The following is a 57,671-nucleotide window of genomic DNA, read 5'->3' on the forward strand; positions in this document are numbered from 1 at the left end:
TTACTCTTCACGTAAAAAGAAAATTTCACATCAATTTGAAGACAGTATTTTGACTGGGTCGAGTTTAAAGGCAAACTCGATGTTTGGCTCAACTGGTGGCCAGAGTGTCGATACCAACAATAGTGTTTTTAATTCGAATTTTGCCCCATCTGCAAGTCAGCTTGATGCGAATGAAGTTGATCCTGTTGCTGAGGCGGATGTATACATAGCCTACGGACGTGATTCACAGGCTGAAGAGATTCTTAAAGAAGCATTGAGAACCCAACCAGATCGCCATGCGGTACGCCTTAAATTGTTGGAAATTTATTTTGGACGTAAGGATTTGCGGTCTTTTGAATTATTCGCCGGTGAGCTTTATGGTATGACTAGAGGTGAGGGCGATGAGTGGGGACAAGCGGCCTCCATGGGGATTTCACTTGACCCAAATAATCCTCTTTATGCTGGTGCGAGTGCACAAGTCGAGGCTTATGCGTCTAATAGTTTGGGACAACCAACACAACCTTTGGAGGATTTGGATCCAGAGGCGTTATTGGAGAACTCACTTTCAGAGGATATGTTGGATTCGATCAGTATTATTGATACGGCTTCGGCATTATCTGATGATCCTTTTGGAAGTGCTGAGAAAAGCAAATTAGAGTCTCTGGACAAAAATCCTGATTTTTCGTTAGATCAAGGTTTGGACTTTGATTTGGATATCTCTGAAAAAACCGAAGAGCAGGATGAGTTTCCGTTGACTCTGCCGGAGATCGATGCAGTGAGTTCGTTGAAGCCAGTTTTGGACGACGAGCCTATGCCAGTAATTGATTTTGGATCAATTGACTTCGATCTTGGCGCAGATGACGATAATGAAAATAGTGCTCCTGTTTCACTTGTCGATGGGGATCTTTCTGATAATCCCCCTAGTGAAAGTGAAACGAAGGATTCGGCTATCGATGTTGTGAACGAGGGAATTGATTTCGGTTCTCTTGATTTTGTGATGAATGATGATGTTGCTGAACCTGCTGTGGACACACCATTATTGGCGACTGAAGATCTGGAATTGAATTTTGGTGAAGAGGCAACCAGCGAATTAGATTCGGCAGATGTGCACTTCGACTCCCCAAGTGAGGATGTTTCACCATATAACGCGGAAATGGCAACTAAATTAGATTTAGCTGTGGCTTATAGAGAAATTGGTGATAAAGAAGGTGCGCGTGAACTACTTGATGAAGTTATTAAAGGTGGTTCAGGAGAGCAAATCGATAAAGCTAGAAAAATGCTTGAACAGTTGAATTGATCGTAGTTTTTTTATATGAAAAGGGCGCTGGTTTTCAGCGCCCATTTTTATTTTAAGTGTATTGATTGATGACGTTAAATAGAATTATTTTAGGGGTTGAATATCAAGGTACTGGTTACCAAGGGTGGCAAACACAGCCAGGTGGAAACACGGTTCAGGATACTCTTGAGTTGGCGCTGGCTAAATTTGTTAGGGCGGAAGTTCATACTATGTGTGCTGGGCGTACCGATGCTGGGGTGCACGCTATTGAGCAGGTTGTGCATTTTGATACCGTATTACAAAGAGAATTGTATTCTTGGGTGAATGGCGTTAATGCATTTTTACCACCAAATATTGCGGTGCGATGGGCGCGACAAATTTCTGTTGATGCGCAAGATCAAAGCGCTTTTCATGCACGCTTCAGTGCTTTTTCTCGCACTTATCATTACTTGTTATACAACGCTAACATCAGATCACCTTTATGGGCTGACAAAGCTGGTTGGTTTTTCCGTCCATTGCATCTTGAGTTGATGCAGCAAGGAGCCGAGTACCTCGTTGGCGAGCATGATTTTACGGTTTTTCGTGCTGCTGGCTGTCAAGCAAAATCGCCATTCAAGCATATGTACGAAGTGAAGATACGTCGACAGGATGATTTGATTGTATTTACTTTGCGCGCAAATGCATTCTTACATCACATGGTTAGGAATATTGTTGGTTCATTGATTTTTGTTGGGATGCAAAAACGGGATCCTGTGTGGATTCAAGAATTGATGGAAACGAGAGATCGAAGCCTCGCAGCACCAACTTTTATGCCTGATGGTTTATATCTGGCAAAAATTGGCTATGATGAAAAGTGGGATTTGCCAAGTGTGAATGGCGAAAATCTGCCATATGGATTACATTTTTAAGGTGCGTTTTTCATTTGCTGTTTGGTGAAAATTCAAGGTGTTTTTGACTTGCTTAAAGGAAATTAGGGCAGTCAAGGGCGAAATCCGGTAAAATGACGTTTTTGCATAACCCAAATTTTAGGCGCTCGCCTGGGTAAGCTGCCCAGTTTTAGCGCCTTTTTTTGTAATCGGTTTTTTAGTCTATCTAATGAATAATATTCGTAATTTTTCTATTATCGCCCATATCGACCATGGTAAATCCACCTTGGCTGATCGTATTATCCAATTGTGCGGGGGCTTGTCTGATCGTGAAATGGAAGCACAAGTTCTTGATTCGATGGACATTGAGCGTGAGCGGGGAATTACGATCAAGGCACAAACAGCCGCTTTGCAATACAAATCGCTCGATGGCCAAATTTATAATTTGAATTTGATTGATACCCCGGGGCATGTGGACTTTAGCTATGAAGTGAGTCGTTCACTGTCTGCTTGTGAAGGTGCCTTGTTGGTAGTAGATGCTTCACAGGGGGTAGAGGCGCAAACGGTTGCAAATTGTTATACGGCTATTGAGTTAGGGGTCGAAGTCGTTCCTGTTTTGAATAAAATTGACTTGCCGTCAGCTGACCCGGATAACGCGATTAGTGAAATTGAAGAGGTGATTGGGATTGATGCGAGCGATGCAGTGCATTGCTCCGCCAAAACGGGTTTGGGTGTTCGCGATATTTTAGAGTCTTTGATTGTTAAAGTGCCGCCGCCGAAAGGGGATCCCACTGCACCATTGCAAGCCTTAATTATTGACTCTTGGTTTGATAATTATGTTGGTGTCGTGATGTTAGTGCGAATTGTGAATGGCACGCTTCGCCCAAAGGACAAAATTCTTTTTATGGCAACTGAAGCGCAACACTTAGTTGAAAGTGTTGGTGTTTTTACGCCGAAGTCTTTGAGCCGGACCGAATTATCGGCAGGACAGGTTGGTTTTATTATTGCAGGAATTAAAGAATTAAAAGCGGCAAAGGTCGGCGATACAATCACGACCGTTGGTCGTGTGGCGACCGAACCTTTGCCAGGTTTTAAAGAAGTCCAGCCACAGGTGTTTGCCGGCTTATTTCCAGTTGAGGCTAATCAATATGATGCGCTTCGAGATTCCTTGGAAAAATTGAAATTAAATGACGCTGCGTTAATGTATGAACCCGAAGTTTCTCAGGCTCTAGGTTTTGGTTTTCGTTGTGGCTTCCTCGGCTTACTGCACATGGAGATTGTGCAAGAACGCTTGGAACGAGAATTTGATATGGATCTCATCACAACGGCGCCGACCGTGGTGTATGAAGTTGTCATGGGCGATGGCACCATTTTGATGGTTGATAATCCTTCTAAGATGCCAGATCCCTCAAAGATTGAAGAAATTCGCGAGCCTATTGTGACGGTCAATCTGTATATGCCGCAAGAATATGTCGGTTCAGTGATTACTTTGTGCACATCTAAGCGTGGCGTGCAGATGGACATGAATTATCACGGTCGGCAGGTGAAGCTCACTTATGAAATGCCGATGGCAGAAATTGTTTTAGATTTCTTTGACCGTCTGAAGTCAACTTCACGTGGTTATGCGTCGATGGATTATGAGTTTAAAGAGTATCGTGCGGCTGATGTTGTCAAAGTCGACATGCTCATCAATAGCGAAAAAGTTGACGCTCTTGCCATTATTGTACATCGCGCGAATGCGCATTATCGCGGTCGAGCTGTCGCTGCAAAAATGCGTGAGCTGATTCCTCGCCAAATGTTTGATGTTGCGATTCAGGCGGCAATTGGTGCAAATATTATTTCTCGTGAAAACGTCAAAGCCTTACGGAAAAATGTCCTCGCAAAGTGCTATGGCGGTGATATTAGCCGTAAGCGTAAATTGTTGGAGAAACAAAAGGCTGGTAAAAAACGTATGAAACAAGTGGGTTCTGTGGAAATTCCGCAAGAAGCATTCTTGGCCATTTTACAGGTGGAAGAAAAATGAGTTTGCAATCGTTAATTGGGAATTTCTCTTTAATTCTATTTGTCCTTCTGATAGTTACTGGCTTGATCTGGGCTTTTGATCGTTTTGTATTGGCGCCAAAGAGAAAGTTAAATGCAATAACTGTCTTGCGTGAATTTGATCAAAAGACAAATGCTAATTCGTCTGCGCGGGCGTCTTTAGAAGCGAGTTTATTGAGGCAGCCAGCATGGGTTGAGTATTCAGGAAGTTTTTTTCCGGTGATCGCTTTGGTTTTTGTATTGCGTTCATTCTTATTCGAACCATTCAAAATTCCTTCAGGGTCGATGCTTCCTACGCTTTATGTTGGTGATTTTATTTTGGTAAATAAATTTACTTACGGGATTCGTTTGCCTATCATTGATAAAAAAATAGTTGCCATCAATGATCCACAGCGCGGCGATGTTATGGTTTTTAAATTTCCCAAAGATCCGACACAAAATTATATAAAAAGGATAGTGGGGATTCCAGGTGACACGGTGGTGTACAAGAATAAGCAACTAACGGTCAATGGGGTGGCAAGCGAATATGAAAGCCAGGCTGATTTCTTACATGAAGGTTCGCAGCTAAGTTATTCTAAACAATTTAATGAAAAATCAAACAACTTAGCCCATAAGGTGTTAAATGATGATGACCGCCAGCCTGGAATTTATATGTTTGGTGAGGCGGATTTTCCATACGCTAATCAATGTCAATACAATGCCGAAGGCGTGACATGTAAGGTGCCAGTAGGGCATTACTTTATGATGGGCGACAATCGTGATAATAGTCAGGACAGTCGATACTGGGGATTTGTTCCTGATCAAAATATTGTCGGAAAAGCTTTTTTCATCTGGATGAATTTTAGTGATTTGAAGCGTATTGGTGGTTTTCAATAAGAACGGAGAGAGATTATGCATGTTCGTCAGTGTTTACCAATTAAAAAGCATCGTGGGATGTCCCTGATCGGTTTGATTTTTGTACTGGGAATTCTTGCGGTGATCGTATTGTTAGCTTCTAAGATCGTACCGACTGTAATTGAATATGTGTCGATAAAACGCGCTGTTCAATATGCTAAATCGAATGGAAACTCAGCGAAAGAAATACAAACTGCATTTAGTAAGCAGGCCGACGTCGGCTATATCACCTCACTAGCAGCAAGTGATCTGATCATCGAAAAAAGTGAAACAGGCTTGGAGGTCAGTTTTTTCTACACAAAAAAGATTCCATTAGTTGGACCTGCAAGTTTATTGCTTGAATATGAGGGCACCACTGCAAAAAGTGGATCGACTAAAAAGAAACAAGAGTAAGTAGGGGTTATGAACGAACAGTTGTTGCAAAAGCGGTTGGGGCACCAATTTAATGATGTTGCACTTTTGCAGCAAGCATTGACGCATCGAAGTCATAGCGTTAGCCATAATGAACGCTTGGAATTTTTAGGTGACTCAATACTCAATTGTGTAGTCGCTTCGATTTTATTCGACACCTTTGAAAGCATTGATGAAGGTGATTTATCTCGGGTTCGTGCGAATTTGGTCAAACAGCAATCCTTGTTTGAGATTGCGCAAAAAATGGAACTCTCCCAATTTCTGCGATTGGGTGAAGGAGAATTAAAATCTGGTGGTTTTCGCCGTCCTTCAATTTTGGCGGATACGTTGGAAGCTTTGTTTGGTGCCATTTATCTTGACGCGGGATTTGAGGCTGCGCGTAGGGTAATACGTTCTTTGTATGAACCTATTCTGGTGTCAGTCGACCCAACAACTTTGGGCAAAGATGCCAAAACCTTGTTGCAAGAGTTTTTGCAAAGTAAAAAAATCGCACTGCCGCAATATAACGTTGTCGCGACTCATGGTGCAGCACATAATCAGGAATTTGAAATTGAATGTCTGGTACCTAAGTTGGAAATTCAAGTTTTCGGTACAGGCGGAAGTCGTCGAGCGGGGGAACAGGCAGCAGCCAAGCTGGCACTAGAAACTGCTGTTAAGTTGTTGTCGAAGACCCCTAATGGCAAAAAATCTAAACCACGTACTTCACAATTGAAATTAGCTGGCATCGCAACGATACAAACCAGTAATAAAGTCAACGATGCCGCTGTATCAGCACGAGTGGCTGATGTTACTAACGAAGAACAGCTTTCTTTGGACGTAACCGTGCCAGAGACTTCACAAAAATAAACAATAAAGATGAAATGTTATGTCAGATAATTCAGAGTATCGTTGTGGTTATATCGCCATTGTTGGGCGTCCTAATGTCGGTAAATCGACTCTGATGAATGCGTTGATTGGTGCTAAGGTCAGTATTACCTCGCGTAAAGCACAGACTACTCGTCATCGGATTACAGGGATTCAAACCAAAGACAATACACAATTTGTTTATGTCGATACTCCTGGTTTTCAAACACGCCACTCAAATCCTCTAAATAGGACTTTGAATCGTACAGTGACGAATACCTTGATGGCCTCTGACGTCATTTTGTATATTATTGAAGCGGGAACCTTTGGTGCTGCCGATCAACAAGTCATTGATTTATTACCTAAGAATGTTCCTTGCATCTTGGTGATCAATAAATCCGATCGAGTCAAAGATAAAGCGATTTTGATGCCTTTCGCACAGAAGGTTATGTCTCTATTTCCGTTCGCTGCAGTGGTTCCAGTCTCTGCGACGTTGAAGTTTCAGTTAGATAATTTAGAACGAGAAACTAGAAAATATTTACCACTGAATCCGCCAGTTTTTGGTGAGGATGATATTACAGATCGTAGTGAGAAATTTCTCGCAACCGAAATCGTTCGGGAGAAATTGTTTCGGTTTGTTGGTGATGAGCTGCCGTACACTAGTACAGTTTTAATCGAGAAATTTGAACAAGAGGGAAATTTGCGCCGCATATTTGTGGCCATTTTGGTGGATCGTGATGGGCACAAATCGATGGTGATCGGAAATAAGGGCGCTCGCCTAAAGGATATCTCCACACAATCTCGACAAGATATGGAGAAGTTGTTCGGTGGTCCCGTTTATCTCGAAATCTGGATCAAGGTCAAATCCGGTTGGGCTGATAACGAGGCTGGTTTGCGTGCCTATGGCTACGAGTAGTGATCGCGTATTAGTGAGAATTTGATTGGATAAAGAGCTAAATGCTGCGTTGACGATCCCTAAACGCAGAACGCGTAGTATTACTGAATTGAGTTCGGCTAGTGTCCTTACTTTATCTTCTCCCGCAAAAAAAAATGTAAAAGATGGTCGGGTCTTACATCAACCCGCATTTGTTCTTCATTCTTATCCATACAAAGAAACCAGTTTAATCGTCGATGTGTTTACTCGTGAATTCGGACGATTATCCTTGGTTGCTAAGGGCGCCAAACGTCCGACGTCCGCCTTGCGCAGTGTGCTGCAAACTTTTCAACCTTTGAATATTTCCTGGACTGGCAAGTCGGAGATTCGTACCCTGACGGTTGCTGAATGGGTTGGTGGTATGCTTCCTTTGGAAAAAACAGCCTTACTATGCGGCTTTTATTTGAATGAGCTATTAGTAAAATTTTTGGTGCGAGATGAAATCAACACCATCTTATTTGATTCCTATGTTTCGACATTAAATCAGCTAGCTCATAACGAAACAGCCGCAATTGTATTGCGTAAATTTGAGCTTATACTTTTACAACAGGCTGGCCTGCTCGGCGATTTGAGTTATTGTGTCAGCTCGCGAGCGAAAATTAGTGCCAATGAACTTTATGTGCTAGAGCCCGGTGTTGGAGTGCGCGAGGGAGGGCTTGGTGAAAATCTGCCTCGAGTATCCGGTAAAACATTATTGGATATGATTAATGGGGATTATGTGGATCCGCAGACACAGGCACAAAGCAAGCAATTAATGCGCTTTCTATTGAGTTTTCATTTGCATGGTGCGCCGTTAAATACCCGTCAAATTTTAATTGATTTACAAAAGCTATGAACATACACGGACAAACACAGAGCATTGATTTAGGAATTAATATCGATCACGTTGCGACGTTGAGAAATGCGCGCGGTACGATTTATCCAGAACCGCTTAAAGCAGCTTTGCTAGCAGAAGAGGCAGGAGCGGATTGCATTACATTGCATCTGCGTGAAGATCGCCGACACATCAAAGATAAGGACGTTGAAGAAATACGCCCGCGTTTGTTAACTCGTATGAATCTGGAAGCTGCTGTGACGCAGGAGATGATTGATTTCGCTTGCCATATTCGACCCCAAGATGTGTGCTTGGTGCCTGAGCGCCGCGAAGAGGTGACCACTGAGGGTGGTTTGGACGTAATTCGTTTTTATAAGCAAGTTGAGGCGGCGACTAAGCAATTGCAACAAGAAGGTATTCGCGTCAGTTTGTTTATTGATGCTGATCGCCAGCAAATTCAGGCCGCCCGTGATTTGGGTGCGCCAGTCATTGAGCTACATACAGGTCGCTATGCTGACGCACATGATGCGTCCACCCAATCAGGTGAATTAGCCAGAATTGCGGAGGGTGTCGATTTTGCTCAAAGTCTAGGGCTTAAAGTTAATGCAGGACATGGCCTGCACTTTACCAATACACAAGCGATAGCAGCGATTCGCGGCATTTCAGAGCTAAATATTGGTCATGCAATCGTTGCGCAGGCGATCTTTGTCGGCTGGCAAAAAGCCATCGCCGATATGAAAGCGCTGATGGTGAAGGCGAGACTGGATGCCAAATGATTTTTGGTATTGGTACTGACATTGTCAAAATCTCGCGCATTCAAGCGGCATTAGAGCGCCATCCTCAGCGCTTCGTGGAGAAGATTTTAGGTGTAGACGAGCAAGTCATTTATCAACAGCGCGCAGTGCAATCACAGCGCCGTGCGCTTCTATTCTTAGCTACCCGTTTTGCGGCAAAAGAGGCCTTCTCAAAGGCCATAGGTTTGGGCGTGCGACACCCAATGAACTGGCATTCATTGCAAATTTTGAGTGCGGAGTTGGGGCGTCCAGAATTGCATTGGCAAGGTGAATTGGCGGCATGGATGTCGTCAAGAAATCTATCCGCGCATTTATCGATGTCTGACGAAGATGAGTTTGCAATTGCTTATGTCATCGTGGAGCAGTGCATGGACGACATAGTTGCAGGTAGGCGTGTGAGTGGTCATACATCGGATCTTCATCATGAGTAAAGACATCGTCAGCACTCCCGCAGATGTGTTGGAATTGGTCGCTGCGCTTCCGAATTTGCCTGGCGTTTATCGTTATTTTGATAGTAATGATCAAGTGCTATATGTCGGTAAAGCGCGCGACTTGAAAAAACGAGTCTCTAGTTATTTTCAAAAAAATCTCAGTAGTCCACGGATTGCCATGATGGTCGCAAAGATCGCGCGTCTCGAGACAACGGTTACGCGTAGCGAAGCAGAAGCTTTGATCTTGGAAAATAATTTGATCAAAGCACTCAAGCCACGATATAACATTTTATTTCGTGACGATAAGTCTTATCCGTATCTCAAAATCACACAAGAAGAAACACCGCGCATGACTTACTTTCGCGGAGCGATTGATAAGAAACATCAGTACTTTGGGCCGTTTCCATCGGCGTGGGCGGTAAAAGAGTCAATGCAGTTATTGCAGAAAATTTTCTTGTTGCGCAGCTGCGAAGATAGTGTTTTTGCCAATCGTACCCGACCATGTTTGCTGCATCAAATTCATCGTTGCAGTGCTCCCTGCGTCGATTTTATTTCCGCGCAAGACTACCAAGCTGATGTGGAAAATGCGGCCAATTTTTTACGCGGTCGGCAGTCCGAAGTGCTGGCGAAGTTAGAACAGAAAATGCTCGGCTACGCACAAGATTTGGCGTTTGAAAAAGCGGCTATTGTGCGCAATCAAATGTCTGCATTATCAAAAGTTTTGCATCAGCAAAGTATGGAGTTAGCTGGTGATGCTGATATCGATATTATTGCTGTCGCGGTTGACGGTGGTCGTGCGTGTGTTAATTTAGCGATGGTTCGAGGCGGCCGCCATTTAGGTGATCGCTCTTATTTCCCTAGTCATCTCGAATTGGCGCAAGCTGCACTGAGTGAAGCGATAGAAGTGGAAGTCATGATCGCATTTATTGCGCAGCACTATATTGATCAATTCATACCTAGCCAAATTATCTTGAACGTGGAAATTGATGTGCCTGAATTGCTATTGGCATTGATGGAGCAATGTGGGCATCGAATTCATCTTAGTTTTCAACCACAAGAACAAAAACGCGCTTGGTTGGAAATGGCAGAAAAAGGCGCAAGTTTAGCACTGGCACGTGCGTTGTCGGAGCAGGGCGCGCAGCAACTACGAACGAAAGCATTGCTCGATGCATTGGACATCGAAGTACTAGATATAGATCAATTTCGTATCGAGTGTTTTGATATTAGCCATACACATGGCGAAGCCACGCAAGCTTCTTGTGTGGTGTTTCATCACCACGCTATGCAAAATGCTGAATATCGGCGTTTCAATATTAAGGACATTACGCCCGGTGATGATTACGCAGCGATGCGTCAGGTGATTTATCGTCGGTTTGAAAAGTTTGGTATCGCCAACGAAGATCACATCGACATTGCCGCGATCATGCCGGATATTGTTTTGATCGATGGTGGCAAAGGTCAGGTGGAAGTTGCAAGACAAGTGTTTGAAGAGTTGGGATTGGACGTCAGCTTGATCGTCGGTGTCGCCAAAGGTGAAGGGCGCAAAGTTGGTCTCGAAACTTTGGTGTTCGTTGACGGCAGAGAACCGAAAGAGTTGGGCAAGGAATCCGCGGCTTTAATGCTCATCGCACAAGTGCGAGATGAAGCACATCGTTTTGCCATCACAGGAATGCGAGCCAAGCGCGCTAAGGCACGACAAACATCGAAGCTGGAAGATATCGATGGTATCGGTCCAAAACGTCGCCAGCGCTTGCTGACACGTTTTGGCGGTATTAAAGGAGTTGAGGATGCCAGTGTCGAAGATTTGATGGCGGTAGAAGGCATTTCGCGAGCTCTTGCAGAGGAAATTTATCAGCGCTTGCGATAATCTCGTTTTCGTTGCTTTGGTTTGCAATTTCTCAAATTAAATGTCAGAGAAAGCTCAAGGCAAAATATAATGTAGTGAATTTCCAAATGATCTCAAAAAATGCCATTCAATTTCCCCATCTTGTTAACTTGGTTACGTGTAGCACTGATTCCTTTGGTGGTTGGTGTTTTCTATTTGCCAGACACCGTTCTCAGTCCATTTGAAAAAAATTTAGCGGCAACCTTGATTTTTATTGTTGCCGCATTGACCGATTGGCTGGATGGTTTTTTAGCGCGACGTTGGGATCAGACTTCGGCATTTGGGGCCTTCTTGGATCCGGTTGCCGATAAATTGATGGTTGCTGGCGCCTTGCTGGTTTTGGTGCAGTGGAATCGTGTTAATGCGGTCATCGCATTCATTATCATTGGACGCGAAATTACGATTTCTGCGTTGCGTGAGTGGATGGCGCAGATTGGGGCATCAAAGTCAGTCGCAGTGAGTTCACTAGGTAAAATTAAAACGGCAGCGCAGATGGTGGCAATTCCGATGTTGCTTTTTTATGGTGACTTGTTTGGTGTGATTGATACCATCATGTGGGGGCAGGTCTTATTGTTGGTTGCTGCGGTGTTGACTGTTTGGTCGATGTTTTATTATTTGCAGAAAGCTTGGCCGCTGATCAAAGAAAAAGCTGATCAACTTATGGATCATAAATCTTGACAACTTTTTCTGGTGCTATATAATGCACGGCTGTTGTCGCAATGCGGGAGTAGCTCAGTTGGTAGAGCGCAACCTTGCCAAGGTTGAGGTCGAGAGTTCGAGACTCTTCTCCCGCTCCAAGTTTTTTTGGAGTGGCGATGTAGTAAAGAAATGCGATGCGGGAGTAGCTCAGTTGGTAGAGCGCAACCTTGCCAAGGTTGAGGTCGAGAGTTCGAGACTCTTCTCCCGCTCCAAGTTTTTTTTGGGAATGGCGTTGTAGAAGTTAGAAGTAATATGCGGGAGTAGCTCAGTTGGTAGAGCGCAACCTTGCCAAGGTTGAGGTCGAGAGTTCGAGACTCTTCTCCCGCTCCAGAATTTGAAGGGGAGCACAGCTTCCCTTTTTCATTAGTAAGTTGTTCCGCTTTTTATTTGTGTTAGGTTGAAAATGCACAAATAAAATAGCAACCCTTGGCGGGGTAGCAAAGTGGTTATGCAGCGGCCTGCAAAGCCGTAGACGCCGGTTCGATCCCGACCCCCGCCTCCAAGAATTTTGATAGTTAAGTTTCGAACTGTCATTAAGTAACAAGCTAGCAAATTGCTAGAAGCAAGTTGAGTGCCCGAGTGGTGAAACTGGTAGACACATCGGACTTAAAATCCGCCGCTTTCCGTAAAAGGGGCGTGCCGGTTCAATTCCGGCCTCGGGCACCATTAGTTTGTTTTAAGTAGTCCCAAGTAGTCCAATAACCCGCCTTACTCACTATGAGAATGCGGGTTTTTTGTCGCCTAAAGGTTTTTAACGTCCATTTACATCCAGCGAATTGTGGGGGTAACATTGGGGGTAAGTTCACTTACCCCTAATCACTCCTGCAAAAAGTTACCCCCAAGAGGTGCGAAATGCTCACTGATACCGCTATAAAAAATGCGAAGCACGGCGATAAAACTATCAAGATGTACGATGAAGGCGGTTTATATTTGTTGCTTCATCCCGCAAATGGGAAAGGGGGTAAATGGTGGCGTTTTAAGTACCGCTTTGAAGGTAAGGAAAAACTATTGTCGTTTGGTACCTACCCTGAGGTTTCACTTAAGGATGCCCGTAATCGCCGCGATGAGGCAAAAAAGCTTTTAGCAAACAACGAAGATCCAGCTGAAGTTAGAAAGGCTCAAAACGCCGTAAAACAGATTGATGCTGCAAGTACGTTTGAGGCCGTTGCTATGGAGTGGTTTAAGTTGAAGATTATGCCATTATCCGCGAGTCACTCAGGGCGCACTTTGGCTTACCTAAAAAACGACCTAATTCCATACCTTGGTCAAATTCCCATTGACGAAATTAAAGCACCGGCCCTACTGGAGTGCCTACGTCGTATCGCTGCCCGAAAAAATAAGCAGGGTAAGCCCGTTACAGAAACTGCAAACCGTGTTCGCGAGCAGATGGGACAATTATGGCGATATGCAATTGCTACCGGTAAAGCCGAACGCGATATCGCTGCTGATTTGCGTGGTGCGTTAGAGGCGCATGTACAAAAGAACTTTTCGCACATTACAGATCCCAAGCTTCTTGGACTACTGCTACGCGATATTGAAGGATATGGCGGCGCGCCGGTTACAGTCGCTGCACTTCGAATTTTACCTATGGTATTCACTCGTCCCATGGAATTGAGGACAGCACGTTGGGCTGACATTAACTTTGAAACGAAAGAGTGGCGTTTCTTTAGTTCAAAGACAAAGATCGATCATATCGTGCCGCTAGCATCGCAGGTAGTTGAACAGCTGAAGTCATTGTATTCGATCACAGGTATGGGGGAGTATGTTTTTGGAGTGCGATCAGGGTTGCGCCCATTATCTGAAATTACAATTAATCAGGCTCTGAAGTCTTTGGGGTATGGCAGCGACATCATTCACCCTCACGGCTTTAGACATACTGCTGCGACAATGTTGGCTGAGATGGGTTGGGATGAGAATACAATCGATCGCCAACTATCTCATTTAGTCCAGGGAGTTAAGGGCGTGTATCAAAAGGCAAAGTATATCGATGATCGTCGTAAAATGATGCAAGCATGGGCGGACTACCTTGATCAGCTCAAACTGGGAGCGCAAGTTATATCGTTAAAAACAGCCTGATTGTTTTCAATTGCACCATCACGCTTACTAAGTCATCACCTTTTTTCGGGCAGACATAGTGATGACTCTTGAAAAGCTCGTAAAAATGTACTTTACACAGGCTCAGTGAATGTATTGCGATTGCGGGTATCCTTTTTGTAGTTGCGTAGCGATGATTCCACGCGATGAAATTGCTTTAGATTTCTTGTGCTTGGTGATTTTTTCTTTGATTTCGCTCTTGCAAAAAGCTCGTTGACCTGGTGGTGCAACGAAGCGGTAGTAGTAATCTGGTTTGCAGATGTAACCAATAACGCGTTCCTTCAGGTTGTTAATCATCGCGATGTCACTTCGATGGATCATCCCAATATAACAGTTGTCATGTCCTGCATATTTTTCGTTAAGATTAATCGACGTACCTCTGCCTTGAGTGATAACGTTATTCCAATTTCTGCATAAGATCTCTGCAATTGAAATTCCCTGGCGTACCCTTGACCCGTCTAAAAAAATCACAACGTGATGATGAAACGTTTTCTGTGGCTTGAATTCTGTTTTGACTATGTACGCGCATAGTTCATTGTTGCGAAATATGGCACCTAGGCTTTTGATGAAATTTGCACGATGTTCAAAACACTCGTGCTTACTTACGGCGGATAAGTCGTTAGATAAATATTTATAGTTGCGTAAGTAGCCTAAGTCGATTCGGACAACAAGCAGCCTTGATCGTTGTCTAAATAAATGGTCAACCAGACGAAAGCAGCCACGCAAGTTCTTGAGCGAAGAGCGGTTGTGAGATTTACATTTTTTTGCAAACTTGAGTGACTGCGCTTTTTTCTGAATAAATTGAACACATGCATTGAGTTGATTCAGCAAGTGATCCGCTTTACCCTGATGATTGTGTAGGTCGGCAATAGTTAACAAATCCAGTTGGTATCTCTTTATGGCCCCGATAAACAATAAATAGCTAGGGTGAAAAGCGTGTGATGGGTTCTTCGTTTGGATGGCAATTGGACTTACTGGGCTCTTTAGCAATAAAGCCAGAAACTTCTTGCCTAAGCGATCGCCATGAACCTGTCTAAGTTGTGGGCGACTCTGACAGTTTAGCCAAAATCTGTGGTGAAGAATGTCATCATTTTTTAGTTCATGTATTAATTTCTCGATCCTAAAGAGTGTAGTGTAGTAATCAAATTCTGACGTTAAAGCATGTGTTGTTTCTTTATCCTCTTGGACTAAAGTGAGTGAAGCATTGAAAAAAAGATGCTCATTGACTCGCTCAATTTCAGTAATGCTATCCATTGTAGACATCCCTAATGTTGTGTTGCGTCACGTGTGATGATTTTGTTGTCCTTTGTCCTGATGAAGTCAATTCGGTGCTGATTATTGCTAAGTCCGTTACCAATGGCTTAATAGTTGTATATGGTCTAGTTGATTAGTATATTTAAATATTCTATTTTATTAGTTACAAATATTTTCTTTCTGTTATTTACGCGAAATGGCCTAAATTTATACCTAGGCTCGATAAAAAAAGTGGGAATGCTAGCCTATACGTGGCCTGAAAGTTAGTGTCGTATTTCTGTCATTAATTTGTGAAACTGTGGTTGCCAAAAAATAGGTTTTATCGATAAGAATACGAGAATTTCCTTTCCATTTAGCTGCTACGAATGCTACACGTAGCATTCGTAGCAGTTGGTTGTTGGTTAATAACTGATGTATGGGTTGTATTGCAATGCGTTAATGTTTAATTGCACCAAATTTGTACCAGTGCTTGGATCTAATAACAGTTGAATGCCGCCGACACTCATCAACGTCGCTAATGCTTTTTTCAGGCGCATTGCATTACGCGTTGAATTCGGGCCATACTTAAGAATAAGGTTTACTTTCGTTACGAATTCTTGACGGTCACAGTATCGTGCAATAAGCCACTCATGAATCTTCATTGCGTCGTGCATTTCCTGCGTGACTTTCGGTTTTGAGAAGCAACGGCTGAACTCATTTAAATACCAGTTCGCCAATGTTGTAGCTTTGCACATGATTTCAAATGTGATTGCACCTGTTTTGTTTTCATAAATATGAAAAAGTGCGGCTAAACGCGCAGCCTGTTCTGCACTTTTGGATGCGCCATCACGAACGTCAGAGTAACACGCTCCCGGACTCATGAAACTTTCAACCATATTTGCATAACGAACCCATTCGTTTTTTGCATCATGCGAAAACGTTAGAACTTGCTTGTCAGTTAAAATGCTGTCTGACGAAGACAAAATTTGAGCAGTACGATTCTGAAACAGCTTTAAATTGGCAAGTTCTGGTGCAGCCGAAGTGTGCAAAAAACGTTGTCCTTGCGTTGAAACAGGATACGAAAAAAGACAACGTGCTAAATATCCGCAGTCGCGTGCGATACTGTTTGGATCATTGACAAATTTTGACAGTGATTTTTCCTGTACAGCAATGGAAAATGTCAGACTTTTGTCTCTTGATACAAAACTTGAATCATCACGACGATTAACATATACATCCGTGCCATCCCAATATCCGTTTAGCATGGGAAGGTCAGCCATGGCTCGGCCATTCAAAATAAGACCACCTTCATCGGAGATCAGTCCTGCGGAAGGTGTTTTTGAATATAGATGCCAAGAAACCGCTTCTGGCGTTGCATCGCGAAGTATGTACTGTGTTGACTTGGGCGCAATTGGCTTCCTTTGGTTATGTATGTCCAGTTCGGCTTGAGTTGATTCGGCCAGTTTCAGGTCTCCATCCTTTGCTGCCGCTGAAAGTATTCTTTTGAGCGATTTCTTTTGTTCTGTCCAAACCGCATTTTTGCTTTCGTACTTATTGATTTCGTCATCAAGTAACGCCTCGCTCAGCTTTTCAGCATCGTAGAAAGGCTTCATGAATAATTTATCGACAGTTGATTTGCGTTCACCTGACGGTGCACATGTCAGTACGAAGAGATTAATGGGAATGATTTTGCCAATGGGGAGTTCCACATTCGCCGAATGTTGACTGGCTAGAGACATTGCTGTTAAAGCGCCAGCGGCCACCAAAGGTATTGGTGCTTGGGTGGCATGACCTACATCAAAAATCGCATTTCTTAGAATTTCCGGAAGGACCTCAATTGGGTACGGTGCGTTAAACATTTTTCACCTCAACTGTGTTATTGATTTTCAACGATTGTGCAGCATCGCGTTCTGCGATTTTGGTTTGTACCCAGCTCAAAACTTCGCCCAAAGGCCAACCGCGTGAACGCTTAGAGATTGCAATTGGCTTTGGAAACGTGGGATCGTAGCGTTCATCCTTAGGGTCTAGCTTTGCATAAACCGATGCTCTACTTAAGCATGTAATTGCAATAACTTTTGGCATACGAATTATATGAATGGATTTCATTGCTTCAGTAACCAGGTTGTGATCCACCAAGTTTTCAAATTTTGGCTTTGTTGTTGAATCGTCGAACTTTGGGTTCGTCAGTAAGTTTGACGAAGCTTCAATATTTGTCTCTTCTGCAGTTATAAAAATTTTAGAGAGATTGGCTTTTGAAAGGCCTTTAGACTGCATATTGAAATTGTTTCTCATGTTTTATCCTTTTAGATGCTGAAATTCATTAAATTTGTTAAAAATATATTGTAAATGGCCACTCTTTCGGTCGAAAAAAACCGATGGAGGTAGATCAAACTTCTGGGGACATAGGGCCGAGGATTTTCTTTGAAAATCTGGCAGACATGATTTGAAAATTTCTGACTATTGAAACGTCGAAAAAATCAAATGATGGTGCTTTGAACACCACGCGATGGGGCTGTTGAATGAGAAAAATTGAATTTCAAATAACAGCGGGGGGGAGGTCCTTCGTTAAATTCGTACTGCATTAACATGCAGGTATGTGCAGGTATTTTCCTTTCCTTTGTTTTCCAAATTTATTTAATCGGACATTTCATGGGTTTTAATTTAATTGATGGTCATGTGAAAAGCAAGAAATTTTTTAGATTTCGCCGATGTTTTTTGAGGTCGATCCTATTTTAATATTCACCAGAGATTGTTCGCTTGTTGCATAAGTCGTCCCGAAATTAAAGACGAAAATCTCCTGGCGTCTATCTTGGTTTTTTGGGGTATTTTATCGACGAAATCTGAAAAGGGATTACTCGACCAGATTTGTGTTTGGTGCCTGCTGATCACGAAGGCGATTCCGTAACTTGTCCCTTAGTTCGATTTTCCTACCGTCAGATAAATTATGAGATTGGCTTCCATGATTTGCTGGTATTTCCTCAGATACGGAGAAAAACTCTTCCAGCAATCCTGTCAGATCTTCACTTGATTCCTCGAATGCACCATTGATAAATCCACCGCGCGCAGCGGTGTCAAGCTCAGATTGCAAGTAACCTGATTGCTTTCGTTGATTGTCCAACATCTTGGCATTTTCGATCGCATCCATTAATTTCATTCCGTCCCGAATAGTGATGTCGACATAGTAAATTGGTGCACGATAGCTTTGTGTTGTACTTTTTCCCCTTAGTTTCAATTCTAAAGGTAAGCACGACAATAAATTACCTGACAAAGCTTGATAGTAATGCAATCGCGCTGTGAGACTGCGAATACTATTGAACCCAGTCGTTCTAAAAATGAACGTGCCTAATTCGTCATCGTCACCCAGCACGACATTCAATCGGCCATAGGGCTTACATGCGCCGCCCTTAGCCAGTTCGCATAAATCAGGGGAAGGGCAGGGTAAGGATTGGATGCCTTCGCCAGTAAAGCGACGGCATGTCTCGCCATTACCAACGCATAATGGACGACCAGATTTTCGGTCAAATAGGCTGTATTCAGCACGTAGATTTAAATCAGGTTCGTTAAACAGCAGCCGGATCGGAATAGATCGAATTTTTCCGTTACTGGATTCTTTGCGCAAAGCTTCGTCGATTGGATGATTGACCCAACCATCTGCGTTTTGCACCTGTGAAGTGATCGTGAATTGATCATCTTTCTCTGGCAGTCTCTTGCCATTTTTTTCGACCACGCGGCCAATGCTGATGCGGCCTAATATTGGTGGCGTGATTGCAAGTCCTTTAATCATGTTCATCTCCAAAAAAGAATGCCCATGCAGTTGCACGGGCAGAGTAATGTTGTAAAAAATTGCGGTTGTTTTTGAATGCGAAGTGCTTCTAGGTAGCGATAAGAAATCGCCGGTTGCCAGGACGAACTAATGGATATTTGCTGATAAGATCAGGAATCTCTTTTAGCGCAGCGCTAATATCAAGTACTACCGAGTCTTTGCTTCGCTTCCAAGAGACGGTTCCAGTTTCAAATGTCGCTCGGCTAGCAGTGCCCATCTTTTGCTGTATGGTTTGTTTAAGTTCTGCTTCAATCTTTTCTCGGCTGTCAATTTCATTTCGGATCGTGACTAAGTCAGCGAAAATAGATGACATGGTGCGATCTGCCGTGAAATCGAGCGTATCGCCGGAATCATGTGGAAAGAGACACTGCAAGGCTAATGCAGACGACTCAGATCCATCGACGGGTGGCGGTGTATCACTTTCGACAAATGACCAGAAACGTCGCTCTAATTCGATCAGGCGTTCAATCAAGATATCGTCGCGTTCGATACGGTATATCCTAATCTCTTGACCACAGATCAGGACACAAACATCTGCTGCAGATTTACCTGTGACCGCTAGTTGATGCTGTACCTGACACTGTACATATTCTGGAACGCCCTCACGCCAAAGCCGAGCACCAAACTCCCCAGCTGTTTTGCATTCAAGCACTTGTACGTCGTCGCTTCCAACGACCACGTAGTCAAGATTGGCAAGCATCCATGCTTTGTCTGGATCAGGATGCTGAAGAACGGCGTTGATCTTCCGAACACGATTACCTGATTTCTTTGTATAGTGTGCAGCGACAATCGGCTCTAAGAGTGATCCCCAGTACATCGGAGATGATTCATCGTTGACCTCTTGTTTGGGTAAGGCTTGCTCACGCCCAGTCTTGATCATCCAAAGTTCCAGCGGTGACTGATAAGGATTCAGCCCAACAGCGGTTGCAGCATCGCTGCTTCCTATACCGCGCTTTCTAACGTTTAGCCATTCTTCTCTGCTTAAATCTTTCGTTGATACCAAACGCAAAGCAGGGCGGTTGGTGCGTACTTCTGCTAATTGGTTCATGCTATCGATTCCTTTAAGAATAAAAAACGACTGAGGGATTAGCTCAGCCGTTTCTTGTTGTGTGTTGACATGTAGATTAACTAATCATCTGTATTGCATGATCGAGCGCACGTTGTTTTAATGTCGCTCCTTGCCCAAACCATGCCGAGTCAATCCGGTACTCTGGACTTCTGGCGCGCTTTTCGTGATCGACGTATTCAGTAATTGCGCAGAGTAAGCCCCATGCGGTTCCTGATGCAGCACCAAGTTCAGCGCCTCGGCCATGACCTTCATACATTGCCTGCACTTTCTTCAATGCGCGCTCGTTGACAAGACCCTGTGAGACATCGCTTTGACTATCGGACTGGCACAAAACCTTGAGAAAATAATTCATCGACTCATGGCTTTTGACTTTGCGTTCAGACAAGGTCTTCATGCGGTACATGAAGCTATCCCACTGCGAAACCGCGATACCCAATTGCTTTTTCACGCTGTGTGCGTCAAACGAGGTGCTGTGTGGTACTTTGATAGCACTGGTGGCGCCATTGATCGCTAAAGCCAGCGTGTTATTGCAGACAACACGAATCGTGGTTGGTGTTGCTGTGGTTGCCAATGTGCCGTCACACGACGTGGCGAGTAGGATGTATCCCTTCACAACGTCATTACCTTTTAATACGCTTTCTTTACCAGTCTTTGCTAGTGCCCAGAATTTCTTGCCTGCCTTTAGTACACCCGCTGTTTCTAGTTCAAATCCAGAAATTTCTGTGAGGTCTCGATAGAATTCAAGAACCTCTTTCGGTTGAACGACTTGGTAGCGTCCGCCAACGACTGAGAGTGGTGCTTTTGTATCGCTTCGGTAAAGAACTTTCTGGTCGTCAAATGACATGATGGAGCCGAGTGATCCTGCTTGCTCTGCCATGTAGCGTACGGGTGTTTCGCAGATTTCCCAGTCCATGCCAGCATTCTTCGCCCATACATCAATCGATTGTTTTCGGGGTAACAGATTACCTAATTCGTGCCAAGGTTTTTGTCCTGTGTAAGCCATAGTTTGTACAAGGTGTGCCATGGTAAATTTCCTTTAAATGAGGTTTGATTCAATATTGAATTATTCGAGTAATTGAAGTGGTTGATTAAAGTGCGCATCACAGTCAAGGCAGTGATAATTGTCGAGATAACGGTCGTCAATTACCTCGCCAATTTTTGCACCGGCAATCCCGCCCGCAGCGCCGCCAACAAGTGCACCAATAATTGCCCCTGCTACTGTTCCTAGTGCCATGCCAGGCGGTCCTGCGACGGCACCTAATAAGCCACCAACGCGAGCACCGCTGATTGCCGCACTAACTCCATTGACTGAGCCGCCGACTGCGCCAATGATTCCGGCTGAATTGCGGGCTATGTTTTTTGTGGTGATGCGACTAGATTGACAATGTGGACATTGAATAGTCATTGACGAACTCCTTTTGATGATAAGTGAATGAATTGCCTTGGCACCGATTTGATGTAAAGACATTGCAGAAGACAACAAAAAGCCAACTGACCAATCCGCGTTTGGATGGTCAGTTGGCTTTTATGTGTGGTGGTAATAAAGTTGCGGCTTTACTTTCCGCTAAAGGTCAATGGAAGTATATGTGACCAAAAATTATTCAAAAGGGTGGTAGTTCCACTTTTGGGAAATGGAGAAGTCGGCTTAGTACATAATTATTGGCACGCATATTGCTGAAGTTGTTTTGTATAGGACTCGATAGGTGAGAAACACTTAAGTACCAAGCTGAGCGAAGAAAATACATGTAAATACTTTTCATTTACATGTATTTTTTGTCGTCTCGATTTTTTAGTTGATTAATTTTGAGAGAATGGTTTGCTCGACGTAGCTAGCTTCTATAGGTTTTTATGGGGTGATCGGGTAATATTTGCTTTTAAGCATTTGTTGCAAAATTAGCAGAAGTTTTTTTACAAACCCAAATGCGATTCCTTAATTCCTCTAAATAATAACAAAACAAAAAACATCCAATGACACAAACCTCCAACAACCTAGCCACCGAATCCTGGGCCATCGCTGATCTTCTGCGTGGCGACTTCAAACAAAGTCAGTATGGCCGCATCATTTTGCCGTTTTGCTTATTGCGCCGCTTAGAGTGCGTATTGGAAAGCAGTAAGGAAGCGGTACTTGCCGAGTACGAAAAGGTTCAGAAAATGAATCTGCCGGAAGAAGCGCAAGAGAAATTGTTATTGCGCGCCACTGGTGGTTTGAGTTTCTTCAATACCTCAAAGATGGATCTCTCCAAATTGGGCGAAAGCGGTATCAAGGCCAACTTAGAAAGCTATATCCAAAGCTTCTCCAGAGATGCACGTGAGATTTTTGAATACTTCAATTTCGCTGAATTTATCGGCCAATTGAACGATGCCAATTTGCTATACAAAGTCGTGCAAAAAATTCGCACTGTGGATTTAACGCCCAAAGCCGTTTCTAACCACGACATGGGCTTGGTGTTTGAAGAATTGATCCGTCGCTTCGCTGAAGGTTCGAACGAAACTGCGGGTGAACACTTCACCCCGCGTGACATCGTGCGTTTGACGACTTCGCTGGTGTTTATGGAAGACGACGAAGCGCTCACCAAGTCCGGAATTATTCGTACTATCTACGACCCTACCGCAGGTACGGGTGGCTTCTTGTCGGCGGGGATGGAATATGTGCATGAGCTCAACCCCAACGCCGTGATGCGCGCCTACGGTCAAGAATTGAATCCTGAAAGTTATGCCATCTGCAAAGCCGATATGCTGATCAAAGGCCAAGAAGTTGGTAATATCAAACTCGGCAATACACTCTCCAACGATCAGCTACACGCTACTAAGTTTGACTACATGCTCTCAAATCCACCATTCGGTGTGGATTGGAAGAAGATCGAGCAAGAAATCAGCGACGAACACAATCACAAAGGCTTTGACGGACGCTTCGGGGCGGGTTTGCCAAGGGTTTCCGATGGCTCTTTATTGTTCCTGCTGCATTTAATTAGTAAATTGCGCGATGCCAAAGATGGAGGTGGCCGTATCGGCATTATTTTGAATGGCTCCCCTTTGTTCACGGGCGGCGCAGGTTCGGGTGAATCAGAAATTCGCCGCTACATTTTGGAAGCCGATTTACTCGAAGCGATTGTCGCACTGCCGACCGATATGTTCTACAACACGGGCATCGCAACCTACGTTTGGGTGCTGTCGAATAAAAAAGCGCAAGAACGCAAAGGCCAAGTGCAGTTGATTAACGGCAGCAACCTCTGCGGCAAAATGCGTAAATCTTTGGGCAGCAAGCGCAATGAAATGAGTAGCGACGACATCGCCACTATCACTAAATGCTTCGGCAATTTTGAAGTGGTGGATGCACGTGAACTGGATAAGCCAGCAGAAGCAAAGAGCAATCGCGGTCGTCAAGCGGCTAATCCAAAATCAGAAACGGCTAAAACTTTCGCGGCTAAAATTTTCAAAACTCACGAATTCGGCTATCGCCGAATCACCATAGAACGCCCCTTGCGCCAGTCTTACCAATTCTCAGACGAGCGTATCGCCACATTGCGTTATGAATCGGGGGCATTGAACAGCATCACGCAATGGGCTTATGCCGAGTTCGCCAATTTACCTAACGCGATATGGAGCGATGCGCCTGACTGCGCTCGTTATGGCGATCTTAGCAGCCACGAAGACACAATCCGCCGTTACATCAAAATCCATTTTGCCGATCTCAAAGAAAAGCAAATCAAAGATCTGCTCGATCGCAGCACATGGACCAACGCCAAAGCCATCATGCTCAAAGCCAAAGCATTGCAAGCGCAGATCGGTAGTGCGCAATTTGATGACATGAATAGCTATGAAGATGCAGTCGCTAAAGCGGCCAAGGCCGCAGCAATCAGTCTCGACGCTAAAGACAAAAAAGCCATCGAGTCCGCAGTAAGCTGGAAAAACCCAGAAGCCCAAGCCGTCATCAAGAAAATCCATAAAACGAAACCAGACCCCATCTATGGTCTGTTTGAAGTAGATGGCAAAACCATCGAATACAAAGCCGACGGTGATTTACGCGATTTTGAAAACGTCGCTCTCGACCCAAGTCGTAGCGTGAATAAAGTCAACGAGGCTTACTTCAAAAAAGAAGTGCAAGCACACGTGCCAGACGCGTGGATCGATGCAAGCAAGAAGGATGACAAAGATCAACAAGTCGGCATCGTCGGTTACGATATTCCATTTAACCGCCATTTCTACCAATACCAACTACCACGCGATTTAGCCGAGATTGATGCCGATCTTGATGCTGTTAGTGCTGAAATCATGAAGCTGCTGCATGAGGTACATTCATGAAATTTATCGAATACGGCACCTATTCAGATTGTATATTTCCTTTGATTGATAAAATACCGAGCCACTGGGAAGAGCAAAAGATCAAGTTTCAGTTAAATGGTTGCATTGCTGGGGGAACTCCTGATAGTGATAGCGAAGTTTATTGGATAGAAAGTGGTAGGGGCACCCCATGGGTTGCTATAGCAGATATGACGAGATTCGATGTTATAACTGCGACTGAAAAGGATGTTACTGATCGCGGAATAGCCTCAAAAGGGTTGCAGTTGGTTCCGAAAGGGACTCTGCTGTATTCAATTTTCGCGTCATTGGGAAAAGTGGCTGAGGCAGGAGTTGATCTGGTTACTAACCAAGCCATACTCGCTTTAGTGCCAAAAGCGACGTTAAACAGAAAATACTTTAGTTACTGGTTGAAAAGCATTGAGCCCTATTTGATGTACTTCTGCACATCAAATACACAAAATAATCTGAATGCCGAGAAAGTAAGAAACCTGCCACTGTTCTTACCAAGCAATATTGAACAACAAAGAATCGCCAACTTCCTCGACCACGAAACCGCCAAGATCGATACCCAGATCGCGAAGCAGCAAGAGTTGATCAAGCTGCTGAAAGAAAAACGGCAGTCGGTGATTAGTCATGCCGTCACCAAAGGCCTCAACCCCAACGCCCCCATGCGCGAATCCGGGGTAGAGTGGCTGGGTGAAGTACCTGAGAATTGGATGGTTTCAAAATTCAAATACTTGGTTGTTGAAAGTTCGGCTGGACCTTATGGATCATCTTTAACAAAATCGATGTATACCCATGCCGGTGTGCGGGTTTACGGCCAACAGCAAGTAATACCGGATGATTTTACGATAGGTGATTATTATATTTCAGAGAGTAAATTTGAAACGATGCGGCGATATGAAGTTTTCCCTGAAGATGTTTTGATAAGTGTCATGGGAACAGTTGGGAAAGTTGCAGTCGTTCCATATGGCGTTGAAAGAGGAGTAATTAATCCACGATTAGTAAAATATAGAGTCAATAAAAACAAAATTTTGCCTTTGTTTATTAAAGCATCAATATTGAGCGAAGTATGCCAATCACAACTTCAATTTTCTGCCCAAGGCTCAACCATGGATGGGCTAAATATGCAGATACTCGGTGAATTGCCAATTGCGTTTCCCACGTTGAATGATCAGGAAAAAATCTTAGAGGAAGTTTCAAAAGTTCAGTTGAAATTCTCTTTGTCATTGGATAGGGCTCAAAGAGCTGTGGATTTATTATCTGAACGCCGCACAGCCCTAATCTCCGCCGCCGTCACCGGAAAAATCGACGTACGCGATTGGCAGCCGCCCAACGATGCAGCCATCGCCGCCTGATTCTGTTTAATTGATTGAAGCATCCTTCAGAGATTTGATTCATGAGCAAAGCCAACGAACTCACCTTTCAAAACGACATGATCGCCCAGCTACAAGCCAATGGTTGGATGCTCGGTAAAGCCGAGCACTACAATCGCGAATTGGCTTTGTATCCCGAAGACGTGATCGGTTTTGTCAAAGACACCCAAGACGAGCAATGGCAGAAATTTTGTGCTCTGTATCCGGTGCAGCCTGAGCAGAAGTTTTTGGAACGCTTGGCGCAACAGTTGAACAAGGCCGACCCCAATGCAGCGAATAAAGAAATGCGCACCTTTGGTACTTTGGGTGTCTTGCGACATGAATTGAAAGATCGTGGTACGCGTTTTTCGATGTGCCAGTTTGCGCCTGAGCATGATCTGAATCCTGATACCTTGGCGCGCTACAAGAAGAATCGTTTGCGGGTGGTGCCGGAAGTGACGTACAGCCCATGGGCGACGGCTGAGCATTTGGCGGAAACGGGCGTCAAATCCAAAGAATGGCGTATTGATTTGGTCTTGTTCGTGAATGGCATTCCGGTCGCAACCTTGGAGCTGAAATCGGAATTTAAACAAGCGGTACATAATGCAATGCGCCAGTACCGCACCACGCGTTTGCCGGTGGACCCGGTTACTAAAAAGCCAGAGCCTTTGTTGACGTTTAAGCGTGGCGCACTCGTGCATTTTGCGGTGAGTCAGTATGAAGTGTATATGACCACACGTTTAGAGGGCGAAAGCACCTTCTTCTTACCGTTTAACAAAGGCACGCTTGATGGTGGTGCGGGTAATGATGCTCCTGTCGATGTGAACCAATACGCGACTGATTATTTGTGGAATGAAGTTTTAGTGCCCGACAATCTGCTCAAGATTTTGGGGCGCTATGTGCATTTGCAGATTGAAGATAAAGAAGACTGGGAAGGGCGCAAGTACAAGAAAGAAAGCCTGATCTTTCCGCGTTATCATCAATGGGATGTGGTGAGTAAATTGTTGGCTGCTGCCAGAAGCGAAGGGCCAGGTCAAAAGTATTTGATACAACACAGCGCGGGTTCGGGTAAATCGAATTCGATCGCGTGGTCTGCGCATCAGCTTTCATCTTTGTATGATGCCAGTGGCAATAAGCTGTTTCATTCGGTGATTGTGGTCACCGACCGCACTGTGCTCGATGCGCAGTTGCAAGATACGATTGCGCAGTTTGAACAAACCGATGGCGTCGTTGGGCGTATCAATAACCAAGAAGGCGATGGTTCCAAATCAGAAAAACTTGCCAAAGCTTTGGAAGGCTCGCAGCCGATTATTATCGTCACCATACAAACCTTCCCGTTTGTGCTGCGTGCGATCGAAAATAGCGTCAGTCTGAAAGAGCGTAACTACGCCATCATCGCGGACGAGGCCCATTCTTCACAAACAGGTTCCACCGCTCGCCAGCTCAAAGAAGTATTGATGGTCGATGGTACTGCAAGTGATGAAGATGAACTCACCACGGATGATATTCTCGATGCAGCAGTTGCCTCGCGTCGCGCTTCACAAAATCTAACGTACCTTGCCTTCACCGCTACGCCAAAAACCAAAACGCTAGAACTGTTTGGCCGCCTACCTAAGCCTGATGAGCCAGCCTCTAAGACCAATAAGCCAGAAGCCTTCCACGTCTACAGCATGCGCCAAGCGATAGAAGAAGGCTTTATTTTGGATGTGTTGAAGAACTACACCAATTACAAAGTCGCTTATAACTTGGCGATGAAAATGAAAGACTTTGATCAAGAGGTTGAAAGCAAGAAAGCCAAGGTCAAACTGAATCAATGGGTGCGTCTGCATGATCACAATATCAGCCAAAAAGTGATGGTGATCGTCGAGCATTTCAAAACGCATGTGATGGGTTTGCTCGGTGGACAAGCGAAGGCGATGGTCGTGACAAGCTCACGCAAAGAAGCGGTGCGCTATAAACAGGCTTTCGACAAATACATCACCCAGCAAGGCTACCAAAAGATCCACGCGATGGTGGCGTTCTCGGGCGAGGTCGAATTCAGCGATAAAGATCCGAATTCGGATTTCTTAGTCGGCGCGAAATTCACCGAAACCAATATGAACCCTAATCTCAAAGGCCGCGACATGCGCAAAGCCTTTGATACCGACGATTACCAAGTGATGATCGTCGCGAATAAATTTCAAACAGGTTTTGACCAACCCAAGCTCTGCGCCATGTATGTGGACAAAAAGCTGGGTGGTGTTGAGTGCGTACAAACGCTGTCGCGCTTGAATCGCACTTATCCGGGCAAGGCAGAAACAGGCACTTTTGTACTCGACTTCTTCAACGAGCCACAAGAGATTTTAGACGCCTTTCAGCCGTACTTCCAAACGGCGGAGTTGGCTGATGTATCCAACCCGAATTTGATTTTTGATCTATACGACAAACTGCGCGCCGCCGATATTTTTACGTGGACTGAAGTAGAGCAATTCTGTGAAGCTTTCTTTGTGAAAAGCAAAAGCAACGCCGCGATTGCAAACATCTGCAAACCCGCAGTAGAGCGCTGGCAGAAGCGATACAAGCACGCAGTCGATGCTTACAAACAAGCCAAAGAAATGTTTGAACGCACCAAAAAATTTAATGACGCCGTGTTACTCGCCAACGCCGAAAACAGCTTCAAAGACTGCAAAAAGGCAAAAGACGCGCTAGAGATTTTCAAGAAAGACCTCGGCACCTTTGTACGCTTCTACGAATTCATGTCGCAGATCGTCGATTACAACGACAAAGACCTAGAAAAGCTTAGCCTATACGCGCGCAACCTACGCCCTATGCTGCGCGAAACTGTGATCGATGAAGATGACATCGATTTGTCGAGTATCGTTCTCAGTCACTACCGTGTATCGAAAATTCGCCAGCAGCATTTGGCGTTACAAGAGAACGCGGAAGAATACAAATTAGTCCCCGGAGATGAAGCAGGTACGGCAAAAGCCAAAGACAAACAAACTGAATTCCTTTCGCAAATCGTGCATCGCTTAAACGAGCTGTTCATCACGGATCAACTCACTGAAAAAGATATGGTCAATTACGCCTATACGATCAGCGACAAGGTTAGGGAAAACAATATCGTGATGCAGCAGATTGAAAACAACAGCGCAGAGCAAGCCATGCTGGGTGATTTCTCACGCGCAGTGGACGATGCCATCTTAGACAGCGGTGACGCGCATCAGAATCAGATGATGCAGTTATTGTCTGATCCTAAACGCGCGGCGGGGTTTGCTAAGGTGGTGTTTGATATTTTGACTGGGGTTTCGAATCGATAGCTTCTACTTTGAAATATATCTCTTTTTGGAAACTCATCATGGTACCTAATCGCATTGTCGACTACGTGGTCGTGCATGAGTTATGCCACCTCAAAAACAATGATCATTCACCTGCGTTTTTGAAGTCTTTTGAGCGGATTGTTCCGGACTATTTGGAATGCAAGGCTTAGAGAGTTTGGGGTTGGGTTTGAGATTTGAATTGAAAATCAATGAGTGTCAAATAATGGGAAATTTTGAATGAAAATCAGAAGACTAACAATCAAGAATTTTCGCGGTATTAAACAGTTAGATTGGAATTTACCTGTCGGAGATATTTTCTGTCTAATTGGTAAAGGTGATTCTTCTAAGTCAACTATTCTTGAAGCGATTAAGTACGTCTTCTTCCCCCAATGGAATTTGTCGCTGAACGACTCGGATTTTTATCAATGTAAAACCGATGCCCCCATTTTTATTGAAGTAACAATTGGTGCCCTGATTGAGGATTTTTGCTCACTGAATAAATATGGGCAATGGTTAAGGGGATGGAATGCTGCAACTGTGACCATTACCGATGAACCAGATGATCATCTTGAAAAGGTCTTGACCGTTCGCCTAACAATTGAAAAAGACCTGGAGCCAAAATGGATTGTTATTTGCGACCGAAACCCTGACGGTGTTCCTTTCAAGCAGGCAGACAGAACCAAAGTTAGTGTCAGCATGATCGGCGCATACAGTGAACGACAACTTTCATGGGCAACAGGGACGGCATTGGCCAAACTCACAGAAGCTCAAAGTTTGAATGAGCTTCTTGCTAATGCTTCCAGAACAGCTCGGACTTCTCTTGATGTTGATCGAGCAGTATCACTTAAGAATTTTGATGAAGCTGCAAAAAAAACTCAGGGGATAGCAAAGCTTCTGGGGGTTCCAGTTCTCGACACTTACAAATCTCACCTTGACCTTAATTCAATCAACCTCAAAATTGGTGGATTGGCACTCCATGATGGCGATATTCCTCTACGGCAGCTAGGCTTGGGATCACGGCGAATGCTTCTCTGTGGTATTCAGCAGGTAGGACTTGAAGAAGGCCATATCACTTTGTTCGATGAGGTGGAATTCGGGTTAGAACCCCATCGAATTGCTCGCCTCATCAAGCATGTGAGAGAGGATAAGGTTGGACAGTATTTCTTGACGACTCATTCCCCTATAGTCCTGAGGGAATTTACCGTCAAAGAACTCTATATCGTCCACAACAAGGGAGGTGCTGTCAGGATTATTTCGGCCTCAGACAAAGCCCTCGAAGAACACGAAGTTCAAGGGAAAATCCGATCCAGTACAGAAGCCTTCTTAGCCAAGAAAGTTGTGGTGTGTGAAGGTGCTACCGAAGTGGGTTTTTTGCGAGGGCTAGATGATCATCAGATGAGTAAAGGCAAAGATCCTTTCTCATTTCATGGGGTCGCACTTCTGAATGCTGCCAGTGGGAGCAAGGTAAAGAATATGGCAAAAGCACTGCATTCACTTTGTTATGAAGTTACCGTACTCGCTGATGCAGATGCTGATGATCAATTTTCCCAATCCGACATTGACGAACTAACCAAATTGGGAATTCCAGTTCAAGTCTGGAACGACAAACTTGCACTTGAAGAAAGAGCCATGATGGATTTGCCGTGGGCCAGCGTCTTGGTTAGTGTGAAGTTAGCACAAGATGAATTGGGTTTTCCTGCTTATGACCAAGTTCGTTCAAAGCTTGAAGAGGAGCTAGATAAGGATGTCGGAAAATGGAGTGAAAGTCCGAAGCTCAGAAAAGCCATTGGTAACGTGGCAAAAAAAGCAGGCTGGTTCAAAGACACAACTAGAGGCGATTTGTGGTTCAAGACAATCGCTCCAGCTTATGACGATGCTGGTTTCCTGAAAATGGATTTGGCTGCCAAACTGAACAAACTTTGGGCATGGGTGGAGCATGTCTGACAGTCTTCCCAATATACTTGCTGGTTGTTTGACGAAGGGCTACGTGATAGCCCCGGCAGGATTCGGGAAGACACACCTAATTGCTTTGGCGGTTAAGGAGGCGAACAGTCGACAACTTATTTTGACTCATACTTTTGCAGGTGTGAATTCCGTAAAAGCCAAAATGGTAGCGTTAAAAGTTCCTTCAGCCAATTACCAAGTCGACACGATTGCGAGTTGGGCTTTGCGTCTTTGCCTGGCATATCCAAAAACGTCTGGATGGAAGGTAGACAGCCCAAATGACAAGCAATGGCACTTGCTTTATAAAACATGCCAAGACTTGCTTTCTAAAGACTTTATTCGACATGTTGTTACATCCACCTACAAAGGTATTTACGTCGATGAATATCAGGACTGTTCCAATCTTCAGCATGGACTTGTATGTGTCTTGGCAGAGATACTGCCATGTCGGGTTTTGGGTGACCCGCTACAGGCTATTTTTGACTTCGCTGATAAACCCGTAGATTGGGCTGCCAGTATCTACCCTCATTTCAATTGTTTGGGGCAGCTTGAGACACCGTGGCGTTGGAACAAAGCAGGTGCCCCAGAACTTGGTGCTTGGTTGAATGCTGCACGAGCAACATTAGAAGCTGGAGATAAGATTGATTTATCCGGAGCATTGCCCAAAGGAATAATCAAATACTGCGTTAATGCCAATTTCCTCCCAACTAAACAGTATTCTGTGCTTTGTGGTTTATTAAATCTTGATGAAACCGTGATTGCATTACATGGCGGAGATCAGCAATCCAAAAACAAGACTCATCTTCTCGCCCGTACTTTGGCAGGAAAATTTTCTTCTATTGAAGAAGTCGAAGGAAAAGCACTGTTCACTTTCATTAGAAAATTGGAGGCGGCGAAGAATGCGACATCGAAATTTTTGGCAGCATTAGAATTTGCAAAAAAGTGCATTACAGGGGTTGGCGAGGTTCTTGTAGCGAAAACGAAAAGAGGAGAAATAGCCAAAGCCATTAAGTCGACAAAGCCAATATTGATTCCTATCATGAACTCAGCAAATCTTTTTCTCGTCGAACCATCAAGTAAAAATTTGAGAGATTTTCTTTATCTCATTATTAATCATTCTGATACACATGTTTATCGGCGAGACTTACTCAATCGATTCATCAATGTTTTGAAAATTCATATTGATGGTGAGGCATCGTCCCTTGTTGAATCCGCAGAAGTATTTCAGAGAAAATTCAGACACGCCGGTAGACCAATTAGGCATACCAAACTTATCGGTACGACCTTGCTCGTGAAAGGGCTTGAATACGATCATGCGGTATTGCTGGAAGCTGATAAATTGGATCAGAAAGAATTGTACGTTGCTATGACGAGAGGGGCAAAGTCACTAACCATAATCTGTACAAGTAATTTGATACCATGCAATTAGATGTCTTATTGGATTTTTTGTGGTTTTTTGAGTCAGACCTAGTGTCTGTCATTTGTTAGATGTCGTCAGACAAGTAAGTCCATGAGTATCTTTTCAGAGTGGTCCTTTAAGACAATTTCTAAGTTCATTTGTGCACGTGTCATTCCTACAAACAGCTTGCGCTTTTCTAAAGGGGTAAGTTCGGTAAAACTTACTTCACTTAGAATTACAGCTGGAGCGCTCTGTCCTTTGAAGCGATAGATTGAGTCGATACTTAGATGGCCCTCACTCCAAATTGGATCTCCATTTTTAGTATACTTACCCGTAAAACGGCGTACTTGATAGGGACCGATAGAATCTCTATTGAGTAAAGTGGATTTACTCCTGCCTCGGCCAGTTAGAATGACGATGTCTTCTATCCTAAAGCCTCTCGCGATCGTTTGTGTGACTGCAGCTTCGGTTTTTTGAAGTAACTCTTCTTCGGTTTTGTATGCGTAAAAATTTGGGATGGTGCCAAGATAAGGGCTCTTGCTTTGAATTGGGGCAGAAGAGAGTCCAAACGCATTGATCACTCTACAGATTTCTTTAGGACTTCGAAAATTATCGTTACAGGTAATTTGAACGGTGTCTTCTAAGTCAAACTTTGCTGTCTCATATAGACGTTGGTCGTCGTCCTCCATCACGTACAACTGTCCTTCATCTTCGAGGAGCATGCTTAGGCTGGAAAGCCAATTTGGGTTAAAGTCTTGAGCTTCATCGATGATTAGTATGTCGTAGCGAGCGGTAAAATTTTCACTGTCTGCAATATAGGTGAGGGTGACTTTGTCGAAAATTTCCGCGTCGTTGAAATCAGGTTCTTCGTGATGTCGACGATAGTGTTCGACACACAGTTCATGGAAATTGATGATCATTGCACGAGTTGGCCCAATGCTGCGCAAATGATCCGCTAATGGTCGGTTGTAACAAACATACGCCACTGATAGATTTTTTTCTAAAGAATCGGTCATTAGCTTCAGTGCCAACTGCGTTTTTCCTGAGCCGGCTGTTGCCTGAATACGGGTATTGCTAAGTGAAGAACGAATCCGAGGAACCCAGGTGGCGAGCCCATCTGACAAAAGTCTGACTGTGTCTTGAAGCTGGCCTTTGAGAACAGCGAGATCGGTACTGACCTTGAATTCATTTCGTAGGAAATGACGTAAAACAGATAAATCCTTGCAACCATAACCCGTGGCTAAGAACTCGCGAACACACCTGCCGATATTGTCATATGTGCGTGCGTCAATAATTCTATCGTTGGGAATTGACACGATATGCGATTCAAAGATCGAATAGTCTGGCATGACGAGGCAGGAGTTGACGGTAGTGACGATGCCAGCATGCATTAAACGATTGCGCATCGCTGCATATTGAATGCGGCATTGCTTACTAACATTATGGTCTCCGTTTGGATAGTGTTTGTAGAAGCTGCCATCACGTAAAGTCACTGGGCCAGCCTTTATCTCGACTAAAAGAATCTTTCCTACCGGATCAAGTACGACGACATCAATTTCGCCGAATTGATCATGCTCATCCTCTACGGTATGAAATTCAACGCTATGGTAAATCTCATATTCCTCGGGTAATGATTGGGCGAGCCGTTCTATCACTTCGATTTCTCGAAAGAGTCCACCGTTGTGTTTTTTGATTGGAAGTCTGCTTGGATAAACGAGTGCCATAAATGGTTTAATTGATGTGTTTGAGATGTGGACATGAGCAAGTAAAACGTGTGCGCGTAATTTACGCTCTCTTGAATGTAAATTCAATCTTGAGCGAGAACTTTTGAATCGGTGAACACTCAAAGTGCTTCAAAAAATGAAGTAGGACTATCATCAATAACTAACAACATGCGACACAAAATGTCGCGCTGCTGTTTTATATTTATTTGGGCGTTCAAGTTACCTAATTTTTGAGTAAATTTTACGCGTAAAAAAATAAGGGGTGAACCACTCTTTACATGTAAAGAGTGCGAAAATTTTTCTTGGCTCGATCTATTAAAATAGATTTTCAAAAAGCTGCTAGAACCCCTAGCCAAAGTTGTTCTGTGTGCCATATGATGACCACCTGTTTTATTGTCGCGTGAACGAAGAGTGCATCTAGTGATGTGCTAACTTTTAGGAGAATGGATGTCCGATGCATTAAAGCGCCACTTCGATATTTTGAAGATGCTGTCAAAAGATAGAGCGCTTAAGACAATTGATGTGCACCAAAAATTAGAAGTACTTGGACACGATATATCCAAGAGGTCAGTCGAGAGAGACTTGCAAAGGTTGTCTTTGACTTATCCTATCGTCACAGATGAGAAAGATAATGCTTTGTGGTGGCGATATGCGCAAGGTGTCGCGATCAATCTCTTTCCAGGTTTGAGTGAAGCTGAAGCAGTCAGCTTTATCATGCTTAAACAGTTTGCTCAGCAGCTGCTGCCAGAGAGCCTAGCACAAGATTTAGAGCCGTATTTTCAGGAAGCCAAACGTACGCTTTCAACTGGCATCTCGAAAAGCGCGATACGTTCATGGCCAGATAAGATTCGCACCGTTCCAGCAAATCAACCGCTCTTGAAACCGCATGTCTCAAATAAAGTACAAAAGGAGGTGCATGCTGCACTACTGCGTGATCAGCAGCTTCGAGTGCATTACCAAGCGCAGGGCAAGCCAGAGCCGAGAGAATACGTCATTAACCTATTGGGCTTAGTTGAACACGGCGCGGCTCAATACTTAGTCGCCAATTTTGAAGGGCACGATTCTGCACGCATTCTCGCGCTGCATCGTATTCATGCTGCTCACATGCTACCAACCAAAACTATCAAGCTCAAAGACTTCGATCTAGATGCATACATCGCTTCAGACGCATTCGGCTTTAGTAGCAATGCACCAGAAATTGAAGTTGTATTGCGATTCTATGATGGCGCAGGATTTCATTTGAAAGAGACTCCGCTATCACGAGATCAACGTGTACACGAGATTGATGAGCAGACTTTGGAAGTGACTGCAACGGTTCGTGATAATCGACGGTTTCGATGGTGGTTGTTGGGGTTTGGCGCAGGTGTTGAACTTATACAGCCGGATAAAGTTAGATCTGAATTGCTTGAGATATTTTCAAAAAATGTTACTACCTATTCCTCATAACTTTTTGAGAAACATGGAACGCAGCCGACCGAGAAAATGTGACTAGATGGAGGAAGCTTCAATGTTGCGATCTAAGGAATAGTACATTCAAATACTAACAATCATCATTACAACTAAACTCAAATAGATCAAACATGGCGATTACTCCACTTCCGACAAATTATTCATGCCCCACTTGTGGTTGGAAAAAAACTTTCTCACCGAGAAGTGATGCACTCATAGAAAGTTATCCCACCTATTGCCCAGTCTGCAATGAGAAAAACATCAGGATTCAAAACGGATCACATGCTATAGCAGGCTTTCAAGCAATCGTTAATGACATCAAAAAATTTTTTAGCTGAACAAAGCTTCATTTTACTCACCTACGGATATCCATCATGCTATCAACTCAAACCAAACTTATTAACTATATAAAATCGGTTCAGCAAGAGATCAAAGCGAGTGCTACGGAAATTGCACATCCAAGTATTGACAAAATTTGTGCTGATGTCAGCTCTCAAACTGAAACACAAATTGAGGTGATTTCCGAAACGAAATTATTGGTTCCAGTCATCGGTGCATTTAGTGCAGGCAAATCCTCGTTGCTTAATGCGTTTATGGAACGATCACATCTACCCGTTGCCATTACTCCTGAAACTGCATTAGCAACTGAACTCCATTACTCAAAAGAAGAGGTCATAGAGGCATGCGGCATTGATAATCGCATCCACAAATTTCAGTTGCAAGAATTCGCGCAGATCACAGCACGTGCCCAAGAGTTCCAATACCTTCGTGCATATATCAACAGCCCATCTTTGCAATCTATTCAACCGCTAATTCTGGTTGATATGCCAGGATTTGACTCTCCATTAGATGCACACAATCAGGCCATCAATTTCTTTCTAAGTCGTGGTACGCATTTTGTATTCTTAACTAGTGTCGAGGAAGGCGGATTGCACCGACATGCCTTACGTCAAATGCGTGAAATATTAGATTTAAGCCGCCGATTTAGCGTCTGTTTAAGCAAATCTGATCTCAAACCAGAAAGCCAAGTCAACGAAATTGTGGCGCATATTGAGGACCAAATTACGAACGAATTTGGTAGTAACTTTGGCGTCATTACGCTGAATCAGTATAACGCTCAGCAGCAATTATCTAAGTTAGTTGAGGATATTGACCCTGAATTCGTCACGGCGAACCTACACATACCGCATCTAAAGAAGGCTTACTACGAAACAAATGCAGCACTTGTGGCTATTGCCAATTCTTTAGGTAAAAGCAAACAAGAGATTAATGAAAAACTCGAAGCAATCAAAAACGATTTGAATAACCTAGAGGATGAGCGTAAGCGACAACTACAAGAAATCTCTGGGCCAGATGCTAATGACCTAGCTTTGCCAGTGATGAATGCCTTGAAAGCCGCGTTGCAAAATTCGACTAGTGAACTAGTTGAAGCCGCAATGAGAAACCCGCGAGACTTAGAATTGGAATTAAACGAATTAGTACGCAGCACAATGAATCGCGAGGTACTTTTGGCAACTGAAGCCTTTTCCACAAATACAGTCCAACGTTTTGAAAAATTTGCACAAGATCATTTAAAAGTCGACTTTCAAATACCCACTGATGTTATTCAGATCGGCCTTGATGCTATCAAATCGCCTCTACTTGGCGCCATCGCCAAACAACTAGGAGGAAAAGCATCGAAAAAAATGGCGACAGTAGCGATGAGAACAATTGGTGTTGGCGTAAGCATTGCAAATCCGATAGTAGGAATTGTGACTGCCCTTTTACCTGATTTAGTTGAATCTTTATTTGGAACGATTAAGACAAACCGTCAACGTGAAGCAATAAAGATGTCGTTGCAATCGGATCTATTTGCTCAAGTCATAAGTCAAATGAAAATTAAGGTCACTGAGCACATGTCACAAGTCGCTCAAAGTGTAGTCGAAACCATTTCACATGAATTTAGCCAACGTCTTGAAAATGAACGATCCATCTATGAACTACAAGAAAACCAACATCAAGAAGAACTTGCAGTTTTAGAAGCTAAAACTCAACGAATTAAAAAGACTAACGTCAATCTTCTAAAGTTGGCTTCCGGCGTGATTATCGACTCTGCAATTTGATGACCAACAACGACCACGGATAAATCATGCAAGTAAAAGATCAACTAATTCAGCAATTAAAGCAAGTGCAAGTAATTCAAACGCAGTTCGGGGATCTGATTGGTAATGACTTCAAGTCCGCCATAGATGACTCAAAAGTGCATTCGATAGGCGATATCGAAAATCATCTCAAAATACTAAAAGAAGAAAATAGAACCCTGCAAATTGGCATTATTGGTAGGGTGAAAGCAGGTAAGTCCTCGCTACTAAATGCCTTGTTTTTTGATGGTAAAGATGTGTTACCACATGCAGCAACACCGATGACTGCGGCTCTAACAACTTTGAGCTATGGAGATCGTCCAGCCATGCGTGTGGAATTTTTTTCCAAAATAGATCTGTTGGCGTTTGAGAGACTTTTTAAAGATCACGAAGAGGCGATCTCTAAAGGGATAGAAGAAAAAAAGCAGCACCGTCAACAAGCAGCCTTACGCGTGACTGCGCCTACTTCTAATATTGCTGCTTCCCGCAAGTCGCCGTCAGTGGCGGTGCGCGCAATTCCTGAGAAAACTGACAATGAATGGTACGACATCGTTAAGAAAGAATTGCAAAGCAAAAATCCTAGCACTGCTTCTGCGCATGAACTTTGGTGCAATGTGGTTGAGGCTGGTGGCATTGAGAAGCGACCAAAAGATCTACGAATTGAGAAGAATAGTATTGCAGAATTGAGTCGAAGCCTAGGGGATTATGTCGGTGCGAAAGGACGGCATACACCCTACACCAAATGTTTGCATCTGGAATTACCTTTTGAATCGTTAAAAGACATCTGCGTGGTTGATACACCGGGTCTAAATGATCCCATACTATCCCGTGAAAAGCGGACTCAAGATATGTTGAAGGAGTGTGACGCTGTATTCGTTATTAGTCCCGCTGGACAATTTCTCACAACACAGGATCTAGAGTTACTGGAGCGCTTGGCAAGCCGTGAAGGTGTAAGAGAAATTTTTGTGATTGCCAGTCAAATTGATGGTCAGCTATTTGGCGCCGAATTACAGGATTGCGCAGGAGAGATTCTTGAGGCAATCAGTCGCCAGAAAAAGAGTTTGATTAAACAGGCTCAAAAAGTGTTCGATAGTGAAGCGGTGCAACGCTTACAAATTGGTGATTTATCTGAGCAACTTGAGCAACGAATGCTAACAACGTCAAGCGTAGCATATGCGATGCAAACACTTCCACCTGCAAAATGGAATGACACTATCAAGCATGCTGATGAGATGTTGCAGAAAAAATATCCCTTAGGGTTCGCAAATCCTGAACAACGCAAACAAACCTTGGAAGCCTTGTCCGGCCTACCTTCGGTCGTTCAATCATTACATCACGTCCGACATCATAAAACCAATATTTTTGCCTGTCGTGAGTCTGACTATCTCGATGGTCAGTTGCAGGCAAGTGAAGCCTTAGTGAGTGCACTTAAAGTCAGAGCCGAAAAGCACCAATCTATTTTTATTAATTCGGACTTAGGTGAAGTTAATGCCAGATTAAAGGAAATCAATTCTGTACGTAAAGTAGGAATTGCATCAGCTGTTACCGTTTATGATCAGTTGCTTCAGGATTTGCGGATTAACTTACCCATAGAACTAAAGAAGTTAATAAATACGAGTTTTGAGAAAGCATCTAGCAAAGCGGAGAGCGCCAAAGGCTCTGAATTAAGGACACGTAACGTTTCCGGTATGTGGTCTTGGATGAAGAGAGTAGTCGGGACTGGAGGCACAGAAGACTACTCTGTCATGATAATTGATGCTGCCAGTGTCAGGCGTGAATTCGAGAACTTTAGTGCAATCCTTGAGACATCGCTCATTGAATTAGTCGGCAAAACTGGCATCAAATGGCGTAATGATGCAAACAAAGATATTTTGGCGGCATTACGTGAAGCCATCGATAGTACTTATATTGATGTGAATGAAATCAAGAGAAATTTGCGAAATGTGGTCAATGATATGCTGTCAGTGCCGGTACCGGAGCTTCCTAGCATACCAGACAACATGTATGCGACAGGCAAACTTGAGTCTTCCCAAGCAGTAGCGTTTGGTGAGGCTGCAAAAGAATATCTTGATAATTTAAAGAAATTAAGCGGCACCTATGTCGAGAAATTCGAGAAGCAGTTAAAGGAGTCTGAAAAGAAAAGTATCGGTGAAGCTTTATTTGATGACTTGCTACAAGAGGCAGAAGAACTCAGAAAGCAACTCAAAGATTGTCAAGCTACTAAGCAACGGTATGATAAATTGTTATCTCTGCTTGAAGAGATGGCAGCATGAGCCTTACACCACATTTTGTCGAACGCGCACGATCATCGCTTGAACGATTATCATGTTGGTGGAGGTGCTGGGGTCGCAGCACTGATGTCAATGTCCTCTCGCAATTGATATTGGAAGCAGAGTCAAACTTAGTTCAGTCCATAAAAGAGTTTGGAGTTATCCAAGGAAAATTAGAAGCTTTGAATCATGATTTTTTGAAGTTAAACCATGAAAGAGATGCCCTTCAAAAGTCTTTCGAAACGCTACAGATTTCGCATACCGATTTGAAGCAAGAGCATGTGGCTCAATCGCAAGTCTTGAATGAAGAGCGTGTTGCGTCTCAGATAGTGCAAGTCAATTTGAAAAAGCTAAGTCAGGAATTTATCATCCTGACCGAACTTAAAGACGAGATTCAACAGTCTTTCGATAGGCTATACATTTCACATACAGATTTGAAACAAGAGCATGAGGCACAGTCACTGGTTTTGCAAAACGAGCGTGCAGGTTTTATTGTGATGCAAACATCACATATTTTTTTAAAAGATATATTGAGTGCTCAAGACGACTATCTGCCTAAACATCAAAATTTTCAACGCCTGTTCTACGATGATTTCATGGCATTTGCAAACTCAGAAAATTTTTTCGATCGTGAAGCTGATGCGGTACTTCAGTTACAAGCTGTCTCTGATGAAGTGCGATTACTCTCGAGATTTCCGGTATTTCGCGAAAAAACCATTGTCGCCATTGCGGGAGGCTTTAGCAGCGGGAAATCATCTTTGTTAACAAGCTTTTTTGATGATAAATCCTTGGTTCGTTTGCCGATAGGAATAGAGCCGGTGACTGCAATACCTACCTATATCGTCTCTGGTGAGCGTTCGGTGATTACTGGCTTTGCTGCACACGGTGGTACTGTCGCGATTTCTTCGGAGCTATATGCCAAAATGGGGCATAAATTTGTCGAATCATTAGGGTTTGACCTTCGACGCATACTTCCCTTTGTTGCATTGGAAACCCAATGGACAGATCAATTGGATCACCTGTGCTTTATCGATACCCCTGGCTATAACCCACCCTCAATAGGAATCACTGCCTCTGATAGCACTGCAACTGTTGAAGCGCTACAACAAGCCGATGCAGTGCTTTGGGTGATTGCACTCGATGCTAATGGAGAAATATCTCATAGTGATATTGAGTACCTGACAGCGCACCTTCCATTAACGCCGCTTGGTATTGTTATTAATAAAGCAGATTTGCGTCCACTTACGCAAGTTATGGAAGTGATGAAACAAATCGGAGACACTTTAGATACCCTTGGCATCGAATATATAGGAATCAGTGCGTATAGCAGCGTAGAAAAACGGGAATTAGCTTTCGAGAAGGCCAGTCTGCAAGAGATGCTACAAATTTGGAATGTACCTAGCTTACGTAAGGACAGACTAATTGCCGACGTCAAACAAGTATTCGATTCCTACAGAGATGCATTTCTGCACGAAATCGAACATCGAAAAGGCTTAGCTACTATAGTCAAAGATCAGTTATTGGATTTGCACGAACTAGGGATATTTGATGAAGAAATTCAAGAGTCCAATGCGGATGATACAAATAAATATGAAACGTCTGAATCGATCGAGAATGTAAATCCAATACCGACTCTAGGGTCGCTTCTAAAGGATAAGCTTGATACAAAATCACCAATTGAAATCAAAGAAAAGAGATCTGTACGCGCACAAAAAGTGCGGCAGGATTTGTCGCAAAGATTAAATGATATGAATGGGCGAACCGACTTGCTTATTCTTAACGAGCTGCTCGACACAGCTACCCATATTGAGGAAGCCATGACGGAGGTACTTAACGATGAATGGTGATGAAGCAAACATACAACATCGTTTACTTAAGGAACTTATAGTTCCTGCACTCAGATCAAAACCTGAAGAGAATTCCCCTTTATCCGTCTTCAAAAACCTAATCGACACCAAATTTGCTGCGTTCGCCAGACAAGCAGGGTCAATGATTTCGCAAGAAATATACGAAAGTCATGCTGAAGAATGGCGGTCGATCTTACAGCAATTAGAAGTTTTAACCGCCACGGCAGCAATAAGACGCAAACGACTAGTCGCGGTGGGTGGTGGTTTTAGTGCTGGCAAATCGGCCTTCGTCTCTAGCTTAATGCAGAATAAATCTATGCGTCTGCCAAGTGGCATTGAGCCTATTACGGCGATACCGACATATGTTATCGCTGGCAACAGCGATAACATTACGGGGCATACTGTGCATGGTGGCGGAATCACGATTGAGATTGATCTTTACCGACATTTGACACACGAGGTAATTCACGAGGCCAGCATTAACCCAAAAGAGGTTATTCCATTTATTGTAATTGATACGGCAATACTCAAACTAGAACATATTGGCTTAATTGATTTGCCTGGACATAATCCCGCTGGATTCAATGACAATACTGTTCAAGACGCACAGACAACTGAGGATTACAGCGACAAATCAGATGCCTTGATTTGGGTACTAGGAATAGACTCGACTGGTACCTTGCCTCAAGATGACATAGCGCCGATACTTCATTGGGTTATCCGTGGAAAACCTGTCTATGTAGTGCTGAACAAAGCGGATTTGCGTCCACAAAGCCAGATCGCCGAAATAATGGCAGAAGTTAAAACTCAGTTGCAGAGTGAACGCATTCCGTATGAAGGTATTTGTGCTTATAGTTCAGTCGAAGCACACTCGTATGCGCAATACAAACGCGGCATCAACACATTCTTAAAAGCATTCGATGAACCTTCAGAAGACCCTCTTCGCAAAATAAAGCAGCAGCTTGATGGCATTTTTAGGGAGTACAAAGAAAGTATAGAATTCGCCATTGAAGAGCGGCAACAAATGGTGAATCGATTTCGTTCTCTTACCTTAAATTTGAACAAGGCTAATGACTTGTTCGATCAGATCACTGCACCACCGAAAAAGAAACGCGCACGAAAAAAAATAATTTTAGAAACTACGCCTTCGGTCGATCCAACATCTCCCTGGCCATTTTTTTCAGGCAGGTCAACAAAGCCTGCTGAAGAGCCAGCAGAACCCGATGTTCCTGCCGCCGCATTTGATCACGATGATATAGAAAGGCTCTTGGTTTTGCGCGAGCGCGCGTCGAACTACCTAGAAGAACTTAAGGCAACAATAGAGCCATTAAAACACCTACGTGATCTGATAGAAGAAGGTGATCAAATTAAGAAAGCAATGAGAAAAGTAATGAGCTCAATTTAGTCTAATGTCGAGGATCAATCAACTATTTGATCCTCGACTTGCAGGTTAAAAATTAGAGATATTTCAAATCTCAAAAAATAGGTAAATGAATTTTTATCCCTATTCGCGCTAATCTTTGCTATCAACTTGAGCTTCTTTAATCCAACGAATATAGCTGCCCAATGCAGCAGTCGTGACAATTCCAGCGACAAATGTGATTGCAAATGCAGCGAGACTTTCCAGTGGTGACGTATTGTTTCCCATGATTTTTTCCTTTTGAAGAAAGTAGATATTAAATATGATGCTAGCGATCGCTCGACTTTTTTTTCGTTTTTGCGATCAAGGTATCCAAGCGTTTTCCATTTTGCCTTCCTCTTTAATTTGCTGATGTGATTATGGGTTTCTTTCTGTCGATAACCAAATGATGGGCTAAAGTCGCGACAGTATCTGTCGCGATACTCATTTATGGTTGTTACGTATAAAATCACTTACATAGATTTGTGGTTGTAGACAAAGTTTATGCCGTGGAATTTTTGAATTACATGTTTGTTGATAAAGGTATCTTTAAAGAATTCAGGATATGGGATGACTCTTACAGAAATACAGATCTACTTTCGCCATGTCTTACCAGCGAAAGATGATCAAATCTTTTTTTTATCTCAGCTGCTGGAATCTGTTTCCATAGCTAGGGAATATTCTGGTGCCTGGTCTACAACAATGTTGAAAAATGGGTTTCGCTTAAACGTTGGTCAAGTTGAAGCTTTAAGTTGTACTTTTCAAAAAGTTGAATCGGCACGGAAGTCCGGCTGTCAGATCGAGCTCCGCATATTGCTTGCAGGTGATGATTGTGATTTAGCATTCAATCTCAATCCGGAATTTGAATCAATAGTTGCTATGAATTACGCATCTATTGGACAAGCTCATTGGTGTTATAGCTTTATGCTTGGTACCTTGCATTCGATGAATTTAGAGGATATTTTGGATGATGTTGGAGAGCAGATTAAGCGCCTTGCTGGATTGCGCAGGCGATACATTGATCGTGCAAGCCATACATCGATTGGAAAAGTACGAAATAAGTCCAATTTCGCAGCGACTCATTGCCCCGCTTTGATAGAGTACGCAGAGTTAATTTGCAAAGTCGAGAATGAGTCCACGGGCGGGTGGTACAACGGATATAGCTGGAAAGAGCGCGAAGCAAAATTAAAAGAAGCGCATCGACTTCAAGAAATGGGAGTGTTGCAGCCTGCATCCGGCCCGTGCCAGTTATGTGGTGACCCTAATGTGGAAGTTAAATCTCATGACGAAGATTATAGTCTTCCGTACTTGTGGGGCGGTACCGCAGAATATGCCCTCTGTCTCCACTGCCACATACACAAACTGCATCGTCGATTTACTAACCCACAATTGTGGTTAGATTTCTTGGCACATGTACGCCGAGGAGGTTACGCTAGTGATCTTAAAGATAAAGAAATCAGCAAAGAATTTTCTCAGTACCGTAAAGCCGTTGCATCTGGTAGTGCATTTACTTTAGTTAGTTTAAGACCCTATACCCAAGAAATCGGGCAAGAGTGGTTTTCTAAATTGAGTACTGATCCCAGCAGCCTGAGAGATACGAACGCTAGACCACGTCCATAAACCAACTGAGTATTCATATCAAATGACATTACAAAATCGTGTTACGCCTTTTGGCCAACTGAAAGCCATCAATTCGCGTGGGAAGTTTTTAGGAAATCGCGGAATACTTCATAACGATGAAAAGCACATTATCAAGCAATGGCGCCATAAAGCGTGGGTGACTTGTAGGCTTGATTATCCAGGCATTCGACGTGAGATTTTTAGTAAGGGTAACTATTCCGAATTGTTTTTTCTTGATGAAGTGACTGCTTTATCTGCCGGACATAGGCCATGTGGTGAATGTCGTAGAGATGACTACAAGCGTTTTAAGGAACTTTGGCAGATGGCGAATTTAGAGTCATGTGAATCCGGCAGCATAAGCATTGCACAGATTGATAAGCAAGTCCATACCGAGCGCGCAGGGCGAGATGGCACCAAGGTGACATACCAGTCTAGTTTGAATGAAGTTCCCAACGGAGTTTTCATTTCAATCAATGGGGTCGCAGTCTTAAAGTGGAACAATAAGTTGCTCGAATGGTCTGCTGATGGATATTCAAAATACGAAGGTGTTTTACCGGAAGATTTTGTCGTTGATGTCCTCACGCCCAAATCTGTAGTTGGCGCGGTGAAAGCTGGATACGTGCCACAAGTTCATCATTCTGCTGATTAGTCGATTTGAACAAAGATTTGTTTCTGCAGGTCTTTGTTCTTGTAGTCGTGTCGAATAACTGAACCACAGAAGGTGAATATCATGTTGTCTTTCTTGTTTTTATTGTTTTCATCGATCGCATAGCTGGTCGATGTAAATGCCATCTGATACGTTTCAAGTTTTTTCCTATTGTTTAATTTCATTTGATTGAAAAATATCATCCCTTTGTGTATGGTAAAATGTCAGCATGCTTTGGATCTTCATGGGTGGATTCGATGCTTTGCTAATGGTGGGGTAACTTTGGGGGTAACTAATATTGCCCAATAGTTGAAACCTAATGTGTATAAGGGGTTTGGGGTTTTTTATAATTCCGGCCTCGGCACCATTTTATATTGTAGTAAGTTTTTCTAAACCCGCCCTTCAGATGAAGGGCGGGTTTTTTTATTGCTGTTAAACTGGTGTTTTTTATGTCCGGGGCATGAAATGGAAGCGACCAAAGTTATTGAATTTGAGCGTCCGCAAATGGATGTTGGGAGTAGTTGTACTGCATCGGCGTGGGCGCGTGTGCCCGATACTCCGAGTATTGATGAAAAAATCCAATTGAAAAAGCGTATTGCTGAGCTGTTGAAGGAAAAGCAGGCAGTGTTGGTGGCACATTATTATGTGGATTCCGACTTGCAGGACCTAGCGGAAGAGACGGGCGGTTGTGTCTCTGATTCCTTGGAAATGGCACGTTTTGGACGCGATCATGCCGCTCAGACTTTGATTGTTGCTGGTGTAAAGTTCATGGGCGAGACTGCGAAAATTCTTAGTCCTGAGAAGACAATCTTAATGCCGGATTTAGATGCAACATGTTCTTTGGATCTCGGCTGTGATCCCGACGAATTTGCCGCATTTTGTGATGCTCATTCTGATCGTACCGTGGTGGTGTACGCGAATACTAGTGCGGCGGTGAAGGCGCGTGCAGATTGGATGGTGACTTCTAGTGTTGGTTTGGATATCGTTGCGCATCTGCATGCTCAGGGTAAGAAAATTCTTTGGGCGCCAGATAAACACTTGGGTGGCTACATTCAAAAACAGACTGGTGCTGACATGTTGTTGTGGCAAGGCTCATGCCTCGTGCACGACGAATTTAAAGGAATTGAATTAGAGATTCTGAGGGAGTCTCACCCCGCGGCGAAGATTTTGGTGCATCCAGAGTCGCCTGCCTCGGTTGTGGCGTTAGCGGATGTAGTGGGGTCCACGTCGCAATTAATTAATGCCGCTAAAACCATGGATGCGCAAGAATTTATTGTGGCTACTGACAACGGTATTTTGCATAAGATGCAGATGGCGGCACCGGGTAAAAGATTTATTGTGGCACCTACGGCTGGCAATAGTGCGACTTGTAAGAGTTGTGCGCATTGTCCTTGGATGGCGATGAATGGTTTGCGCAATCTTTTGCATGTGCTTGAAACTGGTGAGAATCAAATTCAGGTCGACCCTGCGATTGGGCAGCAAGCGAAGCGTTCAATTGATCGCATGTTGGATTTTGCTGCAGCACGAAAAGCGAATGTGATCCCTAGTGGTGATTTGGCGCGCGACGCGAAACTCTTTTCTGGCATTGGTCCAGCTTAAGGATGGCTATGAATCTCCAAAATACAAATTTACAGAATGCGTTTGCGCCGTTTGATACCGATCTTTTGAATGCTTTAAATGCTAGTGTGCAGTTGGCTTTGACGGAAGATGTGGGGAGCGGTGATTTGACTGGTGAGTTGGTGCCCTCGAACGCGGTGGCGGTCGCTCATGTTGTGGTGCGTGAAGATGCCATTTTATGCGGTGCGCCTTGGTTTGATGCAGTCATGTTTGCGCTGGATAAGAGTATGCGAATTGATTGGCAGTATGCAGAAGGTGCTCTAATGAAGGCAGATACTGTGGTGTGTAAAATTCATGCGCCGGCACGGAGTTTATTGACTGCAGAGCGTAGTGCATTGAATTTTTTGCAGTTGTTGTCGGGTGTGGCGACGGTAACTCACCGTTATGTCGATTTGATCGGCGGTACATCGGCGGCGATTCTTGATACGCGCAAAACCTTGCCAGGTATGCGTTTGGCACAGAAATATGCTGTGCGTGTCGGGGGTGGGAAAAATCAGCGCTTGGCTTTGTATGATGGGATTCTGATTAAAGAAAATCATATTGCCGCAGCGGGTGGTATCGCGAATGCATTATCTTGTGCTGGGGTAGTAGTCGCCAATCATAATCGTCAGATTACAGTGCAAATTGAAGTGGAATCTTTGGATGAGTTGCAGCAAGCATTAAGCGCTGGTGCAAATTCGATTTTGCTGGATAATTTTGATGTCGCCATGATGCGTGAGGCTGTCTCAATCAATCAAGGTCGGGCTTTGTTGGAAGCCTCTGGCGGCGTGGATTTGACAACTGTACGTGCCATCGCAGAAACTGGGGTTGACCGTATTTCAATTGGCGGTTTGACCAAAGATTTGAAAGCAGTTGATTTTTCTTTGCGGATTCAGGCTTGAGTGCAAATGCTTAGTGCAAATTTGCGCTGACAAATGTAAGCGGCTCGCAGTGTGAGCGAGCCGTAGAGTATGAAAATCAATTGTGTTAAGCGATTGCCTTCAGCGCTTTACTTAACCCAAATGAGTTGGATTGAGATGCATCATGTAATGCGTGTCATTTTCTGTGCGATATAATTTTTTTGTTCCACCGGCGGTGCTATTAACTTCACAATGGCGAAAGAGACATTATCACCTTGTGAGTTAGCGCGATCGCGGGCTTTTTTGATGAGTAACTCTGAAGCCTGACGCGGTGAACTAGCTCCTACCGCAACGGATAATTCGATATCTGCAAAATAGTGCCATAAGCCGTCAGAGCACAGTAAAAAGGAATCACCAGGACCGAGATTATCTTTTTCACCATAGCTCACATAGGGAATCGCATTTTTTGAACCGAGTACATTCACAAGCACGTTAGACATCTTATGATTTTTTGCTTCCTCGGCGGTAATCACGCCTTCATCAACAAGGCGTTCTACATAGGAGTGATCTTTTGTTCTTTCTGCATAGTTTGGTCCGTCAAAACGATATAGGCGAGAATCGCCCACATGCGCCCAAATAGCTTTATCTGGTGAGATCACCACTGCGGCGAACGTGCTGTGTGGTTCTTTTTCTGAGGAAACGGCAGATAATTTGATGACAGTGTGGGCTTCATGGACGATGGCTTCCAGCATCTTCTTAATATCATTGCCCGGGAAAAACTCGTCAAACAGCATTTTAGCTGAGCGCACGACTTGTTCCGCAGCGATAGCGCCTCCACTTTTGCCTCCCATGCCATCGGCCACCACGGCCATCATGTGGCCTGGGGCGTGAGGAGCGGCGAAAAGGGCGACGCGGTCTTGTTGTTCTTTACGATCACCGATATGTTGAGCGGTGCCTGCTTCGATCTTATATTGGCTCATACGTCGTGGTAGATTACACTAGTCGGAAATTCCGAATTCTTTTTAATTAAACTCGTTGCATTTTACTCGTTCTTAAGGCTTATGGACCATACAAATCAAATTCGAATGCGCATTTGTGAACTAGAAGTTGAACATCGCGACCTCGATTCGGTGATTGAGGCAATTATTAAAGACCCAAATCATGATGAATTGCAGTTGCGTCGCCTAAAGAAGCGTAAATTGCAGTTAAAGGATTATATCGCGCTACTAAAAATGCAGCTATCCCCAGATATTCCGGCGTAGCCTCAGTAACTGTGTCGGGTGCATGTTCTTACTGGAATGTATCCCGAGCGTACCTTTTAGATAGTTGGTTTTGTTTTTTTGTTGTATTTGAGCGCATTTTATTTTGACTGAACATAATTTAACGTCGAATCCGCCTGGTATTCACGATCCAGAAGTAGAAAAAATCTTCGGCGACACGGGATTGCTTAGCGCCTCCATTCCCGGTTATCGCTCGCGACAAGCACAAATTGAGATGGCAAAGGCGATTGCACAGGCGATTGCTGGACAAAAGACTTTGCTTGCAGAAGCTGGAACAGGGACCGGTAAAACCTTTGCGTATTTGATTCCTGCATTGCTTTGGGGCGGCAAAGTGATCGTGTCTACCGGAACAAAAAATTTACAAGATCAATTGTATTTGCGTGATATTCCCACCATTAAAAAAGTATTGAAAGCGCCAGTTTCGGTCGCTCTATTGAAGGGACGTGCCAATTATCTTTGTCATTTTCATTTGGAACGAACTCTGCAAAATGGACGTTTGACTTCGCGTGAAGATGTTGGTTATTTGCGTGATATTTCGCGTTTCATTAAAACGACGACTAGTGGCGATAAGGCTGAGTTAGCAAGGGTTCCGGAGTCCGCACCAGTATGGAGTCTGGTGACGTCGACCAAAGATAACTGTATGGGTTCGGAATGCCAGTATTATCAAGATTGTTTTGTGATGAAAGCGCGCAAAGAGGCGCAGCAGGCGGATGTGGTGGTGGTCAATCATCATTTGTTTTTTGCCGATCTGGCTTTGAAAGATACCGGGATTGCTGAACTCTTACCCTCGGCAAATACCGTCATTTTTGATGAGGCACATCAGTTGCCGGAGACAGCGACACTATTTTTTGGCGATGCAATTTCAACCTCGCAGATTTTAGAATTGTGCAGAGATACCTTGGCCGAAGGTTTGTCCCATGCGCGTGATGGTGCAGAGTGGGCGAAAATGGTGGCACCAGTCGAGCGCGCCGCGCGTGATCTGCGCCTGGCATTTCCGCAAGATTCAATCCGATTATCGCTGCAGCAAATTGCGCCTTCTAGTGAATTTTTCCCGCATTTAGAAACTTTAAAAGATTGCTTAGGCGATCTGATTAAAGTATTAGAAAAACAGGCTGAACGCGCCGAAACGATAGAGCAGTGTCGCGTGCGGGCGATTGATTTACAAGATCAATTAGATGATTGGCGTGAATTAGATCCCAACTCAAAAGAGGCAAAAGGTAAGCCTGAATGCGTATTGTGGATAGAGGCTTACTCAACGACTTTGCAATTGCATCGAACTCCCTTATCGATTGCGCCGATCTTTAACAAGCAACGTGAAGGTGTGCCGCGCACCTGGATTTTTGCCTCCGCAACCATGGCGGTGAAAAATGACTTTACGCATTACGTCTCACAAATGGGCCTGTGGGATGAGCCTGCACGGACTTGGCCTAGTCCATTTAATTATCAGGAACAGGGCATTTTATACGTGCCTGATGGCATGCCACAGCCTAATTCCAGAGAATACACCGACGCTGTGGTTGATATGGCTTTGCCTGTAATTGAGGCAGCTGGCGGCAGAACTTTTTTACTTTGTACAACGAATAAAGCGGTGAAACATTGTGCCGAGCGCCTCAAGGATGAATTCGCCAAACGAGAATTGAATTTCCCTTTGTTTGTGCAGGGGGATGCGGGGCGTACTGAATTATTGGATCGCTTCCGTGCATCGGGTAATGGTGTTTTGATCGGTTCGCAAAGTTTTTGGGAAGGCGTCGATGTGCGTGGTGAAGCGTTGTCCTTAGTCGTGATCGATAAGCTACCATTTGCGCCACCAGATGATCCTGTGCTGGCTGCCAGGATTGAGGCGATGGAAAAGAAAGGCCTGAACGGTTTTGTTCATCACCAATTGCCAGAAGCGATCATTAATTTAAAGCAGGGTGCCGGACGTTTGATACGTGATGAAACGGATCGTGGTGTGTTGATGATTTGTGATCCTAGATTGATCTCGAAGCCATACGGCAAGCGTATTTGGCAAAGCCTGCCAGCGTTTGCACGTACCCGTGAATTGCCTGTCGTTTTACAGTTTTTTGCTGAACTTGATCAGGCCCGTAATAAACAATAAGCAGGGAGTGAGCATGATTATAAATGCTGAACAAGAAGTCGTTGACCAAGTGATCCGCGCACGTCGTTCAATGCGAGCATTTTTGGATACACCAGTTGCTCGTGAAGACATTGGCGCGATATTGGAGGTGGCTGCTCGCGCACCCTCTGGCACCAATACACAACCATGGAAAGTGTATGTGTTGACTGGTGAAATTCTGCGTTCTTTGTCGTCAAAAATTCTTGCGGCACACAATGATCCTGAAATCGCCAAAACGCATACCGAAGAATACAAATATTATCCAGTTGAATGGCGCAGCCCCTACATAGATCGACGCCGTAAGGTCGGCTGGGATCTGTATTCATTGCTGGGCTTGGGGCGTGAAAATAAACTTGGTATGCATGCGCAACATGGCCGCAACTATCAATTTTTTGATGCCCCAGTCGGCTTAATTTTTACCATCGATCGAATTATGGAGCAGGGCTCGTGGTTGGACTACGGCATGTTTTTACAGAACATCATGCTGGCAGCGCGAGCGCGGGGGCTCGATACCTGTCCGCAGGCTGCTTTTACCCAGTATCACAGGATTATTGCAACAGAATTGGGTATTGGTGATCAAGAAATGCTGGTGTGTGGTATGTCATTAGGCTTTGCCGATATGAGCAAAGTTGAAAATTCCCTACAAACCGAAAGGGCAAAGTTGGAAGATTTTGTGAAATTTTTTGATTAATTTGCGTTTGTTTTTTTGTAATAAATATCGAATTGCAGATCAAATCAATATTAAAAATTTATATGATTTAATAACTTGTGATTCAAATGCGAAGAATTTTAATGAGGAAGTCTCGCTAAGTCTTTAATTCTCTTGCGAATTATGAAGAATTTGCTACACTGCGTTCCATCAGGAAATTTTTTGCCTCAAGGAGTATTACATGGTTGCACTACGTTTGAAGTCTATGGTGAAATCTATGTTTGGTTTTACATTCAATAAAACTGTTTTTTCAACTCTTGCACTCGCCTCAATTTTTGCTGTTTCACAAGTTAGCGCTGCCAACGATACCCATCATCGTACGAAAAAATCTAGCGCCAAAAAATCCACACTGGTTCACACTAAGTCCCTCGCTTCAAAAAAATCCTCTAAGCGAAGTAAGCAAACTTTGGTTGTTTCAAAATCCAAAAAGCTAGTGAAAGGAAAGCGTGGTAGCGTTCGATATGCGAATTTAGTCAACGAAGGCCCAAGTATAGGCGATGCGGTTGGGTTAAAACAATCGAAAGACCCATTGTCATTGGCGTCAAATGCGGCTTTTGTGGTGGATCAAGATAGTTCAAAAGTCTTGTTTGAAAAAAATTCTGAAGTCTCTTTACCTATCGCATCAATTACCAAGTTGATGACTAGTTTAATTGTGGTCGAGGCGAAGTTAGATCTTGATGAAATGATTGAGATTACGACTGAGGATTTGGATAAAGAAAAGGGTACTGGATCACGCTTAGCGATCGGTGCCAAATTATCGCGTGCCGATTTATTGCATATCGCCTTAATGAGTTCAGAGAATCGCGCTGCGTCTGCATTAGGGCGTAGTTATCCTGGCGGTTTGCCAGCATTTGTCGCAGCGATGAATGCTAAAGCCAAGCAATTGGGTATGAATGATACCTATTATGTTGATTCTAGCGGCTTATCCAGTAAGAACGTGGCCAGTGCGCGCGATTTGGTCAAACTCATTAATGCGGCTTATCAGTTTCCTTTGATTCGCGAATATTCGACCGATACACGCTACGTCGTTAATCCTAAAGGCAAGCGTTTATTGGAATATGGAACAACCAATCATTTGGTAGAGAATTCAGAGTGGAATATTGGGTTGCAAAAGACCGGTTACATTGCAGAAGCAGGTCGTTGTTTGGTGATGCAAGCGATAATCGAAGGCCGTGCTGTTGTGATGGTATTCTTGGATTCGAAAGGTAAGTATTCACGTATGGCAGATGCAGGCCGAATTAAAAAGTGGATACAAGCGATGCGCCCTCAGGCATAGTGTTTGGCATTTCTGCTTAATTTCTGCTTAGTTAGATAGTTGACGAAAAAAAAGCTTTGCGGTTGCAAAGCTTTTTTTACGTCTCTAAAGTCGAACTTTATTGCTGAGTTGAGACGTTAAATATGCTATCCCACAAGCGTTCACTACTTTCAACGGCGTTTTGCACTTTCTCTCGCTGCACGCGCGCCCGTTCTTCGCCTTGCAGGCGAATATTGTGTTGATATTTTCGTAGTAAGCGATAGCTATCCGCGGCCTGATTTGCCAGTTGCACATCAATTAAACCTAAGCTTCCGCACAGTTTGAGTAAAGCGATATTGCCAATATTACCGGTGAGTTCTGGGTGTAAGTTGGAGTACCGCAAAACTAAATATTGAACCATAAATTCAATATCAATCATGCCACCGTGATCGTGTTTTAAATCAAATAATTCACTGCGGTTAACGTTGGCTTCACGCATTTTTTTGCGCATATTGATGACTTCGGTTTTGAGTTGAACCTGATCTCGCTCTAGACGTAGCACGCGTTCACGTATTGTTTCAAAACTTGCTCCGATGTTTGTGTCGCCCGCACAGAATCGTGCTCTGGTCAGAGCTTGATGTTCCCACAACCAAGCGGATTTTTCTTGATACCGTTCGAAGGCCTTGACTGAGGACACCATTAAGCCACTGGCACCATCAGGGCGTAATGCGATATCGATATCAAATAAAATTCCAGACGACGTATGGGTTGTCATCCATGTGATGAATCTTTGCGCTAATTTTGCATACGACGCTGGCGCGTCCTGATCCTCATCGTCGTATAAGAAAATTAAATCCAAATCAGAGGCGTAACTGAGCTCTTTGCCTCCGAGTTTGCCGTAGGCGATCACGGCAAATTTCGGGACATCACAATGTCTGCTTGCAATGGTTTTCCAGGCAGCTTGAACGACGGCTTCAACCATCACATCGGCAAGTCTGGATAAGGAGTCAGCAAGATGTTCAACTGTGACTTTCCCTTCTAAGTCTTGCGCTAGCAAGCGAAAAAGTAAGGCATGGTGCAATTCCCGCAAGCTATCTAATTGGGCCTCAACATCGCCCACTTGCTCTTGCATCTTGGACCTAAGTTCAGCGCTGAAATCATTCCAGTCAGGAGCTTGATGTAAAACCGATTCATCCAATAGTTCATCTAACAGTATGGGATGACGACTGAGAAATTTTGCGGCCCAGTCACTGGCACTCATCATGCGAATCACACGTTGCAGTGCGTGGGGGAATTCGCTAAGCAAAGACAAATAGGCAGTGCGTCGCGCAATATGCTCCATGAAATCTAACAAGCGGTGGACAGTTGTCGCCTGACCTTCGGCAAATTGGGAAATGGTTTTTAATGCGCTATGAATTAAGGCCGCCAGCTTTTGTTGGCTAGCTTCTGGCAATGTTTGTATTTTGCTCGATTGCCATAGGCTACCTAATCGTTGTGCGACCTCAGGGATGTCGTGAAAACCTAGACTTTGCAGGTGAGCGATGATGGTTTCATTCGCATCGGACGCCGACATCGTCGTGGTGTTGAGGACTTCATCTTCTTGTTCTGATTTATCTTTGAAAATTGCGTCAAATTGTTCTGCCACGAACTGCATATGTGGAATCAAAACAGTATTTAAAGCGACCACGTCCTCATAGCCCATCATTTGTGCGACCAAGTGTTGATCATCAATATTAGCTGGAAAAACATGGGTCTGTGCATCATCCAGATATTGCAAACGATGTTCGACATTCCGTAAAAAAGCATAGGCAGACATCAATTGATCGATGACTTGCTGCTCGAGGATTCCTTTGTCTGCTAAGGTGAGTAGGGTGTTGCGGGTGGAACGATCACGCAAGACAGCTTCACGTCCGCCACGAATAAGTTGGAATACCTGTGCTAAGAATTCAACTTCACGGATGCCACCACGACCCAACTTAACGTTAATGCCACGATCAGGATGGCGAGTCTCCTGACGTATGACTTCGGCGCGAATTTGATGGTGCATATTGCGTAAGGAATCGATCACTCCATAGTCGAGATACCGGCGATAGACGAAGGGGAAAATAATTTTTTCTAGAATAGCTATGTGTTCCGGTTTTCCAGTGATGGCACGTGCTTTTACCCAGGCATAACGTTCCCATTCCCGTCCTTGTACCAAGAAGTAGTCTTCTACCATGCCAAAACTGGCGACCAGTGGTCCTGAGTTGCCGTTTGGACGTAGCGCCATGTCGACTCGGAATGAAAAGCCGTCCTCGGTAATCTCGGATATGGCTGCGATCAATTTTTTACCAAGCCGGCTAAAAAACTCGTGATTGGATAAACTACGTTGATTGCCCGATGCCTGTGTTTCGCCATCTTCGTTATAACAAAAGATTAAATCAATATCGGAAGAGACATTCAATTCATGGCCGCCTAACTTACCCATGCCTAACACGATCAACTCTTGTGCTTCGCCAGAGTCTTCACCGATCGGTTGTCCATGGTTGTCCAGCATGTCTTGCATCAAATGTTGCAAATGCGTTTGAATCACAAAGTCGGCAAAATCACTAATCGTGGTGATCACTTCATGTAAATCCGCAGCACCATTCAGGTCTCGCTTAATCAAGCAAGCAAGTAGTAGATTTCGTAGCCGTCGCATTGCTGCCAAGTTTGACGCACCTTGAGCCATCTCCGCTTGCAAAATCTCAGCAAAATTCGCTTTGCTCAGGGATAATAGCGATAATTTCTCAAGTTCTTGTGATCTGCTATCTTTGGCATTGAGCCAGCGTGTGACGAAGCGTGAAGTTTGAAGGCGAGTATTCATGAGCAGATGTTTTTAATAGACTAGAGTTGGTATCGTTGATTTTGCTGTAAAGCATCGTAAGCTTATTTGAAAAAACACAAATACGCTTTGAAATTATCCTTAGTCACGGTATATTTTGTGCCTAGTTGTCAAAATATTTGATTTTTTTGAAGTGAATCGGGGGAGTATGTTGTTGTTCGCAGGTTTATTTTTACAGGCGTTAGGACAAGCGTTAGAGCGCGTTCCCCCTCATCTTGGCGAAGCGCCAATTTCTATATATCCACGGTGACAGTGGAAAATTCCTCGAATCAGACAAACTCTGTGCACGATCAGGCTGCACAAGGTCTTCACGGTTGGCGTAAAGCCTTGTACAGCGGGCGGCGCGTCTGCGTGTTAGCCGCTTTTCAAGGTGGGCGTGGCTTACGCAGAACTTTGCGCTTCAGTTTGCAGTTTTTACTGGTTTGTTACTTCATTTTTGCCGCACTTTTTCTGTGTTTGCGTTACGTGGTATTACCAAATGTTTCAAACTATAAACAAGAGATTGAACAAGTCGCTAGCGAAAAAATCGGTCGGCGGGTAAAAATTACGAGCCTCGATGCTAGTTGGCAGGGTTTTAGTCCACGGATCGCATTACGTAATGTCGTCATTCATGATTTGAATGCCAAACCTGTTTTACAACTGCCGGAGATTAATACCACATTGTCATGGTGGTCCTTGGCAGTTTTGGAGGTACGTTTTTCAAACATAGAATTAGTGCGGCCAACTCTGCAAGTTCGTCGCAATCCACTCGGTATCATTGATGTCGCTGGCTTTCCATTGCAATGGGATACCAAGAGCGTGAACGATGATCGCGGATTGAATTGGATTTTGGCGCAACATGAAATCAGCATACGACAAGGGCAGGTGAGCTGGGACGATCAAGCACGTGCACAGCCGGTATTACACTTGAAGTCGGTCAATTTCCTATTGACCAATCATTGGCGTCAACATCAATTTGCTTTGCATGCAATACCACCTTCGGATTTGGCGGCGCCAATTGATGTGCGTGGGAAGTTTCAACAGGCTGTCTTTGCGCGTAAGAAATCTGATCTCTCGACTTGGTCAGGGGAATTGTACTCAGATTTGCAGCAAGCAGATTTACCGGCAATTCATCAATACTTCCCATTTCCTTTTAGTCTGGATAAAGGCTTAGGCAGCGTACGCTCATGGTTGAAACTAGAACATGGCCGTCTAGCAGACTTTACTGCGGATGTGCAATTGCGAGATGTGCTGGGCAAGTTTCGAAAAGACCTTCCGGTGTTGGACATGGCGCAAGTGAGTGGGCGCGTCATTGCGTCTGAAAAAGTACGCGCAAATCGACAATATTTATCTTTGTTGCCGGGGCAAGAAGCACATAGTTTGGCCTTAGTAAACTTCTCTATGCAAACCAGAGATGGGTTAATTTTGCCAGCGACCACACTAAAGGAAACTTTTACTCCAGGTGAAAATGGTCAAGGAGAAAAAGTCGAGGTCTATGCGCAATCATTAGATTTGCATTCGCTCGCTAATTTTGCTGAGCATTTGCCAATTCCAGCTGATCAGAGGCGATTACTA

Annotated in this window: 45 protein-coding genes and 5 tRNA genes (2 of these 50 cut by a window edge); 39 read left to right on the top strand and 11 right to left on the bottom strand. The window is 44.0% G+C overall.

Annotated elements, in window-relative coordinates:
- From H8K52_RS00230 to H8K52_RS00315, 18 genes are all read left to right on the top strand, one after another.
- A protein-coding gene (locus H8K52_RS00230; protein WP_186920511.1) for a FimV/HubP family polar landmark protein crosses the window boundary here: on the top strand, positions 1–1,276 show its 3' end. The gene continues 1,535 nt to the left of window position 1, outside the view; only the last 1,276 of its 2,811 coding nucleotides appear in the window; its start codon lies off the left edge, out of view; it ends in the stop codon at positions 1,274–1,276.
- Between the two features lie 68 nt (positions 1,277–1,344).
- A complete protein-coding gene (truA, locus tag H8K52_RS00235; protein ID WP_186920512.1) occupies positions 1,345–2,163 on the top strand; it encodes a tRNA pseudouridine(38-40) synthase TruA in 819 nt (272 codons plus the stop codon).
- A gap of 187 nt (positions 2,164–2,350) precedes the next feature.
- Positions 2,351–4,144 carry a translation elongation factor 4 gene (gene lepA / locus H8K52_RS00240; protein WP_186920513.1) on the top strand — a complete coding sequence of 598 codons (1,794 nt, stop codon included), beginning with the start codon at positions 2,351–2,353 and terminating at the stop codon, positions 4,142–4,144.
- On the top strand, positions 4,141–5,037 hold the full coding sequence (gene lepB / locus H8K52_RS00245; protein WP_186920514.1) for a signal peptidase I: 897 nt from the start codon (positions 4,141–4,143) through the stop codon (positions 5,035–5,037). The genes lepA and lepB overlap by 4 nt, the downstream gene beginning before the upstream one ends.
- Before the next feature lie 15 nt (positions 5,038–5,052).
- Positions 5,053–5,448, top strand: coding sequence for a DUF4845 domain-containing protein (locus H8K52_RS00250; protein WP_186920515.1), 396 nt, complete (start codon positions 5,053–5,055; stop codon positions 5,446–5,448).
- 9 nt (positions 5,449–5,457) lie between these two features.
- Positions 5,458–6,312 carry a ribonuclease III gene (gene rnc, locus H8K52_RS00255; protein WP_186920516.1) on the top strand — a complete coding sequence of 285 codons (855 nt, stop codon included), beginning with the start codon at positions 5,458–5,460 and terminating at the stop codon, positions 6,310–6,312.
- Between the two features lie 19 nt (positions 6,313–6,331).
- Entirely contained in the window at positions 6,332–7,225 is an 894-nt protein-coding gene (gene era, locus H8K52_RS00260) for a GTPase Era (protein ID WP_186920517.1), read from the top strand.
- A gap of 79 nt (positions 7,226–7,304) precedes the next feature.
- Positions 7,305–8,078: a DNA repair protein RecO gene (gene recO, locus H8K52_RS00265; protein WP_343044120.1), complete on the top strand. Its 774-nt coding sequence runs from the start codon at positions 7,305–7,307 to the stop codon at positions 8,076–8,078.
- Positions 8,075–8,833 (top strand): pyridoxine 5'-phosphate synthase, encoded by a 759-nt coding sequence (pdxJ, locus tag H8K52_RS00270; RefSeq protein ID WP_186920519.1) that lies wholly within the window; start codon positions 8,075–8,077, stop codon positions 8,831–8,833. The genes recO and pdxJ overlap by 4 nt, the downstream gene beginning before the upstream one ends.
- Positions 8,830–9,282 (top strand): holo-ACP synthase, encoded by a 453-nt coding sequence (acpS, locus tag H8K52_RS00275; protein WP_186920520.1) that lies wholly within the window; start codon positions 8,830–8,832, stop codon positions 9,280–9,282. Before pdxJ ends, acpS begins: the two co-directional genes overlap by 4 nt.
- Positions 9,275–11,149: an excinuclease ABC subunit UvrC gene (gene uvrC, locus H8K52_RS00280; protein WP_186920521.1), complete on the top strand. Its 1,875-nt coding sequence runs from the start codon at positions 9,275–9,277 to the stop codon at positions 11,147–11,149. Before acpS ends, uvrC begins: the two co-directional genes overlap by 8 nt.
- A gap of 99 nt (positions 11,150–11,248) precedes the next feature.
- Positions 11,249–11,845, top strand: coding sequence for a CDP-diacylglycerol--glycerol-3-phosphate 3-phosphatidyltransferase (gene pgsA / locus H8K52_RS00285; RefSeq protein ID WP_186920522.1), 597 nt, complete (start codon positions 11,249–11,251; stop codon positions 11,843–11,845).
- Positions 11,846–11,888: 43 nt separating this feature from the next.
- Positions 11,889–11,964: transfer RNA gene (locus H8K52_RS00290), tRNA-Gly, on the top strand.
- Between the two features lie 38 nt (positions 11,965–12,002).
- Positions 12,003–12,078, top strand: a tRNA-Gly gene (locus H8K52_RS00295).
- A 42-nt stretch (positions 12,079–12,120) separates the two neighbouring features.
- Positions 12,121–12,196 (top strand) — tRNA-Gly (locus H8K52_RS00300).
- A 98-nt stretch (positions 12,197–12,294) separates the two neighbouring features.
- Positions 12,295–12,368, top strand: a tRNA-Cys gene (locus tag H8K52_RS00305).
- Positions 12,369–12,439: 71 nt separating this feature from the next.
- Positions 12,440–12,532: transfer RNA gene (locus tag H8K52_RS00310), tRNA-Leu, on the top strand.
- 186 nt (positions 12,533–12,718) lie between these two features.
- Positions 12,719–13,942, top strand: coding sequence for a tyrosine-type recombinase/integrase (locus tag H8K52_RS00315; RefSeq protein WP_186920523.1), 1,224 nt, complete (start codon positions 12,719–12,721; stop codon positions 13,940–13,942).
- A 102-nt stretch (positions 13,943–14,044) separates the two neighbouring features.
- Here H8K52_RS00315 and H8K52_RS00320 read toward each other — a convergent pair whose 3' ends face one another.
- The 7 genes from H8K52_RS00320 to H8K52_RS00350 all read right to left on the bottom strand — a co-directional run bounded on the left by H8K52_RS00320 (position 14,045) and on the right by H8K52_RS00350 (position 21,490).
- Positions 14,045–15,214: a YagK/YfjJ domain-containing protein gene (locus tag H8K52_RS00320; protein WP_186920524.1), complete on the bottom strand. Its 1,170-nt coding sequence runs from the start codon at positions 15,212–15,214 to the stop codon at positions 14,045–14,047.
- Positions 15,215–15,615: 401 nt separating this feature from the next.
- Positions 15,616–17,052 carry a YfjI family protein gene (locus H8K52_RS00325; protein WP_186920525.1) on the bottom strand — a complete coding sequence of 479 codons (1,437 nt, stop codon included), beginning with the start codon at positions 17,050–17,052 and terminating at the stop codon, positions 15,616–15,618.
- Positions 17,045–17,485 carry a helix-turn-helix transcriptional regulator gene (locus H8K52_RS00330; RefSeq protein ID WP_186920526.1) on the bottom strand — a complete coding sequence of 147 codons (441 nt, stop codon included), beginning with the start codon at positions 17,483–17,485 and terminating at the stop codon, positions 17,045–17,047. Before H8K52_RS00330 ends, H8K52_RS00325 begins: the two co-directional genes overlap by 8 nt.
- Positions 17,486–18,044: 559 nt before the next feature.
- The gene (locus H8K52_RS00335) at positions 18,045–18,977 is read right to left on the bottom strand and encodes a recombination directionality factor (RefSeq protein WP_186920527.1); all 933 of its coding nucleotides are present in this window, start codon (positions 18,975–18,977) and stop codon (positions 18,045–18,047) included.
- Positions 18,978–19,065: 88 nt separating this feature from the next.
- Positions 19,066–20,064: a YqaJ viral recombinase family nuclease gene (locus tag H8K52_RS00340; protein WP_186920528.1), complete on the bottom strand. Its 999-nt coding sequence runs from the start codon at positions 20,062–20,064 to the stop codon at positions 19,066–19,068.
- Positions 20,065–20,140: 76 nt separating this feature from the next.
- Entirely contained in the window at positions 20,141–21,109 is a 969-nt protein-coding gene (locus H8K52_RS00345; RefSeq protein WP_186920529.1) for a DUF932 domain-containing protein, read from the bottom strand.
- Positions 21,110–21,148: 39 nt separating this feature from the next.
- Positions 21,149–21,490, bottom strand: coding sequence for a hypothetical protein (locus tag H8K52_RS00350; RefSeq protein WP_186920531.1), 342 nt, complete (start codon positions 21,488–21,490; stop codon positions 21,149–21,151).
- Positions 21,491–21,552: 62 nt separating this feature from the next.
- Here H8K52_RS00350 and H8K52_RS21510 point away from each other — a divergent pair, with 62 nt between their 5' ends.
- From H8K52_RS21510 to H8K52_RS00380, 7 genes are all read left to right on the top strand, one after another.
- A complete protein-coding gene (locus H8K52_RS21510) occupies positions 21,553–21,675 on the top strand; it encodes a hypothetical protein (RefSeq protein ID WP_281387900.1) in 123 nt (40 codons plus the stop codon).
- A gap of 378 nt (positions 21,676–22,053) precedes the next feature.
- Positions 22,054–24,387, top strand: coding sequence for a type I restriction-modification system subunit M (locus tag H8K52_RS00355; protein ID WP_186920532.1), 2,334 nt, complete (start codon positions 22,054–22,056; stop codon positions 24,385–24,387).
- Complete coding sequence (locus tag H8K52_RS00360) at positions 24,384–25,745, top strand: restriction endonuclease subunit S (protein WP_186920533.1); 1,362 nt, start codon at positions 24,384–24,386, stop codon at positions 25,743–25,745. Before H8K52_RS00355 ends, H8K52_RS00360 begins: the two co-directional genes overlap by 4 nt.
- Before the next feature lie 41 nt (positions 25,746–25,786).
- Complete coding sequence (locus tag H8K52_RS00365; RefSeq protein ID WP_186920534.1) at positions 25,787–29,041, top strand: type I restriction endonuclease subunit R; 3,255 nt, start codon at positions 25,787–25,789, stop codon at positions 29,039–29,041.
- A gap of 8 nt (positions 29,042–29,049) precedes the next feature.
- Positions 29,050–29,211: a M48 metallopeptidase family protein gene (locus tag H8K52_RS21920; protein WP_425507515.1), complete on the top strand. Its 162-nt coding sequence runs from the start codon at positions 29,050–29,052 to the stop codon at positions 29,209–29,211.
- A gap of 67 nt (positions 29,212–29,278) precedes the next feature.
- Positions 29,279–30,985 carry an ATP-dependent nuclease gene (locus tag H8K52_RS00375; protein ID WP_186920536.1) on the top strand — a complete coding sequence of 569 codons (1,707 nt, stop codon included), beginning with the start codon at positions 29,279–29,281 and terminating at the stop codon, positions 30,983–30,985.
- A complete protein-coding gene (locus tag H8K52_RS00380) occupies positions 30,978–32,414 on the top strand; it encodes a UvrD-helicase domain-containing protein (protein ID WP_186920537.1) in 1,437 nt (478 codons plus the stop codon). Before H8K52_RS00375 ends, H8K52_RS00380 begins: the two co-directional genes overlap by 8 nt.
- 65 nt (positions 32,415–32,479) lie before the next feature.
- Here H8K52_RS00380 and H8K52_RS00385 read toward each other — a convergent pair whose 3' ends face one another.
- Entirely contained in the window at positions 32,480–34,108 is a 1,629-nt protein-coding gene (locus H8K52_RS00385) for an ATP-binding domain-containing protein (protein ID WP_186920538.1), read from the bottom strand.
- A gap of 447 nt (positions 34,109–34,555) precedes the next feature.
- Here H8K52_RS00385 and H8K52_RS00390 point away from each other — a divergent pair, with 447 nt between their 5' ends.
- The 5 genes from H8K52_RS00390 to H8K52_RS00410 all read left to right on the top strand — a co-directional run bounded on the left by H8K52_RS00390 (position 34,556) and on the right by H8K52_RS00410 (position 43,199).
- Positions 34,556–35,554, top strand: coding sequence for a helix-turn-helix transcriptional regulator (locus H8K52_RS00390; protein WP_186920539.1), 999 nt, complete (start codon positions 34,556–34,558; stop codon positions 35,552–35,554).
- A 377-nt stretch (positions 35,555–35,931) separates the two neighbouring features.
- A complete protein-coding gene (locus tag H8K52_RS00395; RefSeq protein ID WP_186920540.1) occupies positions 35,932–37,659 on the top strand; it encodes a dynamin family protein in 1,728 nt (575 codons plus the stop codon).
- 26 nt (positions 37,660–37,685) lie between these two features.
- Positions 37,686–39,950 (top strand): dynamin family protein, encoded by a 2,265-nt coding sequence (locus H8K52_RS00400; protein ID WP_186920541.1) that lies wholly within the window; start codon positions 37,686–37,688, stop codon positions 39,948–39,950.
- Positions 39,947–41,794: a dynamin family protein gene (locus tag H8K52_RS00405; protein ID WP_186920542.1), complete on the top strand. Its 1,848-nt coding sequence runs from the start codon at positions 39,947–39,949 to the stop codon at positions 41,792–41,794. Before H8K52_RS00400 ends, H8K52_RS00405 begins: the two co-directional genes overlap by 4 nt.
- Positions 41,784–43,199 (top strand): dynamin family protein, encoded by a 1,416-nt coding sequence (locus H8K52_RS00410; protein WP_186920543.1) that lies wholly within the window; start codon positions 41,784–41,786, stop codon positions 43,197–43,199. Before H8K52_RS00405 ends, H8K52_RS00410 begins: the two co-directional genes overlap by 11 nt.
- A 108-nt stretch (positions 43,200–43,307) precedes the next feature.
- Here the strand turns inward: H8K52_RS00410 and H8K52_RS21515 are convergent, their stop codons facing one another.
- Entirely contained in the window at positions 43,308–43,442 is a 135-nt protein-coding gene (locus H8K52_RS21515; RefSeq protein WP_281387902.1) for a hypothetical protein, read from the bottom strand.
- A gap of 321 nt (positions 43,443–43,763) precedes the next feature.
- Here H8K52_RS21515 and H8K52_RS00415 point away from each other — a divergent pair, with 321 nt between their 5' ends.
- The 4 genes from H8K52_RS00415 (at position 43,764) to nadC (ending at position 47,957) form a co-directional block, all read left to right on the top strand.
- The gene (locus H8K52_RS00415) at positions 43,764–44,813 is read left to right on the top strand and encodes a hypothetical protein (protein WP_186920544.1); all 1,050 of its coding nucleotides are present in this window, start codon (positions 43,764–43,766) and stop codon (positions 44,811–44,813) included.
- A gap of 22 nt (positions 44,814–44,835) precedes the next feature.
- On the top strand, positions 44,836–45,462 hold the full coding sequence (locus H8K52_RS00420) for a hypothetical protein (protein ID WP_186920545.1): 627 nt from the start codon (positions 44,836–44,838) through the stop codon (positions 45,460–45,462).
- Positions 45,463–45,924: 462 nt separating this feature from the next.
- Positions 45,925–47,058 carry a quinolinate synthase NadA gene (gene nadA, locus H8K52_RS00425; RefSeq protein ID WP_186920546.1) on the top strand — a complete coding sequence of 378 codons (1,134 nt, stop codon included), beginning with the start codon at positions 45,925–45,927 and terminating at the stop codon, positions 47,056–47,058.
- Positions 47,059–47,060: 2 nt separating this feature from the next.
- Complete coding sequence (gene nadC / locus H8K52_RS00430; RefSeq protein WP_186920547.1) at positions 47,061–47,957, top strand: carboxylating nicotinate-nucleotide diphosphorylase; 897 nt, start codon at positions 47,061–47,063, stop codon at positions 47,955–47,957.
- A 140-nt stretch (positions 47,958–48,097) separates the two neighbouring features.
- Here the strand turns inward: nadC and H8K52_RS00435 are convergent, their stop codons facing one another.
- Complete coding sequence (locus H8K52_RS00435) at positions 48,098–48,895, bottom strand: PP2C family protein-serine/threonine phosphatase (RefSeq protein ID WP_186920548.1); 798 nt, start codon at positions 48,893–48,895, stop codon at positions 48,098–48,100.
- 81 nt (positions 48,896–48,976) lie between these two features.
- On the opposite strand from H8K52_RS00435, the gene H8K52_RS00440 reads away from it, so the two are divergent.
- The 4 genes from H8K52_RS00440 (at position 48,977) to pbpG (ending at position 53,296) form a co-directional block, all read left to right on the top strand.
- Entirely contained in the window at positions 48,977–49,177 is a 201-nt protein-coding gene (locus H8K52_RS00440; RefSeq protein ID WP_186889399.1) for a YdcH family protein, read from the top strand.
- A gap of 103 nt (positions 49,178–49,280) precedes the next feature.
- Positions 49,281–51,293, top strand: coding sequence for an ATP-dependent DNA helicase (locus H8K52_RS00445; RefSeq protein ID WP_186920549.1), 2,013 nt, complete (start codon positions 49,281–49,283; stop codon positions 51,291–51,293).
- A 13-nt stretch (positions 51,294–51,306) separates the two neighbouring features.
- A complete protein-coding gene (locus tag H8K52_RS00450) occupies positions 51,307–52,002 on the top strand; it encodes a nitroreductase (RefSeq protein WP_186920550.1) in 696 nt (231 codons plus the stop codon).
- A gap of 199 nt (positions 52,003–52,201) precedes the next feature.
- Positions 52,202–53,296 carry a D-alanyl-D-alanine endopeptidase gene (gene pbpG / locus H8K52_RS00455; protein ID WP_186920551.1) on the top strand — a complete coding sequence of 365 codons (1,095 nt, stop codon included), beginning with the start codon at positions 52,202–52,204 and terminating at the stop codon, positions 53,294–53,296.
- A gap of 97 nt (positions 53,297–53,393) precedes the next feature.
- Here the strand turns inward: pbpG and glnE are convergent, their stop codons facing one another.
- Positions 53,394–56,099, bottom strand: coding sequence for a bifunctional [glutamate--ammonia ligase]-adenylyl-L-tyrosine phosphorylase/[glutamate--ammonia-ligase] adenylyltransferase (glnE, locus tag H8K52_RS00460; RefSeq protein WP_186920552.1), 2,706 nt, complete (start codon positions 56,097–56,099; stop codon positions 53,394–53,396).
- 264 nt (positions 56,100–56,363) lie between these two features.
- Between glnE and H8K52_RS00465 the strand changes: the two genes are divergently transcribed.
- A protein-coding gene (locus tag H8K52_RS00465) for a YhdP family protein (RefSeq protein WP_186920553.1) crosses the window boundary here: on the top strand, positions 56,364–57,671 show its start. The gene runs 2,949 nt beyond the window's last position; the window shows 1,308 of its 4,257 coding nt (coding positions 1–1,308); it begins with the start codon at positions 56,364–56,366; its stop codon lies beyond the right edge, outside the window.

The sequence above is a fragment of the Affinundibacterium seohonense genome, assembly GCF_014284305.1.
Taxonomy (GTDB): domain Bacteria; phylum Pseudomonadota; class Gammaproteobacteria; order Burkholderiales; family Burkholderiaceae_D; genus Undibacterium; species Undibacterium seohonense.

Coding starts and splice junctions, on each gene's coding strand:
- H8K52_RS00375 (WP_186920536.1), top strand. CDS start 29,279: ATGAAAATCAGAAGACTAACAATCAAGAATTTTCGCGGTATTAAACAG.
- H8K52_RS00435 (WP_186920548.1), bottom strand. CDS start 48,895: ATGAGCCAATATAAGATCGAAGCAGGCACCGCTCAACATATCGGTGAT.
- pgsA (WP_186920522.1), top strand. CDS start 11,249: ATGCCATTCAATTTCCCCATCTTGTTAACTTGGTTACGTGTAGCACTG.
- acpS (WP_186920520.1), top strand. CDS start 8,830: ATGATTTTTGGTATTGGTACTGACATTGTCAAAATCTCGCGCATTCAA.
- truA (WP_186920512.1), top strand. CDS start 1,345: ATGACGTTAAATAGAATTATTTTAGGGGTTGAATATCAAGGTACTGGT.
- H8K52_RS00360 (WP_186920533.1), top strand. CDS start 24,384: ATGAAATTTATCGAATACGGCACCTATTCAGATTGTATATTTCCTTTG.
- nadC (WP_186920547.1), top strand. CDS start 47,061: ATGGCTATGAATCTCCAAAATACAAATTTACAGAATGCGTTTGCGCCG.
- H8K52_RS00365 (WP_186920534.1), top strand. CDS start 25,787: ATGAGCAAAGCCAACGAACTCACCTTTCAAAACGACATGATCGCCCAG.
- H8K52_RS00325 (WP_186920525.1), bottom strand. CDS start 17,052: ATGTTTAACGCACCGTACCCAATTGAGGTCCTTCCGGAAATTCTAAGA.
- H8K52_RS00335 (WP_186920527.1), bottom strand. CDS start 18,977: ATGATTAAAGGACTTGCAATCACGCCACCAATATTAGGCCGCATCAGC.
- H8K52_RS00340 (WP_186920528.1), bottom strand. CDS start 20,064: ATGAACCAATTAGCAGAAGTACGCACCAACCGCCCTGCTTTGCGTTTG.
- H8K52_RS00415 (WP_186920544.1), top strand. CDS start 43,764: ATGACTCTTACAGAAATACAGATCTACTTTCGCCATGTCTTACCAGCG.
- H8K52_RS00315 (WP_186920523.1), top strand. CDS start 12,719: ATGCTCACTGATACCGCTATAAAAAATGCGAAGCACGGCGATAAAACT.
- H8K52_RS00250 (WP_186920515.1), top strand. CDS start 5,053: ATGCATGTTCGTCAGTGTTTACCAATTAAAAAGCATCGTGGGATGTCC.
- pbpG (WP_186920551.1), top strand. CDS start 52,202: ATGGTTGCACTACGTTTGAAGTCTATGGTGAAATCTATGTTTGGTTTT.
- era (WP_186920517.1), top strand. CDS start 6,332: ATGTCAGATAATTCAGAGTATCGTTGTGGTTATATCGCCATTGTTGGG.
- H8K52_RS00380 (WP_186920537.1), top strand. CDS start 30,978: ATGTCTGACAGTCTTCCCAATATACTTGCTGGTTGTTTGACGAAGGGC.
- H8K52_RS00345 (WP_186920529.1), bottom strand. CDS start 21,109: ATGGCACACCTTGTACAAACTATGGCTTACACAGGACAAAAACCTTGG.
- H8K52_RS00355 (WP_186920532.1), top strand. CDS start 22,054: ATGACACAAACCTCCAACAACCTAGCCACCGAATCCTGGGCCATCGCT.
- H8K52_RS00420 (WP_186920545.1), top strand. CDS start 44,836: ATGACATTACAAAATCGTGTTACGCCTTTTGGCCAACTGAAAGCCATC.
- H8K52_RS21515 (WP_281387902.1), bottom strand. CDS start 43,442: ATGGGAAACAATACGTCACCACTGGAAAGTCTCGCTGCATTTGCAATC.
- lepA (WP_186920513.1), top strand. CDS start 2,351: ATGAATAATATTCGTAATTTTTCTATTATCGCCCATATCGACCATGGT.
- rnc (WP_186920516.1), top strand. CDS start 5,458: ATGAACGAACAGTTGTTGCAAAAGCGGTTGGGGCACCAATTTAATGAT.
- H8K52_RS00405 (WP_186920542.1), top strand. CDS start 39,947: ATGAGCCTTACACCACATTTTGTCGAACGCGCACGATCATCGCTTGAA.
- H8K52_RS00450 (WP_186920550.1), top strand. CDS start 51,307: ATGATTATAAATGCTGAACAAGAAGTCGTTGACCAAGTGATCCGCGCA.
- H8K52_RS00320 (WP_186920524.1), bottom strand. CDS start 15,214: ATGGATAGCATTACTGAAATTGAGCGAGTCAATGAGCATCTTTTTTTC.
- nadA (WP_186920546.1), top strand. CDS start 45,925: ATGGAAGCGACCAAAGTTATTGAATTTGAGCGTCCGCAAATGGATGTT.
- H8K52_RS00350 (WP_186920531.1), bottom strand. CDS start 21,490: ATGACTATTCAATGTCCACATTGTCAATCTAGTCGCATCACCACAAAA.
- H8K52_RS00400 (WP_186920541.1), top strand. CDS start 37,686: ATGCAAGTAAAAGATCAACTAATTCAGCAATTAAAGCAAGTGCAAGTA.
- H8K52_RS00395 (WP_186920540.1), top strand. CDS start 35,932: ATGCTATCAACTCAAACCAAACTTATTAACTATATAAAATCGGTTCAG.
- H8K52_RS00390 (WP_186920539.1), top strand. CDS start 34,556: ATGTCCGATGCATTAAAGCGCCACTTCGATATTTTGAAGATGCTGTCA.
- lepB (WP_186920514.1), top strand. CDS start 4,141: ATGAGTTTGCAATCGTTAATTGGGAATTTCTCTTTAATTCTATTTGTC.
- H8K52_RS00410 (WP_186920543.1), top strand. CDS start 41,784: ATGAATGGTGATGAAGCAAACATACAACATCGTTTACTTAAGGAACTT.
- uvrC (WP_186920521.1), top strand. CDS start 9,275: ATGAGTAAAGACATCGTCAGCACTCCCGCAGATGTGTTGGAATTGGTC.
- H8K52_RS00330 (WP_186920526.1), bottom strand. CDS start 17,485: ATGAGAAACAATTTCAATATGCAGTCTAAAGGCCTTTCAAAAGCCAAT.
- H8K52_RS00385 (WP_186920538.1), bottom strand. CDS start 34,108: ATGGCACTCGTTTATCCAAGCAGACTTCCAATCAAAAAACACAACGGT.
- pdxJ (WP_186920519.1), top strand. CDS start 8,075: ATGAACATACACGGACAAACACAGAGCATTGATTTAGGAATTAATATC.
- H8K52_RS00440 (WP_186889399.1), top strand. CDS start 48,977: ATGGACCATACAAATCAAATTCGAATGCGCATTTGTGAACTAGAAGTT.
- glnE (WP_186920552.1), bottom strand. CDS start 56,099: ATGAATACTCGCCTTCAAACTTCACGCTTCGTCACACGCTGGCTCAAT.